The sequence below is a fragment of the Allochromatium humboldtianum genome (assembly GCF_013385175.1).
Taxonomy (GTDB): domain Bacteria; phylum Pseudomonadota; class Gammaproteobacteria; order Chromatiales; family Chromatiaceae; genus Thermochromatium; species Thermochromatium humboldtianum.
On the sequence record NZ_JABZEO010000007.1, the window covers coordinates 172,310 to 227,509 of the forward strand.

The window sequence follows — 55,200 nt, forward strand, 5'->3', positions numbered from 1 at the left end:
CGCCGTGGCATGGAGCTGCTTCAGCGTCCACTTGCTCGTGTTGTAGAAGACGTAACCCGATGCCGCCGTCAGGGGAGCCTCATCGAGTTCCGTCGCCTGCATCTCCTCGCGCTGGAAACGAACCTCATCCAGAACCGCCGCCTTGGTCGGCTCCAGCAGCGTGTCGAGACGACGCAGAACCACCATCGGCAGGATGACATCACGATACTTGCCGCGCACATAGACATCGCGCAGACAGTCGTCGGCAATGGACCAAATGAAAGAGATCAGTTTGTTATGGGCGGCTTGGTTCACGATCGGTTGCTCGTTTCCTTGATGTGGCTTCCAAAATGGCGGCGCTATTCTGAGTAACGACAAGCGTCGCGGAGCCGGAGTCGGCTGGAGCGACTGGTTGGGCAACGTCTTACAGTCGATGAACGGCTCAAGAGTAGCTATCGCGTCCCCGCGCCGTCAATCAATTGACGCCCCTGCATCCTCCCGCCGCCTGACGCCCGGCACGCCCCCTCGCCAACAGCGCGCCACACCTGAATCGCCCCCCCCCCACCTGCTTGGCCCGACTCCTGCTTAAGCGATCTCAAGGACGCCCCGGCCAATCACCGGCGCGCAACCACCGCTCAAGCGAGGTCCATCATGTTCGAGTCGATTTCTCAGGTCGTGGTCATGGCATTGGAGAGCCTGGATTCGAATCAGGTCACGGGTCTGTTCGTGCTGCTCATGATCGTGCTCTTCGCACTGGCCCTGACCGCCACCCTGACCCGGCGCGCGGCGGCCTTCCAGCAAAGCACGCCGACCTTGCTCACGACCCTCGGCATCCTGGGCACCTTTCTCGGCATCGCCATCGGGCTGCTCGACTTCGACTCCAGCCGGATCGAATACAGCATCCCGCTGCTGCTCGAAGGGCTGAAACTCGCCTTCATCACCAGTATCGTCGGCATCCTGCTAGCGACCGCCCTGCGCCTGACGCAGGTGCTCAAGCGCGACGGTCCGCAGAGCGCTAAGGCACGCGCGAATGCCACGGCGACGCTCGACACCAGCGACCCGGCCGCCCTGTTCAAGCTCCAGATCCAGCTCGCCGACGCCCAGCTCACCGCCACCCGCCAGCTTGGCGAACAGCTCGTGCGGATGGACGCGCGTCTGATCCAGACCCTGGAGCAGCAGCACGACGCACAACTGGCCGCCTTCCGGGACTTCGCCGGCCAACTGAGCGAACTGGGTTCGCGCCAGCTCATGGCCGCGCTCGAATCCGTCATCCGCGACTTCAACGACAAGCTCGGCACCCAGTTCGGCGAGAACTTCCGCCATCTCGACGCCTCGATCGGCAAGCTGCTGGACTGGCAGGTGCAGTATCGCGAGCACATGGACGCTCTGGGGGCGCAGCTCGAACTGGCCGTCGCCGGGGTCGAACGCTCGCAGACCAGCCTCCAGACGCTCACCCAGCAGGCCAGCCAGATCACGACCCAGGTCGAGGATCAGCAATCGACCATGCAGGCGCTCAAGCGCGAGACGCTGGAGCTGGAGTCTGTGCTCGGCGGCGTGGCCGAGCTGCGCGAACGGGCCAAGGACGCCTTCCCGGCCATCGATCAGCGGCTGCGGACCATGCTGGAGACCATCGAGGGCGCGGTGCTCTCGGGCCTGGAAGCCCAGCAGCGCATCGGCCGGCTCGGGGCCGCCGCCTCACCGCCGTCCGCCGCGCGCTTCGGCGCTAACGGCAACCATCTGGATCTGGCGAGGGCCTCGGCATGAAGACCATCCCCTACCCCTGGTCGAACGCGTCGGGCGCCGATATTCCGGCGGAGGACGAGAGCCACTGGCTGACGGTCTCCGACCTCATGGCCACCCTGATGATGATCTTTCTGTTCCTGGCCGTGCTGCACATGGTCCAGGTCGAGCGGCTGCATCAGGTCGAGACCGAGGTGCGCGTCACCGCCGCCGAGTCGCGTCAGGCCATCTATACGGCACTGGAACGCGAGTTTCGTGACGATCTGCCGCGCTGGAACGCCGAACTGGTCGAGCGCACCCTGACCCTGCGTTTTCGCGAGCCGGACATCCTGTTCGATCGCAATTCGGCGCGCATCAAGCCCGAGTTCGAGGCGATCCTCAATGACTTCCTGCCGCGCTATGTCGCCCGGCTCGAACCCTTCCGCGACGTCATCCGCGAGATCCGGATCGAGGGCCATACGTCGAGCGAATGGAATACCGGCACCGCGCCGCTGGATGCCTATTTTCTCAACATGGAACTGAGCCAGCAGCGCACCCAGGCCGTGCTGCGATTCGCCTATGGACTCGACCAACTCAAGGGCGAGGACTGGTTCAGGGGGCGGGTCGCGGCGGTGGGACTCTCGTCCTCGCGGCCGGTGCGGGACGACCAGGGGCGCGAAGATCCCGCCGCCTCGCGCCGGGTCGAGTTCAGCGTCCTGACCGACTTCGAGTCGCGGTTGCTGGAACCGATCCGGCTGGAGACCGACGACAGCCGCAGCCGATAGAGACTCGCGAAACGATCAAAGACGATCTACCTCGCCATGCCGTTCGAGCCGCTCCTCGCGCATCCGCTCGACCGTCCCCTTGATCCGGCTGGCGCGAAAGAGCGCGGCATAGGCGCGATGCAGGAGTTCGGTGGAGCGCGGATCGAGCTCCAAGTCATGCTCGACGCGCGCGTTGGCCCAGCGGTCGAGTCCGCGCGCGCTTGCGAGCAGACGTTCGTAATGGGGCGCAATGCGCGCCCATTCCGACTCGACCCCATCGACCTGGGTCCAGGCGCGCACCAGCTTGTGCGGATGGCGCTGATGGAAGACCCAGTTCGAGCGCCCCTGCAGGACACAGCGGCGCGCGAAGTCATCGACGCTCAGAGTGCGGATCATGGTGCTGATCGCCTGGGCGTCGTAGCGCACGCGCAGACCGGCTTCACGCAGCCGAAAGGCCAGCTCGATGTCCTCGGCGCCGAAGCGGAACACCGGATCGAACAACCCATGTTCGAGCAGCAGGGCGCGCTTGCAGGACGAGCGCCCGCCCCAGAAGAAGGAGAAATCCAGCTCCTGACCGTCCTTGAGCGAGGGATAGTAGAAGAGCTGGCAACCCACGCCCGTGACATAGCGCATCAGCGGCGAGCGCGCCTGTTCGTATCCCAGACCGGTATAGCCGAGCACGGCGGTCTCGACCCGAGGATCCTGCCGATGGCTCAGCCAGTGCCGCTCCAGGGCGCGGCTGTCGAGCACGTCGTCGTCGTCGAGAAAGACCACGATCGGCGCACGCGCCAGACAGACGCCATGATTCTTCGCTGCCGCCAGACCCGAGTTGGGCTGGCGGACATAACGCAGATCGAGCAGCGGCGCGAAGGTCGCGGCGACCTGGGCGGTGTCGTCGTTCGATCCGTCGTCGACGAGCACGACCTCGAACTGTTCCGGGCCGAGCGCCTGGGCGCAGAGCGCACCGAGCGCCCGCGCCAGCAGGGGGGCGCGATCATAGGTGCAGAGGATGGCGCTGATCAGGGGTGTCCGGTTCATGGAGCGATCGCGGTCGGGCCGGTCAATGGATAGGTCGGGTCGGCGATGCAGGCCTCCGACAGGGTCAGATGCGGACGGCGGGCCAGGAACGCCTGCATGGCGGTCTGCGTCTCTGTGTAGTCGTAGGTGCTGACCGGCTTGCGCAGGGCATGTCGGACCGGCACGGCATCGACGATGCCCAGCCGCCGGCCCTGGGACTCCAGGACGACGGGCCAGACGAAATCCAGCCCCCAGCCCATGGGCGCCTCCTCGTCGAACGGCAGGAGCGACGCGAATCCGTCGCGGCGCAGCGAGAACAGCGGTCCGATCTCGACGAAGCGCGTGCGGCGCGACTCGACGCCCAGGAGTTGATTGACGAACTGATGGTCGGTGTAGCCGTCATGGGTACGCGCCGGCTGGGCCAGCGTGAAGTCGCGCGCCTCCTGGATGGCGAGAAAGCGGTCGACGAAGCCCGGCGACAGCTCGATGTCGTCGTCGACCACCAGCAGATAGCGATAGCGCTCGATCTCGGCCTCGGCGAGCAGCCGGTTGAGCAGCACGAACTTGGGCACGCGCTCCGGGCTGTGCAGTCGCGTCAGGGCCTTGAGTTCCGGATCGGCCGGCGCCTCGGACGAGTCGGTGCCGACCGACGCCCAGCGCAGATCGACCTCCCAGTCGCGCGACCCGAGCAATTCGCGCGAAATCGTCGCGGCATGATTGGCGATTCCCGGCAGATAGATGCCCAGGATCAGGACTCGTCGGTCGGTCTCACGCGGCGGCAGGCTCGCCGTGCGCGCCCCGTCCTCGCCGCTCCGGAGTTCGACGGACTCCGGCCGACCGCCGGTTCCGGCAGCGGGCGAGGAACCGGCGACCGGCTCGGCCGGCGGCTCCGTCAACAGGGCACGCAACTGTTCAGCCACTACGGGCGCCGAATAGCGCGCCCGCATCAGCGCCAGCCCCGCCTCGGAGAGACGCGACCACAGCACCTCGTCGCGATAGAGGCGCACGACCGCCGCCGCGAACGTCGCCGGATCATCGGCGATCAGGGCGTCCTGCTCGTGCGTCAGCCCCATGCCTTCGGCGCCGATCCTGGTCATGACCACCGGCAATCCCTGACTCAGACTCTGGCCGATCTTGCCCTTCATCCCGGCGCCGTGGCGCAAGGGCGCGACGAAGATCCGCGCTCGGGCGAAACAGGGTTCGACTTCGGCCACATAGCCGACCGCCTCGATGGCCGGCGAATCCAGTTCGCGGACCGAGTCGGGCATGTGACTGCCGACGATGCGCAGACGCACCTCGGGCAGCTCGGCGCGCACCAGCGGCAGGATCTCGGCGGCGAAATACTGCATGGCGTCGACATTGGGTTCGTGCTGGAAGCCGCCGATGAAGAACAGATCACGCCGTTCGCTCAGGGGCGCGGCCCGGTCGACGACCGGATGGACGTTCGGCAGCACACGCACGTCGAGCCTCGGGTCTTCCTGGAGCAGACGCGCGCGTTCGTCCTCGGTGATGGCGATGACGCGATCGGCGGTACGCGCATTGGCCAGTTCGAGCCGGCGATACCGATGCGCGCGTTCCAGCAGCTCGGTCGGATCGGCGGCGAAGGCCGCGCCGCGCTCGAACCGCACCCAGTGCAGATCGACCGTGTCGTAGATGACCGTCGCCTGGGGCGCATGCGCCCGCACAGGCGCCAGATAGACCTCGGCGACCTCGGGACGCGAGATCCAGACCTGCCGGTACCTATGCCCCTGGGCGATCAGGTGTTCGAGCGCCGCCGACGGACCGACGAACGTCCTGATCCCGCGCGCGCACAGTGCCTCGGCATAGTCCGGGCTCTCGGCCTCGCGATCGCCGATGAAGTCGACCGCCAAGCCCGACTCCAGCAGCAGATCCAGGATCAGGCGCAGACGAAAGGAGCCGGAGTCGAGATCCGGCGTCGGCGGCTTCCAGTCGATGACGAGCAGCCGATCGGCCGGCTCATCGAGCGGCGGCAGCAGGACGCGCCAGTCGCTGTCCCAGGCCGGCACGTCGAGCACGGCCATACGGCGCGACCCGCGACCCGCGAGCGGTCCTTGCAGCAGCCAGTGCTTGATCCGCTGGCGCCAGTGGATGTCGATGGGCAGGGCGCGCCAGAGCGGGCGCAGCAGATCGATCGGACTCATGTCGGGTCGGGTGATCGTACAGGTTCGAAAGACATGGCTGACACTCGGAATAATCCTCTGATCGTCGAAACTGGCTTGCCGGCGGCCGCGTGAAGTCTGCCCAGAATCACGAAAAAACGCCAGTGATACGCCATCGGATGCCTCGATCCCCGATCCTCCGGTCGGCCGGCGCCACAAAGGGGCTAACCCTCGCTTGCGCGATGACGTACACTGCCGCTTTCTCCGGCAGAGAGGTTCCCTATGTGCAATACCTGCGGCTGCAACATCACCTCCGGTAACGAACATCTGATCCAGGGCGACGGGCGTCATGCCCAAACCGCCGACGGCAAGGCCGCCGTCGCGGTGCTCCAGGGCCTGCTGTCGGAGAACGATCATCAGGCCGCGCACAATCGCGAGCATCTGGATCATCACGGCGTTCTGGCGCTGAACCTCATGTCCTCGCCCGGCGCCGGCAAGACCAGTCTGCTGGAGGCGACCATCGAGGCGCTCGGCCAGGAGCTGCGCATCGCGGTCATCGAGGGCGATCTCGAGACCGAGAACGACGCCGAGCGCATCCGCGCCAAGGGCGTCCCGGCGATTCAGATCGCCACCGGCAGCGCCTGCCATCTCGACGCCCATCTGATCCACGAGGCGCTCCACCGGCTGGATCTCGACGGCATCGACCTGCTCTTCATCGAGAACGTCGGCAATCTGGTCTGTCCCGCCAGTTTCGATCTGGGCCAGCACCGCAACGTCATCCTGATCTCGGTCCCCGAGGGCGACGACAAGCCGGCGAAGTATCCGGTCATGTTCCGCTCGGCCGATCTGGTGCTCTGCTCCAAGTCCGATCTGCGCCCCCTGATGCCCGAGTTCGATCCCGAACGCGCCGAGCGTCATCTGCGTGCGCTCGCCAGCACGGCGCCGTTCGAGAGCGTCTCGGCGCGCTCGCACGCGGATCTGGAGCCCTGGCTACACTGGCTGCGCGATGAGTTGCAGGCCCAGCGCACACGGCTGGAACTCGGGCGCACGATCCGCCCGAGCCACCGGCACGACGGCGAACACAGCTCCGGCCTGACGGGCACGGCCGCGCCCGGACACCACCACCATCATCATCACCATGAGCCGTCGCCCACGCACGGCTGATCGGCCAACGAATCATGGATGTCAGCCGACCGGCGCCCGCTGCCGGAGATCGAGATCAGGATGAGTAAAAAACCATAAAACCCGATCTGGAGGATTCATGTCAGTGCCTGTACAACGCAAACACGCGCTCCCTGTGCTGGCCTTGAGCGCCGCAGCGGCCATCCTGGCCTATGCACCCGTGGGCCAGGCCTTCAATTTCGGCAATATGATGAATCCGAACCGCTGGTTCGGCGGCGACCGCGACCGTTACGACGATCGCTATGACGATGCCTACTGGGGCGGCGGACCCTATGGCCCAACCCCTTATGGCGGCTATGGTTATCCCGGCGTCTATGGCGCCCCCTACGGGATGCCCTATGGCGTTCCAGGGGTCGGCGCGCCGCCTGCCGGCTATGGGGCCGCTCCGGCTCCCGCCCCCACGCCGGCGCCGGCGCAATCGACTCAGACTCAGCCCAGTGTCGATCCGGGCGAGGTCGAGGCGCTCAAGCGCCGGATCGAGGAGTTGGAGTCGCGCCAACCGCCGGGTCAGCCCCAGCCGCGGAATCCCGAATGGCCGGCGGCCCCGGCCTACCGGCCCATGAATCAATACTGAGCCGCGTTCGAACCGCGTCCGGGACACCGAGCCATCTTCGCAGGTCCGTATCCAATCATGAGGACAGGCACGGCGCTCCGGATGACGCGGTTCGAATCGCCCCGTGACTTCGCATGCTTCAGTACGACACACCGGGTTCAACCGGCGCCTTGGACGGCTCGCCCTGAATGACCATCGCGCGCGCCCAATACACGAGTCTCGTCGAGATCGCCGTGCGCTATCTGCCGCGGATGCTGCATGTGCTGCGCACCGAGGGGGCCGGAGTCCTGCTGCGCAAGCTGCGCCGGCGGCTGCATATCCGCCCGCTCGCGCCCAAGGGACCGCCGACCCTGCTCACACTCGACGAACCCTTCGATCCCATCGCCTTTCCGCACCATGCCGCGCCGCGCGTCTCGGTCGTCATCGCGATCCAGCGGCCGCTGCGGGCCATCCATCACTGTCTCGCCGCGCTCGCCGGCGCCGAGACCCGGACCACGTTCGAGGTCGTCCTGGTCGCCGGGACGATCGATGATCGGACGCGCCGACTCGCCCGCTATCCGGGCACACGACTGATCCAGTCACCGAGCGCCTCCGGACCGGCCGCTGTACTCGATCAGGGCGCGCGCGCGGCTCGGGGCGACTTCATCGTCTTTCTGAGCGACGACACCCAGGTCCAGCCCGGCTGGCTGGACGTGCTGGTGCAGAGCTTCGAGGAGACGCCCGACGCCGGCATCCTCGGCAGCCGTCTGCTCTACCCCGACGGACGCCAGCGCGAGGCCGGACGCCGGATCGCCCCCGATGGTTCGATGCATCGACTGGGCCGGCTGGACGACCCGGATCAGCCCGCCCACGGCTATCGGCGCGTGGTCGACGCCTGCTCGCCGGCCGCGCTCGCGATCCGCGCCGAGCTGTTCCGACGCCTGGACGGTTTCGATCCGACCCTGGTCGACGCCGATGAACTGGCCGTCGATCTGGCCCGCCGGGTGCGCGCCGACGGTCGGCGGGTCTACTGTCAGCCGCTCTCGCGCGTGGTCCGGTTCGGGTCCGTCGACCCGTGCCGGGTCGAGCCGAAACCCGGCGATCACTCTGCCGCGCTCGTCCAGGCCGCCGACGAGACGCGAAGGCGCGTGCTGGTGGTCGACAGCTACATGGTCACGCCCGACCGCGAGTCCGGCTCACTGCGTATGCTCAACCTCTTTCGCATCCTGCAGGGACTCGGTTATCAGGTGACGTTCGCCGCCGCCAATCTGGAGGCCCCTCAGCCCTATGTCGCCGACTTGCAGCGCCAGGGGTTCGAGGTGCTCTATCGGCCCCATGTGCGCTCGATCGCCTGTCATCTGGCCGACGAGGGCGCGCGCTATGATCTGGTGATCCTGAGCCGGGCCGACGCCGCCGCGCAGGTCATGAACGCAGCGCGGCGCCACTGTACGCAGGCGCGGATCGTCTTCGACACGGTCGACCTGCACTTCCTGCGCGAGCAGCGGCTCGCCGAGCTGCTCGGCGATCGCGGCACGCGCCTGCTGGCCGAGTCGCGCAAGCGTCAGGAGCTGGAGCTGATGCGTCGGGCCGACCTGACACTGGTGGTGAGCGAGGCCGAGCGCGACCTGCTGGCCATGGAGGCGCCGGACGTCGCCGTGCGCGTGGTCTCCAACATCCACCAAATCTTCGGCTCAGCCAATCCGCCCGAGGCGCGGCGTGATCTGCTCTTCATCGGCGCCTTCTCGCATCCGCCCAACCGCGATGCCGTGCTCTTCTTCTGCGACGAGGTCATGCCGCGACTGCGCGCCCGTCTGCCCGATCTCAGGCTCAAGGTCATCGGTTCCGACCCGCCGGCCGAGGTGCTGGCGCGCGCCGGGGACGCGGCCGGTGTCGACGTGCTGGGCTATGTGCCGGACGTCGCCCCCTTCTTCGCCGGCTGCAAGCTCTCGGTGGCGCCGCTGCGCTATGGCGCCGGGGTCAAGGGCAAGATCAATCAGAGTCTCGCCCACGGGCTGCCGGTGGTCGCCACCGGGACGGCGATCGAGGGGATGCATCTGGTCGATGGCGAATCCGTCCTGGTCGCCGACACGGCCGAGGCCATGGCCGGGGCGGTGATCCGTCTGCATCAGGATCCCGAGCTATGGCGACGGCTGTCGGCGGGCGGACTGGCGGTGATGGAAGCGCATTTCAGTTTCGCGGCGGCCGAGCGGGCCGTGCGCGCGGCACTCGTTCCGGAGTCCAGCTCGTGACCGATCTCGATCCCCCATCCATCCCGGCCGTCAGTCTCATCCTGGTCAACTACAACGCCGGTCCGCTGCTCACCGAGGCGGTGGGCGCGGCGCTCGCCTCCAGCGTTCCGGTCGAGGTCATCGTCAGCGACAACGGGTCGCGCGACGACAGTCTGGAGCGGCTGAGACAGGTCCATGGCGGAGACGCGCGTCTGCGGATCCTGGAGAACGGCGCCAATCTCGGTTTCGCCGCCGCCAACAACCGGGCGCTGCCCCTGGCACGCGCCGAGCGGCTGTTGTTCCTCAATCCCGATTGCCTGGTCGCGCCCGACACGCTCGAACGTCTGATCGCCATCCTCGACACCCGTCCCGAAGTCGGGATGATCGGCTGTCTGGTGTGCGATCCGGACGGCGCCGAGCAGGTCGCCTGTCGGCGTGCCATCCCGGATCCCTGGATCGCGCTCCGGCGTCTCCTGCATCTGGATCGCTTGAACCCCGCCGGCGAAGGGAGGCGTCTGGATCAGCGCCATCAGCCGCTGCCGACCGTCCCGGTCGAGGTCGAGGCCATCTCGGGTTCGTTCATGCTGACGACGCGCCGCGCGCTGGAGCGGGTCGGTCCGCTCGACGAGGGCTATTTCCTGCATTGCGAGGATCTCGACTGGTTCGTGCGTTTCCATGAGGCCGGGTTGAAGATCCTGTTCGTGCCGGACGTCCGTGTGATCCATCACAAGGGGGCCTGCAGCACTGGCGATCCGCTGGCCGTCGAGCGTCACAAGCATCGCGGCATGGTGCGCTTCTTCCGCAAGCATCAGGTCCGGCGCCATTCGCGCGCCTTCGGCTGGCTGGTGGTGGTCGGCATCTGGATGCATTTCGGACTCAAGGCGCTGTCGATTCGGCTCGGACCCAGGGGGCGTCGATGACGGGCGCGACACACGAGAGCCATTTCGGCTCGGTCCTGGTGACTGGAGCGACCGGCCAGGTCGGGCGTCGGCTCGTCTCGGCTCTGCTCGAAACCGGGCATCCGGTGACCGTCCTGACCCGCTCGCCCGAGTCGGCACGACGGCTGTGGCCGAACGACCGGGTCGCGGTGCATGTGGGAGACCTGACCGAGGCCGCGACGCTCGCCGGACTCGGCGAAGGTCTGAAGACTGTCCTTCATCTGGCCAGCTATGCCCCGCGCCCCGACGAACCGGATCTCTACAACGCCCCAGATCACTGGCGCGTGACCGCCGAAGGCACGGCCAATCTGGTCGCGGCACTCGCCGGGTCAACGATCGAACGGCTGGTCTATGTCAGCACCGTCAAGGCGATGGGCGATCGTGCGGGCGCGCTCGGTCGGCCGGCTGGCACCGACACGCCGCCCGAGCCTGACTGTCTCTATGGCCGCGCCAAGCTCGCCGCCGAGCACAGGGTGCTCGAATTCGGCCGCGCGCGTGGGATCGAGGCCAGCGTGATGCGTCTGCCGATGGTCTATGGACTCGACGGCGCCGGCAACATCACGCGAATGGTCGCCGCCGTGGCCGCCGAACGCTTCCCGCCCTGGCCGCGCCTCGACAATCGGCGTTCGGCGATCCATGTCGATGACGCCATCGCCGCCGCGCTCCTGATCGCGCGTCACCCGGAAAGCGGCGACCGGACCTATATCGCTACCGATGGCCGGCCCTATTCGACGCGCTGGATCTATGAGCAGATCCTGTCGGCGCTTGGGCGTCCCATCCCTCGCTGGACGGCGCCGCTGTGGATGCTGCAAGGCGCCGCACTCGGCGGCACGCTCGCCGAGCGGTGGATGGGGCGACGGATGCCGTTGACGCGCGATGCGCTCGTGAAGCTGACGGGCGATGCCTGGTACGACTCCAGTGCGCTCACGGCCCTGGGATTCGTGCCCCGGCACGGGCTGGCGGACGAGATCCAACGTCTCGCACGACCCTGGCAGGCCGCCCCCTAATGTTCTCGGGATATGGCCATGCCCGGAGCTGCGCCTATTCCACCGTCACGGATTTGGCCAGATTGCGCGGCTGATCGACATCCGTGCCCTTGAGCACGGCGACGTGATAGGCCAGCAGTTGCAGCGGGATGGTGAAGATCAGCGGGTCGATCAGATCGTCGGTCTCGGGCAGACGCACGACCGTCACGCCCTCCCCCTCCTCCAGCGGCACCTGGAAATCGGCGAAGACGATGAGCTGACCGCCACGGGCGCGGACCTCTTCCAGGTTGGACTTGAGCTTTTCGAGCAGTGCATTGTTGGGCGCCACGGCCACCACCGGCATCTGCTCGTCGATCAGGGCCAGTGGACCATGCTTGAGCTCACCGGCCGCATAGGCCTCGGCATGGATGTAGGAGATCTCCTTGAGCTTGAGCGCGCCCTCCATAGCGATGGGGTATTGCTCGCCGCGCCCGAGAAAGAGCGCGTGCTGCTTGTCGATGAAGCGCTCGGCGAGCGCCGCGACGGTCTCGTCGAGTCGCAGCACCTCCTCGATCTTGCCCGGCAGGGTGCGCAGCAGCGCCACGAGTTCGGCTTCGGCCGCCGCATCGAGCCGATGGAAGCGCCCGAGCGCGATGGTCAGCAGCAGCAGCGCCGCCAGTTGGGTGGTGAAGGCCTTGGTCGAGGCCACGCCGATCTCGGGGCCGGCCTGGGTGAGGAAGACCAGATCCGACTCGCGCACCAGCGAGCTCTCGGGCACGTTGCAGATGGCGAGCGTCGCCGCATAGCCGGAGGCCCTGGCCTGACGCAGGGCCGCCAGGGTGTCGGCGGTCTCGCCCGACTGTGAGATGGTCACGAACAGCGCCTGCTCCGGGACGACATGGCGCCGATAGCGATACTCGCTCGCCACCTCGACCTGACAGGGCAGGCCGGCGACGGCCTCCATCCAGTAGCGCGCCACCAGCGCGGCATGGAAGCTGGTGCCGCAGGCGACGATGGTCACGGCCCGAATCTCGGCAAAGAGGGCGGCGGCCTGATTGCCGAAGGTCTCCGGCAGGACGCGGTCACTCGTCAAGCGTCCTTGCAGGGTGTCGGCGATGGCGCGCGGCTGCTCGAAGATCTCCTTCTGCATGTAGTGCCGATAGGGGCCGCGCTCGGTGGCCTCGGCCGAGACCGTCGAGGTCTTGACCGGACGCTCGACGACCCGGCCGTCACGATCCCAGATGCGCACCCGATCGCGCGTCAGCTCGGCCAGATCGCCTTCCTCCAGGAAGATGAAGCGATTCGTGACCGGCAGGAGCGCGAAGACGTCCGAGGCGATGAAGTGCTCGCCGAAACCGACCCCGATCACCAGCGGACTGCCCTGGCGCGCCGCGACCAGATGTTCGGGGTCGGCGGCGTCGATCACGCCCAGCGCATAGGCCCCGCGCAGGCGCCCGGTGGCTGCGCGCACCGCCTCGACCAACGACAGTCCGTGCGCCAACTCGGCGTGGACGGCATGGACCGCGACCTCGGTGTCCGTCTCCGAGGTGAAGACGTAGCCGGCGGCGAGCTGTTCGCGCCGCAATTCCTCGTGGTTCTCGATGATGCCGTTGTGCACCAGCATACAGCGGTCGTGACTGAGGTGCGGATGGGCGTTGTGGGTCGCCGGCTCGCCGTGGGTCGCCCAGCGCGTGTGGGCGATGCCGAGCGTGCCCGGCAACGGATCGGCCGCGACCGCTTCGGCCAGACGCGCGACCTTGCCGAGCTCGCGCCGCCGCTCGAGCCGGCCCGAATCGTCGAGCACGGCGAGGCCCGCCGAGTCGTATCCGCGATATTCGAGCCGGCGCAGACCTTCCAACAGGATGGCCGCGACCGGGCGTTGAGCGATGGCACCGACGATTCCGCACATGATGACGAGAGACTCCTGATCCGGACAGGGTTCGAAGCCTAGTCACTCGGCGGCGTGCTGTAAATCGGTTTGGAGCGCTGACGATCTCAAACGGCCGGCCAGGATACAGCGTCCCGTGTCGTCGCTTTTCAGACAAACTTGAAGAGGCACGGAGCTGGTGCTCCAGGCTCGTGGGCAGCAACGGCGGATCACACAGCGCGCGGGCCTCGGCTCGAACGCCGGATGGTTAGCGACCGACGCCAGTTTGTCGGCGTAGCGGCGGCCACGCGGGCTGCCGGCGCCGATCTGTTGCAGTTCCTTGTCGAGAAATTCAGGCGCCGCTCCCGATAGCTCGGGGCGGGCTGGAATGACGGGTGGACGCCCCGGTCTTTCAGCGCATGGGCTTGGCGGGAGCGGCATCCGCTGGGGTGGCTCGAAAATTCGAACCTGACCCCTTCCCTCCTTCAGTGCTGATCCGAAGCCAAGCGTTCGACGGCAAGCCGATAAGCCACGCTATCTTCGCGCTTGGCCACCGCCATCACCATGACGATCAGTACATCGTCCTTCACGCGATAGACGAGACGCCAGCCGAGTTTTCGCAGCTTGATTTTGTAGCAGCCCTGCAAGCTGCCATGCAACTCCGAACCGGGTACGTGGGGTTGCTCCAGACGTTTCTTGAGTGCTTTGCGAAGCGGTTCCTTGATGCTGCCATCAAGCGCCTCCCATTCGGCCAGTGCCGGCGGCACAAACTTGAGCCGGTACCGGGTAGAGGCTTCCAGATCGATGTCAGATTTTGTCAATGTCGACCTCGATGGCCTCGTCTTCGTAAGCCAGACGGTTACGTACCAACTCTACCAGATCGTGGTCGACCAGATCTTCGACCATCGCCGCGAAAAGCTTTGGCGTGATCATGTAAAAGGCCGGGCGGTTGTGATTCAGCACCGCCACGGGCTTCTCACCGGCGGTACGCAGAACCTGTGCCGGGTTGCGTTTGAATTCGGACATGCTGATGGAGTAATCGGCGTAGATCGTGTCCATAGTCGGCTCCTAGATAATATCAGCTACAAATATAGCGCCAAATCGGGTGCTTTTTCAATCAAGGTCGTCTGTGATGGGAGTTCTGGCGTTACGCGAAGAGGGTATCGGCGGTCATGCGGCCAGTAGCCGATTGGCGGGTGTGGCTGGGAGTCGGTGAGCCGCGAGCCATGCGAACCGGCGCACGGACAGTCGACCCGAGCGCGAAAAACCCCGCTCCCGATGGCTCGGGGCGGGGCTGGAATGACGGGTGGACGCTCCGGCTTTACAGCGCGGAGGCTTGGCGGGAGCGGCGTCCGCTGGGGCAGGCTCGAAAATCAATTCGAACCTGTCGTTTCGTCAATTCATGGCCCGCCAGATCGGTCATCCCGGTCTCGCTCACCTGCTGATCGCGTTGATCAAGAAAAGCTGGGGGAACGGCCAGCATGACCGAACCGCCGACCTTGCGAAAATTTTTTGTGTTCATCATTCGCCTCCAGCGGATCATTTGGACTTTGGTTTTGGGACCGCAGCCGATGTGGAGAAAGGTTCGGGTCACGGACGGTGGCTCCAGAAACTGATCGCGCTCACCGCCGCCGAGCCTGCACGCCAGGCGACTTGGATCTGACGTCGCGCATTCGATCCGAGCGCCGGGTCATCGCGATCCATCCAAAGCAGGGTGTGGGTATCGAGAATCACCTCCACATCAATCACATCGGCCAGACGCCGTAGCTGGTCTTTGGTCAGGTCTGCCACGACATTTTTGGCGTAGGCGTAGACCAAGTAGCACTGGTCATCTCGGCAAGAGAAAACGTGGTCCGTCCGTTTTCTCGCTCAGTGAAAAATGGTCTCAGGCGTGTCGGCGGTGAGGATACGATCCAGCCAAGTGTCCAGTTGCTCCAGTTCCGCCCGTTCAATGCGTTCGCGGTGTCTTTGCGCCGCTTCGGGTCCGAATTTCCGCGTGAGTTGGCGCAGCAGCGTTTTGGCTTCGCCTTGCTGCACACCCTTCTCGATCCCCGCTTGTTCAACAGTCGTGACATACGGCATACGCAGTTGCTCCTCGTAGGCATAGAGTGTTTGGCGGAAGTCGGCCTCCAGCGCCTGGGGCAGGCGGATCATCCAGTCGATGAGGCGGAAGACTTGCAGGATCAGCGTCTCGCTGTAGCCGCGCTCGTACATCCGGCGGATGAGACGGAATTTCCAGCCTTTGAGCGTCTCGGCCTCGTCGGTGACCTTGGCGCGGATCTGGGCCATGACCACCAGGGCGAAGAGGTTGTCGCTCGCTTCCAGTTCGGCCCAGCGGTTGGGGTCGACGTAGTCGAGCAGTTTGACCATCGGGAAGCGGAAGGCGATCCCGCAGCCCCAGAGGCGATGACGGAACTGGCTGGGGCGGAAGCTCGCCGTGGTGTCGGTGAGCACCGCGAGGCTGACGACCTCCAGGCCATAGCGGTCGCGCAGTCGAGTTTGGTAGACGAACATGCGCTCGCCGAAGTCGCTTTCGGGATCGCCCTGGACCTCGACATGGATGAGCACGGCGATCCGGCGACCGTCGCGGGCGCGCACCCGCACCAGTTTGTCGGCGTAGCGCCGACCGCGCGGGCTACCGGCGCCGATCTGTTGCAGTTCCTTGTCGAGAAATTCCGGCGGCACGCGCCAGTCGATCCGGGCGTGAATAGCCGGGAACAGCAGCGCGAGAAACTCGGGAAAGAAGCGTTCCAGGGCTTCTTTCCAGGGGCTGTCGTAGTCGCTTTTGGGGGCTTCGGCTGAGTTGGCGGTATCGGCTGTCATGGGGCGAGTTTAGCCGATTCGCCGGCGGGGGTGGGAGCCATTCCAAGCGCGAGCCTACGGCTATTGCATATACTGTCCCTTTTCACTCCCCTTTTCACTGTGGTCGAGGCGGCGGGGTTGACGGTCGAGACGCGGCCATAAGAGGACCGGTTGACGTGTTCCGTGGGGGCGGCCTAATGCGGGCCGTCCGGTCGGGACATTTTTTCTTGGCGTGTGGTGAGTGGTCGGGGAGAGGCGGCGGGCACTGAAGGCGGATCAGGATTGGCCTCAGGTTGCTCAATAGACGCGCGAGACGGGTCGCTGGAGCCGTGACCCTGGGATGAGTGAGGCTGGACGAATAACCGGCCGGATTGAACGCCTCAGCAAGTGTCGTGGTTGAGAGGCCGCCGCGGTGATGCTGGCTTGTCACAGTCCCATTACGGGACTACACTTTAACTATGAGAATCATCGCCATCAGCCACCTGAAAGCCTTCTGGGAGCAGTACCCAGATGCCGAGCAACCGCTCCTGGCCTGGATCGACGAGGTCAAGAAAGCCGCCTGGCTCTCGCCGAGCGACATCAAGGAACACTATCGCAGCGCGAGTATTCTCAAGAACCGCCGTGTCGTCTTCAACATCAAGGGTAACGACTACCGGCTCGTCGTAGCCATAGCCTATCGCTACGGCGCCATCTATGTGAAATTCATCGGCACGCACCGTCAATACGACGCGATCGACGCCGAAACCGTTGAAATGGGGTAAGCGCCATGAATATCCGTCCGATTCGCAACGATCAGGACTACCGTGCAGCACTCAAGGCGCTCTCGCCGCTGTTCGACCATGAGCCGGAGCCGGGCACTCCGGAAGGCGACTACTTCGACGTCATGCTGACCCTAGTGGAAGCCTACGAGACTAAACACTTCCCGGTCGATCTGCCGAACCCTGTCGATGCCATCAAGTTCCGCATGGAGCAATCAGGGCTGACTGCGAGCGACCTGGCTCCGGCGATTGGTCGCACCAATCGCGTCTACGAGGTGCTGAACGGCAGGCGCTCGCTGACACTTCCGATGATCTGGAAGTTGCACAGCCAGTTCGGCATTCCGGCCGAAAGCCTCATCAAGCCCATGCAGCGCGCGGGCACCTAAGAATTCACCACCGCCGACTCGGCGATGGTCGTTCTGACCAGCGAAAACGCCGCTTGCACATCCCCGGACTTTGCCACTCGATAGTCGGGATGCCGCTTGACCGTGATTTCAGGGCTGTGAATCACCACTGGCGGAAAATCGCGCCACAGGGTTCAGGCCGGCTTAAGCGTCATTGTCGAACAGATCCCGCGTTTCAGTATCTCGTTGGCATGGCTTTGGTCCCGGCTTTTGTCGCTTGAGCGCACGACCGAGGCGCTGCTCCAAGGCTTCGACAAAGTCTTCACCGCCGAGCGGGCGCCCGGTGCGGGCATGGGCGTGCAGGGCTTCGACGGTGTCCTTGTCCTCCGGCTCACCAAGGAAACGGCGCCAGTCTGAAATCAGATTCAACAGCGGCCCGACTTGGACAAACGCATCATCCGCTCCCGCCAAATGCGCGCGCGCACTCGACCACGCCCAATCCTCCGGCCGTTGGCACAGACGAGCGCGCACGGGATTCAGCTCCACATACCGAGCGGCGGCGATCAAATGCCGCTCATCCATGACAAACGAGTGAAACCGCTCCTGCCAAAGATGCCCGCGCCAGCCTTGGCGAAAATTGATCATCCGGGTATAGCGCCGATGGGCTTCACCCAACGCATCACGCAAACCAAATTCCGTCGCGGGCACCAGAATCAGATGCACATGATTGGGCATGAGGCAGTAGGCTAAGACCCGCGTTTCGCAGGCACGACAGGAGCGCGATAGCAAACGCCGATATTCAGCGTAATCATCATCGCCAAAGAAGGTTTGTTGGCGCCTGTTGCCGCGCTGCGTCACATGATGCGGCAACCCCGGAACCACCACGCGCGGAAGTCTTGCCATTGTTCCGTCAACGTCTCACCCGTCACAAACGCCTTGGCAAGATTTTAACCCCATTTTGCGTTCTTCGTCTAGGAATTAAGTATACTGTCCCCGGAATTCGAATTCCTGTCCCCGGAATTCGGGGAATTCGGAATTCGGCAAGCGCCGCAGCGGTCTTCTGCAGAAGATCGCGGCTCCCGCCCCGAGCACGTCGGAAAGTTGATTAACCCGGGGGCAATTCCAGATGTCGTCAGGGGGGCAAATCTTCGTGTCGCTTGACACGTTACAAAGGCCCTTATGGAAAAACCCTGCCCCTCGTGAGAAGGACAGGGTTCGAAGGCTTTCACCTCAAGCACCCACCCGAGGGCGGGGCAATGAGGTTTGGGCGCAGGTGTTGGGTTGCGCGTGCGCAACCCAACCTACGCTGCTGTCCCCGGAATTCGCTGGAAGTGTGGAACCGGGTTAGGCGGGATCAGTCAGGGGAATTAAGTATACTGTCCCCAGAATCCCTGTACAGAGATAATAGTCATCATCGTTATGATGTCGAATCCATCAAGATTTCGTGACATTCAATATACCATTTCCGCACGGCAACAACACAGTACGGTTTGCGTCGCCCCGTAGGATGGGTAGAGCGAAGCGAAACCCATCGAACCCCGCGACACGGCATCAGAACCGCGCACACAAAAAAACGCCCCCGGTTTCCCGAGGGCGTTCAAGTCTGTCTTCAAGGTCGGCGGCTCGATGGGTTTCGTGACCGAGGGCGTCCGTGCCCAATCTTCAATGTTGTTCCACGGTCACTCTACCCATCCTACCTTGCTACCCGGCTGTCATGGGGTGAGTTTAGCCGATTCGGTGGCGGGGTGGGAGCGTTGGGCGCAGCCAGAAAGGAATTAAGTATACTGTCCCCGGAATTCCCCAGGTCAGTGGCTCGATGGGTTTCGTGACCAATCGGCGTCCGTGCCAAAAGTCAGCGTCATACCGTGGCCACTCTACCCATCCTACCTTGCTTGCCCTTCAGGTCAGGGGGCCAAGCGGGAATTAAGTAAACTGTCCCCGCCCCCCACCGGAACCACCACTCGCGGAAGTCTTGCCATTGTTCCGTCAACGTCTCCCCCGTCACAAACGCTTTGCCAAGACTTTAAGCCCATTGGGCGTCTTTCGTCTAGGAATTAAGTATACTGTCCCCGGAATTCCCGTTTGGTCAGGAGGAAGCCCCCGATGTCCCTAGGGCGTTCAAAGCCGCGCCATGTCATCAGGATGGCACCATAAAAAACGCCCCCGGTTTCCCGAGGGCGTTCAAGTCATACCGTCAAGCGTTGGAGCAGTGAACGATGGGTTTCACGGCCATTCGGCGTCCGTGCCAATCATCAAGCGGCGTGCCGTGGCCGTTCTACCCATCCTACCTTGCTACCTTGCTTAGGAGAAGTTAGCAATGTTGAAGGTTGCCGCATTGGTCACGTCTGTAAGGACGCCAACAATGGCCACGTCGCCAACTTCAACCGTTAAGTCGGGGCTGTTGTCAATAGCCTCATTTACATAGATGATTTGAGTCTGGTCCGTCCCTTGGATCACCAGAACGCTCACAGCATTGTCAGCGATCGTCGTGCTGAATACTTTGCCAGCCCCAAACAGGTCACCAAAATCGCCACCCGCAAAGTCCTTACCGGCAATCGCTGCATTGAAGTTAACGATGTTGATCGAATCGTTAGCGATCGTCGCGGCGGACGTCAGATTACCAATGGTCGTAAGCGTACCAGGGACAGTACCGATGAAGGCGTCGACATCCAGAACGTCGGCACCGGCGGCTGTCCCGGTGTTAAATCCGGTAATGGTATCCTTGCCATTGCCCGCGCCCGTACTAGCAAAGATAGCGGTATTCGCGCCGCCCCCAGTTAGATCAATCGTATCGTTGCCGCCGGAGCCCGTCACGGAATCGTTTCCAGCACCAACGTGGATCGTATCCCCTTGGCTGGTCCCAACGATCACATCGTTGTGCCCGGTACCCGTAATGGTTGTACCGTTGACTGCTGTCGCAGAGCCAGTGTAGGTGAGAATGCCGTTGGTCAGACCAGAAGCATCAACGGTACTGACGACTGTATTGCCCGAAGTATTCGAGTTGATGGTAAAGTTGGCGTCCTTCGCGGTGAGGTTGATTTCCTTGAGCTGAGGGTCAGTAACCACCAGCGTCGCGGTGCTGGTGCCAGCAACGGTGTCAGGCGCCGAAACATTCAGTGTCTCGACATTATTTGCCGTGAACGTGTATGTCGTGTCTGTATTCTTGTTGGTACCGACATTCAATACATCCGTCTGGGAGGAATCTGCACCTGTCAAGCTCAGCACGACAGCGCTCGGAGTATCCGCAAAAGTGACGTTCGAACCCGAAGCCAGGCCAGTGATGGTGGCCGCGCCAACAGTGCTGGCAAACGAGATGCTGTCGGCGCCAAACCGGGAGATATTGAGGTTGGTCGTACCAGCAGCATCCGCAACCTCAACGGTCTTGATACTGCTGATATTGGCTGCGGTTGTTGTGAAGGCCGCGAGTTGAGTGATATTGGCGGACAGGGTGTCGTCACCATCACCACCGTTGACCACATCATTCGTATTCAGAGTAGCTGCAAACAAGAATTTGTCGTTACCGTGGCCGCCCGTCACCTTCATGTCACCGCCTAGGGCCACGTCAAGCGTGAGGTTACCAGTGGCGTCGGTCGCATTCACAGTGCGCAGCAAGGTTGACCCAGTATGGGTATCCGTGATAACTACATCGCCATCACCCTTGAGATTCAAGGTTGCCAACTTGTCGGCGGCCAGGGCAGCAATGGTATTACCGGTGTCGGTGGCCGTCTTCTTGCCCGTTGAGTCAATGGTCAGGGTCTCAACACCAGCAATCGTGACGTTGTTTGCCTTGCCCAAGTTCATCTTCAGGGTTGATGCATCGGCTGAGCCAGTGACATCGTTGTAGCTCACCGTCAAACTGGCGTAGGTGTTAGCCGTCGTATTCCCGATCAAGCCACCCTGGATGCCTGCGACAACAGCCTTACCAACATTGTTCACGATCAGGGTACTGTTATGACCTGCAGTGGCACTGGTTGACCCCACCGAGTTCAGCGACCAGACCTGCTCGATACCGGTACTATTAACACCAGAGAAGGTCGCATCAGTTCCATTCCCGGCCCCTGTCATCGTGGCCTTCACGAACTCCACTGAAGTCAACGAGGGAGCGCGTACAATCGTTCCAGTCGTGTTTGCAGTAACGCCGAATTGCAGCGTGTCGGTTCCGCCACCGCCGTTGATGATGTCACTGGTTGACAGAGTGCCGTCAGAAAGACCACGGAACAAATCATCGCCATCACCGGGCTTATAGGTCAGGACGATTTGGCCGTCGTTCATGATCGCCGCACTCGGCGTAACGGAATCCGCACCTGCAGTGAGCGTAATAGCGCGCCACTCACCAATCCCTTTACAAGTCAAAGACTTACGCGCGTTTTGAAGCCCTCGAAGCGCCCACTTCCGACCACTTTCCTACCGCAAAAGGCAGATTTTCAGTCTGATAGGATATTTTCTTTGTCTTTTCAAAGACTTAGCCGCGTCACCTATCTATATAGACGCAATTTGCAGCCAATCCGACGTACCAACTACCTACCAACCGAAGCCATCTAGTGCAAAGGCCACCCAATGTGTCTCATCAGGTGGCCTTTGTGCCTTTTTGGTGGCTCGGGATGCTGTGCTCATTGTGGCGCATCAGGCGGATTTTGTGCCTTGAGGATCACGCCTATCGCCCCGTCATCGCGGGTGACGAATTCGATGCCGGCCAGGGTCAGGGCCTTGGCCACCTTGTTGATCGTGGAGCCACGGCTGTCGGCCAGTGCCCCTTCCATGCGCAGCAGCGCTGACATCGAGATGCCCGAGGCCTTGAGCAGGTCGTCCCGGCTCCAGCCCAGCATCGCGCGTGCGGCGCGGATCTGTCTTCCGTCGATCATGGTCGACTCCTTTTTGGGTAGGTAAATATTCTGGTCTATTAGACGCTTTTTATGTCCTTTCAGGCGCATTGTATCGTAGTATGACCCTCAATAGATAGAGGAGCACGACGATGCCTGCACAAGCGTTGACGACCGAATTCCTGGCCACCCTGCCAGGTCGCGAGCCTGCCTCCGGGGCAGTGAGTTACTTCGATACGGAGATCAAGGGCTTCCTGCTGGAGCACCGGGCCAGCGGCGGGGCCACCTTCTACTTCCGCTACCGCGATGCGGCCGGCAAGGTGCGGCTGAACCGGATTGGCCGCTCTGACGAGATTTCGGTGTCGGACGCCCGGGCCAAGGCGCACAAGATGAAGCAGATGGTGACCGAGGGCGGCGACCCGAAGGTGGAGAGTCATCGCTTCAAGGATGTGCCGACCTTCGGGGATTTCGTGGCCGAACGCTACCTCCCCTACGCCAAGACACGCAAGCGCAGCTGGGAGACGGACGAGACGATGCTGCGCAACCACCTGCTGCCGGTGTTTGCCGAGTTCCGGATGAACCGCATCACCCGCTCCGATGTGGTGGCCTTCCACCACGCGGTGTTCGAGAAGGGCTACGCGGCCGGGACCTGCAACCGAATGATCGTGCTGATGAAGTTCATCTACAACTGCGCGATCCGCTGGGACATCCTTCCGCCCAAGAGCAATCCCTGCGATGGTGTCGAGCCCTTCGAGGACCACGGCGCCCGGGAGCGTTACCTGACCACCGACGAGGTGCAGCGGCTGTTTGATGAGTTGGACACCAACCGGAATGTGCAGGTGGGCCAGGTGATCCGGCTGCTGCTCTACACCGGGGCGCGTAAGCGCGAGATCCTGGATGCGCGTTGGGACGAGATTGATTTCAACCGGCGGATGCTGACGGTGCCGGCGGCGCGCTCAAAGTCGAAGAAGCCGCGTCACATTCCGCTGTCGGATGCGGCCATTGAGCTGCTGCAGGCGCTGCCACGGCAGGAGGACATCCCCTGGGTATTCTTCAACCCCAAGACCAAGAAGCCGCCGGTGTCGATCTTCTACGCCTGGGATTCGATCCGTAAAAAGGTCGGGCTGGAGGAAGTGCGGCTGCACGACCTGCGCCACAGCTACGCCAGTTTCCTGGTCAATGCCGGGCGGTCGCTGTACGAGGTGCAGAAGCTCCTCGGCCACCACGACCCGAAGGTGACGATGCGCTACGCGCACCTGTCGCCGCAGGCGATGCTGGAGGCGGTCAATGTGGTGGGGAATGTGGTGGGGCGGCGGCCGGTGGTGAATCAAGCAACGGCGGCCACTGCGTGAGGTTTCACGCAGTGGGCTGCCAGGCCTCACGATTCCAGGCCCCACTGAAGCCTTGCCCATTGGCCAGGGCGCTGAGCGGTGGCATCAGAAAGTCACGCAGATCGGCGACGACCTGCTCCAACGTCAGCGCATCGAGCCGATTCTTTTTCAGGAAACCTTGCCACTGCATCTGCTTTTGCGCATCGGAGGCAAAGGCCTCGGTCAGGCCGAACGGTACATCCGTCGGGATGTCGGTGCCTCGGCGTGACAGCGTCGCGCCGATGGCCTCGCGCAGCACTTCCCCTCCGAAATCGCTGTGCCTGGCCAGCACCCACAGATCGAAGTAATCCTTCATCCGGCTGTTGGCCACGCCGAGAGAGATCAAGGCTTCGAGCTTTTCCGCAACGACGGTGTAGCGGGGATAGACCCGGAGTTTGGGTGCCGGAAATTCCTCAAGCATCACCGGATACTCCACGGCCTCAGGTCCGGGTGTGACCGCATCGCCGTAGCCCACGTCGACCTGGACCGGGCAGCGCGCACCATCGACCCAACCCAGCAAAGTCACGCGGATACCAGCGTAGTTGGCCTCCTTGCGGATTTCTTCAGCCCGGATGCTCTGGGTATCGAAACGGATGCCGTCATCGACATCCAGCGCGCACAACTCTGCGAAGGCCTCGATCAGGTAGGGCTCTTCCGCGAGGCCAAAGCCGAGCAGGTCCATGTCGCGTGTCGGCCGCAAGGGCACATCGAACCAGAGGTCGAACAGCAGTGCGCCCTTGAGCAGGAAATGGTCTGCGTGCGTCGAGATGCTCAAACGGTACAGCAGTCGCTCCAGCGCATAGCGGGTGAGCACCAGCGTGAAGTCCCGCTTTTCGGCACGGGCCTTGTTGAGCAGTTTGGCGCGCACCGAAGCAGCAACGTTGCGTCCGCTCACATCAGCGCCTCCAGATACGGGCGCATCACATTGGCCACCCGACAGACTTGGGCGCAGTGCCACAGGTCATCCATCTTCACGCGCCTGGCATTCCAGGCCTCGCGCAGCGCTTCGAGCGCGACGTCCAGTCCGATCTTGTTGCGGTACTTGAAGCAGTCGGCCACCGTCTTGGCCACGCTCGTCACCTGCACCGCGACGCCATCGACCCGGTGCTCCTCCACCCCTTCGGTCAGCGCATCACCACTGAAACGCACGATGCGCAGCGGCGGGTAGTCCATCTTGGGAGCGCGGGCCTTGTTGGCAATCGCCACCCACACCTCGAACGGCGACTGGGTGGTCAACCCGTGAAACTGCAGTGCCGACAGCAGGCACACCACGACATTCGGGTGCTTGCTGGCCACCTCGGCCAGGGTGGCGTGCTCGGACACCGGTCGATCCGGCAGCGCGTAGAGGCCACGGCACAGCCGGGTCAGCTTGCCCTGGCGGGCCAGCGTGCTGAGTGCCATCCGAGAAAAGCCGCACGCCTCTACGTCGCACGGGCGAAGCAGCCCTTGCCGGCGAGCCATGTCGAGGATGGGGGTTTGAGCGTTATCCATGGAAGCATTATTTCATATCGTCGGTACTTGTCAATTTCTACCGACACTTTGAAATAATCAGGCTCGCTACGCCACCCAGCCCTCAAACGGAAAAATTCCCCGACCCCACCACCCGTGAAGGCAGTGAGATCGGGGGATCGTCGTGTCTATTTGTCGTGCGCGGCAGCACCGGTCAGCGAACCGGCTCACGCCACTTGTCGAAGCTGCGCGCCCCGGTGTAGCCCAGATACCCGGCACCGAACAGCCACCACAGACTCTCGGGCACTGCGCCCAGTAGCTTGTTCAAGTTCTCCGCTGCCTGGAAGACGTGGGTCGGCCACCAGATGCCGATGATGGCGCCCATCACGCACAGCAAGATCACGCCGTAGATCACGTACAGGAAGGTCGGCCGTGCCCGGCTGGTCCAAGGGTCCGGCGAGTTGGCCTCGGCCAGGATCGCCGAGAGACTCGTCTGCATCTCCTGCAGTGCCAACTGTCCCTCGGCCTGCAGCAAGGCGAGCTTGGCTTTCTCCCGCTCGGCCGGGTCCGGCACCAGGCGGTCGATCAGGCGGCTACCGGCTTCCAGCAGGCCCGGTGCCAAGGTGGTCAGCAATGGCGTCATACCGTGCCCTCCACGAATTCGGCCATCCGGTTCATCCAACCGGCAGCGAACGCCGACTGCTTGGGATCGTTGGTGATCAACCGTCCGAGGTGACGCAGGCGCTGTCCCAGCACCTTGCCGTAGAGCACACCTTGATCGGCAGCAGCGAGTGCTGCGCGGGTCTTGGGGCCAATGACGCCATCGGCGGTGACACCGAGCGCTGTCTGCAGCCACTGCACCGCCCGCTTCGGCCCGGAATGCACCCCGGCGTCCACCAGCAGATGCAGCAGCGCCGGATGGGTAATGGCCTCGAAGCCGGGACCGGTGATGTACTGCTGACGGTAGATGGCACGGGCTTCGGATTCCGTCAGTGCTTGCACCTCAGCGACCGTGGCCGGGTGACCCAGCTTGCGCCAGGCTCCCAGCGTCTGTGCGGTGATGCCGAAGTTCGTCGGCCCGCCCCGGTCAGCAGGGTGATGCACGTAGCCGCCTTCCCGGCGCAGGATGTCGTCGAGGATGGTGTCGATGGCGTTCATGACCGCTCCTTGCCAAGACGCGTCTGCGCCCAGCGCTCCAGTTGGTAGATGGCCTGGCTGCCCATGTGGCCGGAAATGCCGACCAGGGCTGCGGTGACCAGGGGGTTGAACTGCGCGGCCTCGCACAGCCAGAAAGTGATGAGACCGGCGAAAGCCGAGGTGGCGATCTCGCCAATCAGTTCCACCACGTTGAAGGCCCGGGTCTCGCCGGACTTCACCTTGCGATAGAAATTGACCAAGCCACCCCAGGCGGCCAGCCCCGTCACCCAGAGGTAAGTGATCAGGCCGTAGGTCGAAGGATCTTTTTCGGGCACGGGGGTCTCCTTATGTGTCGGGTTCGGTGGAAGTGCCAGTCACCGGCACGGGGGATGCGGTGAAGCGCTCGCACTCCACCTGCGTGGTGTAGCCCTGGGTGCCAAGCCGGTGCTCGACGCGTTTGATGCGCCAGTCGGTGGGGATGCCCGGGCGCAGCGAAATCGACAGCCGGCCCTCGGCGGCGAGCCTTGGATCTCCGGGCAGGCTGAAACTGAGTTCCCCTTGCCCGCGTTCGCCGGTGTTCTTGCGCGTAGCCGCTGCCGCTTTGGCCTCGGCTTCGGTGGCATGGACGTAGCGGATCTCCTCGAACGGCGGCTGGCCGGTGGTCACTTCCCGGCGCTCGCCCTTCTCAAAGTCCCACCAGTACGCCTTGGTGCCGCCGGTGCTCACTTGCGGGGGCGACTGGCCGTTTTCGCCTTGTGCGCTGCCCGTGCCGGCGGGTTTGCGCGCGCTGTGCTGGTAGCGCCACTGGGCGAGTTGCTCGGGCGCCAGCTGTAGTGTCGGCAGCACCTGACCGGTGATGGTCTTGGCCGCGCCCTGGCGCGCGAGCACCAAAAATCCCGCTACGGGTTTGGCTACGGCATCGTGTTTGGCGGCCAAGCGGGTGAGCAGCGCCATGTCCGACTCCGCCGTCTGATCCAGATGCGGGATGGCAATGGCGCCGAGCTCGGGGTCAATCTTGGCCTCGTACCGATGCTCGCCCGCAATGGCCGTCACCAGCGCACCCAGTGTGGTCGCCTCCCAGGAACGCGTCTTGGGACTGCGAAACGGCCCGACCATATCGGCCGCCTTGGCCGAGACGGCGAGCGTGGCCGGCGGCGAGCGGATCTCGATCTCGTCGACGATGAACTTCCCCATCGCCACCCAAGAACGGCCGGCGTAGGACAGCGACACTTCCAGCACGGTACCGATCTTGGGCAGCTTGGCGATGGCGCCATCGGCGCGGCGCCGGTCATCCAAGGTCAGGCGCAAGGTGTCGGAGGACAGGCCCGCTTCGTCGGTGACCACCAGTTCGAGCAGCCGGTCGGCCACGGCGCGGGTGATGTCGGTGCGGTCGGCCAGGATCAGGAAGGTGGGTTGCATCGTTTTCCTCCGCTACGACCAGATCCGCACCAGCGGCAGCACGGGCTGATCGTTGAGTGCGGGCATTAGCACAGGTGTGCCGGCTGGCAGACGCAGCATCTGCGCGACTGGCAGCCGGGCCAGTTGCCGGTTGGCTTCCAGCACCAGCGGCAGGACATCGACGCGCCCGTAATGCCGCCAGACCAGCGCGTCGAGCATTTCGCCCTCGCGGGCGGTCAGCCGCTGACCTTGAACCTTCAGAGGTGTGTTCATGGCAATTTCTCCTGCAGCGCCTGCGCGGCTTCCTGGGCCGCATCAAGCGCGGGCAGCGTGCGTTGGGCCAGGTCATAGATGGCTGCCGAGGTCGCCACGCTGCCGTTGGCCAGCGGCTGCAGCACGGATCGCAAGGTCTCCAGGGCGGTGAGGGCCCTCGCGACCTGGGTGTCCAACCCGGCACTGCCGGTCAAGGCTGTCTGCGAGACAGTGATCGAGGCCAACCAGGCTTCCAGGGCTTGGCGCACCGGGTGATTGGCGTCGGGCACGACCTGCAGCCATTCGCTGTGCAAACCCCGCACGGTGGCGCCCACCGCCTCGATGAGCTCACCCAGCGCGTTCTGGATGGCGACCAGGGCGGCCAGGTCCGTGAAGCCGCCGGTGCCCGTGAAGGGATCGAGGCGGGTGATGTCATCCAGCAGTTGGGTGATCGCACCGACGGGGTCATTCACCAGGTCATCGATCAGGGGCATCAACATCGCAAAGGGACTCCAGCCGCCCGAGTAGTCGGTGACGGTCTCGTCCTCGCCGTAGGCCTGCAGCTTCATCTCGAAGCCGACCCGGCGCGGCTGACCGTTATCCATCAGTACGCTGCGGGTGTCGCCGACTTCGACGATCACCCACGCGCCCCACACCCGACCCAAACCATCGACCAGCTGCAGGGGCTTGCCCAGATCGGCCAGCGCACGCATCTCCTCGACTTGCGCCAGCCCGGCATCGAAGCCGGGAAACAGCACGCCCTGCAGCCGGATCTCCGCTGGCTCGCGGCCGGTGAACTGCAGCGCCGGTTCGCGCCCGATGCGCGCCTGCTCGGGCCAGCGCCAGGACTGGCTCATGGCCAGGCTCTGGTAGGTCGCTTGCCCCATCTCGAAACGAAATGGCCCGAGGGCCAACATCACACGTTCGGCCATGGCCAACCTCCCAAACAAGAAACGATCAGTCGTGCAGTGCGGCAGTGGAGCCGCGCAAGGCCTCCCGGATCAGGCTGCGCAGCCGGCCTTCGAGCAGATCGCCCAGGGCCTGCGGGTCGCTTCCCGGGGCCGCATGGATAGTGATCTGCGGGGCGAAGTGGATCGAGGGAGCCCCTGGGGCCAGAGGCACCGCTGACGGTGGTACGCCCGGTGTAGGCGGCAGCGTAGGTACCGGGACCGACTGGGCACGCTCGGGTACCCCGACATCACCGCGCACACCTTTGGCCGGCTGAGCTTCCGGAGGTAGCGTGCCCTCCCACACCGGCCGCAGCGTCGGTACAGGTACGTCGACCTGATGCGCTGGCAGCGCCAACCCCAGTGACGGCTGATCCGGTGAGGGCAGTCGCAGCCCAGGTTGGGTCACCTCGGGCGTGGCCAGCGACAACGGCACCGCCTGCAGAGATTGCGCCAGTTGTCCGACTTCATTCACGACCACCGGGCCGGCTGCCGCCACACCCTGGGCCAACCCGAGGGACAGCGCACTGCCCAGCGTGGCAAACACCCGCGAGGGACTGTTAATGCCCAACATTGCCTTGAAGCGGTCACGCACCCCGGCCGCGACGTCCCCAACCGCTGCGACCGCTTGCTGCGCGGCATTGCGCACGCCCTGCGCCAGACCTTGCAGCATCGCGCTGCCCAGGCTCATGAACTCACCGGGCAGATCACGTAACGCTGTCAGCATCGAACCGATCACCGACTGCAGTGCCTGCAAGGGCGCGAAAGATCCCAAGGCCGCCGTCAGTTGCTGCCAGGCCGACTGCGCGCCACTGACCACGCCGGCCCACAAGCTACCGAAGAAGCCCGAGATCGGTTGCCAGGCGGCTTGCAGTGCGGCCAAGGGCGAGAACGACACGAGCGCCCGAAAACCCTCCGTCACCCAGCCCACCAGCGTGCCGACGGTCCGAATCGGCAACGTCAGCACCGCAAAAGCTGTGCTCAACACGCCACCGATCACCGCGCCGAGGGACTGGCCGGAGGCGGATAGGCTGTTGAACTCGTCCGTGGTCAGGGTGACTGGAGATAGCAGATCACCCACCCAGCCAACCATGCCGCTGATCGCATCTCCCATGAAGCCAAACACCGACGCCACTGCCTGACCGATGGAAGCCAGAGGATCCAAAGCGGTCAAGAGACTCGTGATCGCTGGCTGCACGGCCGAGCGTATGCCCTGAAACACGCCGCCGACGTAGGCAGCGATGGGGTCCCAGTATTTGCGGATCACGAGGGCCAGACCCGCGACGGCTGCACCGATCCCGACCACGATCCAGGTGATCGGGTTGGCCAAGAGCGCTGCCGTGGTGGCACCAATGGCCGGCAGCATCGACCAGAAGGCCAGTGCCGCCGACTTGATCGGGGCGATCAGACCGAGCGCACCGGTCTGAATACGAGTCCAGGCCAGTGACAGAAGGCCTGCACTGCTCCCGGTCGCTGCGGCCTGCACTTGCAATAGCGCCAAGCCAGCCCGCGCCGACTGAAACGCCACCTGGGCACCGAGGATCGGCCCCTTCACAAAGGTCCAGGCGTAGCCCAAGGCAATGGTCGCCACCTTCAGGCCCAGCACCGCACCGACGGTACCCACCACGACTTGCGTGACCACAGGAAAGCGTTCGGCCAGATTGGCCAGACTATCGATGGGGCCCATCAGCGCACCGACCAGACTGTTCAAGGCCGGCAGCAGCGCATTGCCGACCGTGATGCCGAGCCGGCTCATCTGGTTCTTCAACAGCTGCAGGTTGTTCGCGGTCGTCGCAGAACGGGCCTCGTACTCCTTCTGCATCGAGCCTGCGTAGGCGGTTTGATCGGCCACCAAGCCTACCGCCTTCTCGTAGGTCTCCATCGAGCCCACCAGCTTGGCGATGTCATCGGCGTACTCCATGCCGAAGAGGTCCGACAGCGTGCCCATCAGATCTGGGGCTTTCTTCACCTGCTGCAGGAAGGTCGTGAGCGCCCCTTGGGCATCGCGGGCGATCATCTTCTTCATGACCTCGGCCGATAGCCCGATGTCCTGCAGGCCTTGCTGAAACTTCTCGTTCTGCTTGTCGGCGGTCGCGAGCTTCATCAGCAGCGCATTGATGCCCGTCGCAGCGACCTCGGGTGGGGTCTTGAGTGCGAGGAAGGTCGCGCCCAGGGCATTCAACTGCGCGCCAGAGAGGCCAAAGAGCTTCGCCGTTGAGCCGGCGCGATTGGCGATGTTCAACAAGTCGGATGCCTTGGCATCCATGTTGTTGGACAGGTGGTTGATGGCGTCGCCGAGTTTCACCACCTCGTCCTGGGTCAATCCGAAGATCGAGCGCAGACCCGTCATCGCGGCACCCGCCTGCTGACCCGACAAATCGAAGGCCACGCCCATCTTGGCGGCATCTTCGGCAAAGCGTAGGAGTTCTTCCCGGGCGATACCGGCTTGACCTGCAGCCGCGACGATGGCCCCAATGCCGTCAGCCGCCATCGGAATACGGGTCGACATCAAGAGCACATCTTTGGACATCTGCCCGAACTGCTCGGGCGTGTCGAAGTTCACCACTTTCTTGACGTCGGCCATCACCGACTCGAACTGGACCGCCGGCTGCACCAGGCCATAGAGCGCGCCGCCCAAGGCCACCGCATCCATCATCTGGGCACGGTAGGCGCTGCGGCTTTCGAGATTACGAGCCTGGGCCTGCTGGGCACGGGTCAGGGCTTCGGTTCGAGACCGCAGTGTCTCCAACTGGCTGCCCAAGCGTGCCGACTCGGTGCCCATCGCACGAGTGTTCACGCCCGCGCGCTGCAGCGATCCGGAGAGTTCATCGACGGCTGCCCGCTGGCGACGGTAAGCCTCTTCAGCCCGAGCGGCAGCCGCACGGGCACGCTCCAGTTCTTTGGCCTGCTTGGCGGTAGCCCCGCCATCCTGCCCGGCGATGTTGGCTTCCAGCCCGGAGACCTTCTGCTGCGCCGCGCGCATCGCCAGCGCGGCATCCTTGGCCTGCGCCCGCAAGGTTTCCAGTTGCTTGATGCCGGACTGCTTGTTGCCGAGCTCCGCCATGGTCGAACCCAGCTGGTTCAGTTGCGCCTGGGCGCCGCGCACTGCCGACCCCAAGGAGGCCGCCAGCGTGGCACCGATGCTGATCTGGACGGGATGGGCCATGGGGGATACCTCAGGAAGACGGCACGGCCGACAACCGCCGCGCCAAGGACAAGGCCTCGACCAACTCGCTCACCTCCAGGGCGAGCAACTCGGATCGAGGCCAGTGGGTGTAGAGGGCGAGCTCAACAACCAGCGCGTTGAGCTCACCCGGATTCACTGCAAAAAACCGCCCAGCACCTTCTGCAGTTGGGCGTAGTCCTTCATGTCGAGCAGGTGGATCGCGGCGGGCGGTAGTTCAGCCAGATTGGCAATCAGCCGAATCTCGCGCTCGGCATCCGTCCCGGCCGACTTCTGCGCGGCCAAGTGGTCACCCACCGTGGGTCGGCGCAGCGCGATCTCCTTGATCGGCAAACCGTCGTGGTCGATGGGGAAGTTCAGGGTGATGCGTTCAGGGTTGTTCATGGTTCCTTGTCCTCACAGTCTGGTCACAGACCAATCGCCGTGCGAATCGCTTCCATCTGATCGACGCCGCCGACCTTCCTGACGAGGTTCACGGCATCGATCTCGATCAGCTCTTCTTCGTTGATGGCGAGCTTGTAGTAGCGCGCCGCGACCATCACCGTCAGCGTGCTCTTGTCACCCGGCTTCCAGGTGCCGGGGTCCAGCTCCTTCCAGCCGCCGCGCAGATTCACCACCACCGGCTGTGCGGTCTGGCCCTGCGCCTGGATGGCGCCGCGCAAGGTGAGCTGGGCTTCGGAGACATCCAGCAGCCCGAAGAGCTTGAAGAGTTCCGGATCAAAGTCGGAGATCGTGAGCTGGGCTTCGAGCTTCTCCATCCCCAGATCGAGCTCAACGGGCAGGTCCATGCCACCGGCGCGATGCTCCTCGGTCTTGAGCGTGAGCTTCGGCAATTGGATCTCGTCGACCCGACCGGCGTAGCCGCGCCCATCGACAAAGAGGTTCATGTTCTTCAGAACGCGAGGCAGTTCGATGGCCATTACAGGATCTCCTCCAGATAGTCGCCGACCAGGTGCGAGCGGAACACGATGTGCTCGGCCGGGTAGGGCGCCGTGAAATCAAAGTCGAAATACACCCGCCCATCGGCAATCGACTCCGGGGTGTTGAGTTCGGGGTCGGCCCAGCAGCGACCCCCGAGGATGGCGGAGCGGGCCTTCAGCTGGCGCAGGTAGGCATTGGTCATCTCCACCACCTCGTCGATGTAGGTGCGGGTGATGTTGCGATCCACCGCCCACAGGTGCGCGCGCACCAGGGACTCGTTGATCATGTCGGCCGTGCGCCGCACGCTGAGAAAGGCCCAGCGACTGTCGGTCGCGCAGCTGCGGTTGCCCCACAGGCGAATACCGTCCTGGGCGATGAAGGTGGTGACCGAGAACTCGTTCAAGTAGTTGGCCTGGGTGTCCGGGTCGTTGATCACCCAGGAGATGGGCCGCGCGGTGCGTAACACCCCAAGGACCACCTGATTCGACGGACTGAACCAGAAACCCCGGTTCTCGTCGGACTGGGCGATCAGGCCAGCGACGCGCGCCGAGGGCGGCTCGGCCACTTCCGAGCCATCTTTCTTACGCACCACCAGCCAGGGATCGACGAGGTACGCCCGGTCCGAGCCGAACTGGCTGCGGTAGTCGATGGCCGCTTCGTCGTTGGTATTGGGGCCATCGAGCACTGCCACCGCGCGGGTCTTGTGGGCCACCGACAGCAGTGCATCGGCCACCGGCTTGAACTGCGAGAAGCCGGGCGCGATCAGGATGCGCGACTTCATCTCGGCGCGGGTCTGCATCAGCGCAGCAATGCCCGAGAGCTGCCCGGTCTCGGCATCCTGGCCACCGATGACATGGCTGATCGTGGCTTCCAGCGTGTCGCCCTCGGGCACCCGCACCACGTAGATGAAGGGGCTGGCCTGGTCGTAGATACCGGTGATCGCCCAGGGGAGCGTCCCGGATGCCCCCAGGTGCGCGGTCAGGCGCCGGTTGGTCACCAGCACCGGGACGTTGAGCGGGAACGGCTCGTCCATGCCGCCGACCAGCGGCTTGGAGCCCAGGGTCGAGGCCAGAATGCCGGACCCGGTGCCCTCCACCACTTCGGCGGTGATCAGGTCTGAGGCCGCCTCGTGCGCGTTGAGCGCCGCGACTACCTCGGCAGCGGTGCTGGCACGCTGGCCGGTTTCGTCGCTTGCGAGCGTCACCAGGATCAGCGTCATCCCGGGTGTGCGGGTGTCGAGCGTGATCGCCAGCGGCTGGTTCGGGGTGGTCGCTGGGCGTAGCTCCAGGCGCAGGCTGTTGCCCACGATCCCTGCCTGTTTTGCGCGCACCCGGAAACTGGCGTCGCCCGTGCCGACGGTGAGCGCGGCAAAGCGAGCAGGGGCCGCATCGGGCGCCGTGCCCACCAGGCCAATGACCGAGGACTTGACGGTGCGCACCGTGCGCCCGCCATCCTCGATCTCGATGAGTTCAATACCGTGCAGGAATCGGTCTGCCATAACGGTTCTCCAGAAAACAAGGCTCGCTGCGGCGAGCCGCAGTTTCACCCTCGGTAAACAAAAAATCCGCCAATTGGCGGAATAAACGGCGGGGTGCGAGTGCAGCGTCGAGGTTCAGGCCATCGGCTTACCCTCGTCAGGCTCGATGGACTTCTCGCAGTGGTTCGGATCGAGTCGGTCCAGCAGCCGACAGAAAATGCAGGCCCAGCGCTTGCCCTCACGGGCGGCTTTGCCTGCGCGGCTCGAGAGCGTCTCGTCCTCGTGTCCGCCGAAGGCGGCATTGGCCAGTTGGTCGTGGGCGACGGCCAGGGTCCAGGCCCGTCGGCTTCCGGCCAGTGCGGCGATGAGCATCCAAACGGAAGCGACCACTGCTGCGATCTGGCACAGTCCCCACAATCCGAGCAGTTGCAGTCTGCGCATCATGAGCTGGCCTCCTCGACCTCTTGTTCAGGCCAGCCTGTCTGGATGTCGTAGTCCGCCAGTGCCTGCACATCGCCACGGTCGGCCAACGCCCGGATCGCATCCTTGTGCGCCCAGGCCGCTGCGTAATGCGCCGACACCCACTGCATCACCGCCAGGCCAAACTGCACCGCTTCGGCACCGGTCAGTGTATGGGTCACATCCTCGGCGTCGCGGAACGACACGGTGTCGCTACTCCCAGCCGCCATCAGCGCGGTGCCGGCCGTGGCCACCGCATTGACATTGACCGTGTCGCGCTCATGGCGCAGTTGCACGGTGCCGGTCGTGCCATCCGGGAAGGGATGCGGCTTGCCGCGCGCGATACGGGCATCGCGCTCCGCATCGACGGCAGCGAGCCGCTCGCGCAGCTGCTGCGCCTGCTGCATGACTTCTTGGGCAACCTGCGCAGCTTTCTCCTCGGCTGTCGGCACCAGCGTCCAGCCGTTGCCGTTCTCCCCGTCCCACTTTGCGGCTTTGCCCCGTGGGATCTTGGGCGGCGCGGTAAAGGTCCAGCCCGCTGGGGCCGGCTGACCCGGTTCAATCTCGGCGGTCTCGCCCAGGAAACCGTGGTCGATCTGATAAATCGTTCGCATCGTGGATCTCCTTACTGGGCGCGGACGTAGTAGCGGTAGCCACCTCGGCTGCTGCTGTCGGTGCTGTAGAGCCAGCCGGTCTGGTTGCCATAGGCGCCCACCGCCCCGAATTCGCCGGTACTGGTCGGTAGCCGAAACTCGGTGGTCAGGTTGTAGCTGTACAGATCAGCGGCACTGGCCACGCGCACGTAATAGCTGCTCGACTGCTGGGTAAAGTGCAACCAGCGCCCTCCCGAGAGCGGCAACAGCCAGTAGCCGTTGACCGAAGCGCCGTAGTTCTGGAAATAGTTGTTGGCGTAGAAACGCCCACTGACCAGGTCGAACAGCGCGAAATCGAAGTAGTAGCTGTTGTTGCTCGACTCGGCGATGAACCAGATGAACCGATCCCCGGTGAAGTGGCTGCGCCTCAAGACGATGTTCGTGCCCCACTTCGATGGCCGACCGTTGCGCTTGAAGCGAACGAAATCCTGGGTCTGCACCAGCGTGAACGTGCTCAGGTTCGAGTAAAAACCAAAGCTGCCACTGCCCGGATGCACCCACATGCGCGCCAGCGTCCCGGTGGCCCCGAGGATCTGGCTGGCGGTAGCCACTTCTTCCCAGGCGCTGAAGTCCATCGTGCGGAACACGGCATTGGCACTGGCGGCATAGTAGAAGCCATTCACGAAATGGACGCTGCCAGCAATCAGGGTGTGACCGCTGGGCGGGTCGACCCAGCTCAGGCTGCCATCGGCCGCGATCAGCAATAGCTGACTACCGGAATGGATGATGCCCAGTCCGTTCTCAACATAGGAGGGCTGGCCCGCATCCTGACGGGTGTTGTAGGCGCCGTTGAGGGTATTGTGATGGCCCCAGGTGCCGCTGCCTTCCCAGGTGAGCGCCCAGGTATCGCCGGCGTCATCGGTGCGCAGCAAAGCGCGCCAGCTCGAGTTGTTGTCCACCAGCAGGTAGAGCGATGCACCGACACGCAAGGCACCGCGCGCCTTGGTGATGCGCGTATCGAGCGTGACCGAGAGGTTGATTTCCCGGGTGACGGCGCTGGCCCCGTCCTGCACATACTGGTAGAGGACCTGATTGGCATCGGCCTGGCGGTTGTCGATGGCGGCCACCCCCTGAGGCAGACCCACCACGATACTGTTCCAGGTGTTGCTGAACTGCTCTGCGCCGACCGAATTGAGGTGCGTTGTCCAGGCGCCAAAGGTGGCAGCCGTGCAGACCTGGAAGCGCACCCGCGCCGGACTCGCACCGGAATCGTAGTTCACCCAGCCGACCGTGCGTCCGGAGTCCGAGATCGCTGGATAGAACGGCCCGCTGAAACCGAGCGCACCCACCGTGGCGTTGGCCCAGTTCTGGCCGCCGTTGTTGGAATAGGAAATCCCGTTAGACCCGGAGCGCACGATCACCACCCGCTCGCCATTGACGGCAGCGGCACGGTAAGAGGTGCTGTAGCCGGGCGATTCGCTCAACACAGCGGTGTTGCCAATCGACGGGTAAGGCAGACTGGTCGGTGACTGCCCCAGCACCTCGAAGAGTTCCGGGTAGTCCGCGATCAGGACGGTGCCGCCCTCGGCCGGCAGGTAGCGGCTGGTGTCCATGTTGGGATGGAGCAGCGCGATGGCACCAATCGGGATCTCGCCCGGGAAGCGCCAGGCGCCATCGCCGCGCAGGAAACGCCGGTCTTCGCCGGCCAGTGGCGCCGGGACCATCCCGAGCGAACCCATCGCTGACGGGGTTGCGCCCCCGAAGGCCGCGTAGCGCTGCACTTCCTGGCTGAGTTCATTGAACTTCAGGTCACCTTGCTGAGCGACCCGATCCACCTGGGCGTCCCCGGTGGCGACGACTTCGGCGGATTTCAGATCGGCCGTGGCGATCAGTTCGGCCTTTTGCTGCTGGCCGGTGTCGATCACATCGAACACCGTGGCCTGGCCGCCGACCGCCTCGACGGCCTTGGCCAGCATCACGATGTCCTCGGGCGTGGCACTGGGCGCCAGGGTGTCGATGCGGGTCTGGATCGCATCGATCTGGGCCTGGAGTTGGGTTGAAATGGGCATAGGGCGTCCTATCAAAGATCGAGATTGAGGAGTTGGTTCAACTGCAGGCGGCGGATGCGGCGAAGCACCTCGGTGCTGACTTCATCGAGCGCATCGGCGACCGCCGTGGTCGTGGCTGTCAGCGCCGTCTCCACCTCACTGCGCGTTTGCGCCATGGCAGCCTGCAGCTCGGTGCGCTGCGCACCGAACCCGGCATCCAGCGTGGTCAAGGCCTCGCGCAGACGTAGCACATCCTCCGAGAGCAGGTGGTCGGGGTGCGGCAGCGGCAGATTCAGCACCGGGGTGCGCTCAAGATCCATCGCTTACCTCCCTCAGGTCACGATCACGCGCAAGTTCCGCACGAAGGGCCGGTGCGCAGGCGTCCCCGACAAGGCGAGCTTCACGCGCGTGGTGCGGTCGGCCCCGACACCGACGAGGCTGGTGGCCTTGTAGGTGCGCTCCACCCAGCCGCTGCCGACCTCCACGCCCTTGTCGAGCGCCAGGTCCGTAAAACTGCCGGGTGTGCCGGACTCGGCCTGGACCGCCACACTGGACGTGCCGGGTGTCAGCGCATCGAAGGTCACCGACACATTGAAGGTGGCCGCAGCCGGAATCGCCCGCGAGAGGTAGTCCCCGGTCGCTTCCAGCGTGCCGAACACCAGTTGCGTGCCGGGGTACAGCAGCGGACTGGCGACTTCGGTGCCCGTGAGCTTGGCCGACACCACCAGATTGCCTGAAAGCTTCTCCGACAGCGCCAGCCCCTGGTCTTCCGACAGGGTGTAGATTCGCCCTTGGGCATCGGTTGCCAGGAACTGCACATCGGTGCCGGCGGCCGGACGCTCAACGCCCGCGAGTGCCATCACATCGGACAGATTGGTTACCGTGTACTGGCCCAGAGGCACCGTCTTGGACTGCTGCGTGAAGCGACAGCCCAAGAGCCGAAACGTCAGGTCCTGGGTCTGGTGCGGTGTCCAGGTTATGCCGTTGGAGGACGAGAGCAGCACCCCGATCTGGTAAGGCTGTGCCGTCACCCAGCCGGTGCGTGGATCAAACTTGCCGAGTTCGGCCACCGACACGGCGTGGTTCGCGTCGTCCGTGAGCACCACCAGGGCGTACTCGCGATTCGCTTCCAGCGCCACCGGATCGAGGGTGATGCGGGTCGGGTTGCCATCGGTCTTGATGTTCGAGGCGGCCAACAGTCCCTGGGTCAACACGGTGGTCGTCGGCATCCCCACTTGCGTTTCGCGGATCTGGACGATGACGGGTGCCGATCCTCCCTGTGTAGTGAACCAAAGCTCCAGTCCTCCGATGACGCGCCGCTCGGGTAACGTGAAGGTTTGCGCCAGCGGGTCGACGTTGAACGACCCCCAGCGGTTGGAGACTGTGGTCAGGATGCGACGGCGGGTCTCGGTGACGATCTGACCGCGTCCGACATAGGTGGTCGAGCCATAGCTGCCCCCAGCCCCGAGGAACTCCACGCGCTTGGCCCCGGCCGGAATGGCCGACGGAATCTGGAAACTGCCGGTGAGGCGCCCCGCAGCATTCGCTGCCGTGCCGGCGGGCTGCGCAATCCCGATGCCATCGAAGCGCAAGGCGGCCAGTGCCTCGTTCGGCCCAAACCCCTCGACCTGGTAGGCCACCTGCAGTGCGCGCAGGAATTGCGCTTCCTCACTGCGGGACGCCAGGACCTGTTCCGAGCGACGGGTCTCGACCACTTGCTCGAACACGCCGCTGCCGATGACCAGACGCTCCGTCACGTCCGAGGCCCAGGTGGTGTTCGTGATCGTGAACTGGTCCACCGCCGGATTGAGCGTTACCCGGGCTGGTACCGGCTCGAAGGCCTGGTAGGGGTTGATCTTCATCGAACCTGTGCGGGCCAGCTGCTCGATCACCGGCGTCAGGGTGTAGTCCAGGGTCAGCAGTGCATTACCGTTCTCCTTGGCGTGCTGAGCCGAAGCAGAAATGGGCAGTGTCAGCACCCCGGCCACAATCGCGCCTGTCTGGGCCACACCCTGGTCACGCAAATCGTCGTCGAGGAAGTTGTCGACGAAGAGGCCCTTCTTGGCAGCGGGCTCGCGGATGTTGGCGTCCACGCGCAGGCGCTCCAAGGCCATCAGATCGTAGAGGTCCGCGATCTGGCGCTGCATCGCGGTGAGCTCCGAGACCTTGATGGTGCGAATCGCCACGTTGCGCACAGCAGGTTCCGAGCCACTGCGCCAGTCGTAGGCGATCTCGGCCAATGCCAGACGCGAGGCCGGTACCGTGGGGGCGACGGGATTACGTACCTGGCTGATGCCCTTGATGCGCTCGACCTGACCGTCGGCGGTGAGCGCCAGCACATCGACGCGCGGCAGCTTCCATTGGTAGTCGATGTACATCGTGGAACCCTGCACCACACCCGTGACCTTGAAACCGGTATCGGTCAAATCGGTTGGCGTGATGCTGGCGATGTACTGGTAGGTGACCTGGTAGCTCGATCCCGGTGCGGGTTCGGCGCCACCGGGTGACCAGTCGATCTCATCGCCGACGACCTTGTAGTCGGTGCCCTGGGTGTAGGTGGTCGCACCTTGCTGGATGGTGAGCACTGCCACCACCGTCGGCTCGGTCAGCACATCGCGGCTGCCGGTGAAGGCGCCATGGACCACCGTCTCGGTCTTCTGTTGGGTGACCTTGATGTCGAGCACCTGGGCTAGTGGCGGGCGGTTGATCGTCACCACCATGGAACCATCGCCACTGTCGTTGAACACCTGCGGCTCCGAGGACACCCGCTGCAGATCGGGATCGATGGGCAGACGCAGGCGCTGCGATTGGCTGCGTTCGACCTTGAAGCCGTCGATGTTGGCGCGCCCCTCCGCCACCGAAAAAATGTGCTCTTGGGCGTCGGCATCGATGCTGAGGAATCGGATACCCAGCCCGTCAACGACGTAGTGGCCGTTGGCGTCATAGTCGTAGCGCGCCAGGCCCGCGATCACGCCATCCAGAACCGGAGGCTGACGGCGGTTCTCCAGCAGGCCATTGTCCAGGGCGTAGACCGCGTGGAAGTCACCCGGCTGACCGTCTGAGGTGCCCGCCCCCTCCCAGCCCCAGGCGAGCGTTTCCTGCAGACGCCCGGCACCCGGCTCCTGGTAGTTGCGCACGCCCACCGCCGGTTCGCGCAAGGTGGGATCTTCCAGTTCGGTGACCGTGCGGGTGGAGAACCGCACGCCGACCGCGACACGTCCCTCCGTGGGGACAGTGAAGGTCGCTGCCGGCACTTCGCGCACGGCCCCGCGCAGATAGACGCGGCCCGCCTCCAGCGTGACCAGACCGGTATCCGCATCGATCTGCAGGTTGGCGCCGCTGACGATGTCGCCATCCTTCAACAGCGCATCGGCCACGCCCTGCAGACGGTGGAGCAGGGTGGTTTGGATCTCGTTGAGCTCTCGGGACTGCAGGCCATCGCCGGCACGGAACAGCAACTGGGTGTAGTGCTTGGCCGGGTCAAACAGGTTGTAGTAACGCTCGATCATGGATGGCCTCGCGGATCAGAAAGTGACGACGAATTCGAAGGTCTCGCGCGTCGAGGGCTGGCGCACGATGGGCACCGAGTTCTGCAGCACGAGCAAGATGCCCGGATCGGTGATCTGGGCCGGGATAAAGAACTTCTGTCCAAGTGGCAAAGCGGGGTCGGTCTGGGTGCTGACAAAGAGGCCTTGCTCGCGCACCACGCTGGTGGCGGCATCCTCGAAGTCAAAACGCACGCGGATAAAGAGGTGGTTGGTCGGTTCGGTACTCAGCCGGTAGCGCCCGGTCGGCACCACGATCTCGCCCTCGGGGTCGGCGGCGACGAAATGCACTTCGTCGACCACCCGGCGCCCGACTTCGCGCAGGAGCGCCGTCTGGCCAATCGGCTCGGGCGGATGCGAGACCTTGAAGTGGACGGTGACATCTCCGCCCTCGGGGATGGTGCTGGCCGGCAGACGCCGGATCACGCCCTCACGGGCATTGGCGCTGTAGTCGACATCGAGCAGGTACTCGGTCGCCTCATCGAGCGAGGTGACACGGATATCGGCCAGATGCATAAAACCCAGTTCGATCACCCCGGCCTCGTCAAACGGGGTGCTGATCGCCTTGGTGGTGTCCCACAAGGGGTCGCCTTCGCCCAGGGCGAGGTGCAGGGTTTGTTGTTTGATCGCGGCGGCAAGGGCTGCGCGACCGCTGGCAGTCAGAATCGCCATCGGGTGCTCCAGAAAATGAATGGGGTCAAAAAATCAGGACTGCGTGCCGTGGGCGCTGCCAATCAGCTCGCGGGTGTCGGTCCAGCTCGAAGTCGGCCAGCGCACGCCAGTCCAGGTCTGGCCGCTCCAGACGGCGCGGGTGCTGAGAACCGGCACACGTGCGGGAAAAACCTGTGAAGCGGCGCCGGCTTCAGCGCTACGTGTCAGCAGGCGCAGCAGGCTCGGGCGGGCGTCTTCGAAGACATAGGGAGTGAATTCAGTGAAGCCAGAGATGCAAATTTGCATCTCTGTGAGCGCGCGCCACTCGATCTCGGCCTGGTCACCCAGGGTGAGATCGCCCAGCCGGGGCAGGGGGCGGGTGCGGTACAAGGCGCGACGTGGGGTCCGGCTGTTCACATCGCCCAGCGCCACTTCGGAGAGCACCACCTGTGCCCGCTGGTACAGACGCGGGCGCAAACTCGCTGGGTCAGGCAGCGGGTCCTGAATCAGGCCGTAGGTGCGCGTGAGGGCCAGCACATCCCAGGCGCCGCGCGGATCGCCCAGACGCAGCACGCCCAGCAGGGCATCGGCACGGGCACTGACCCGTGTGCCGGTGGTCGGGATATGCCCTGATGTGATGGCAGCGGCAGGAACGATCAGGTCAGCCGGATACTGAGCATCGAAGCGTTCCAGCACTTCCACGCGGACCAGCCGATGCGGTGTCGCCGACAAACGGTCACCACTGCCGAGCGTGATCGGTGCCCCCGCCTCCTGCCACACAAACCTTGGCAGGTTGGCGTTGGTGTCGCCCAACGGTGTGCTGTCGGACAGCACCACCATCGCTTTGCAGAACTTGCGCTCGGGCCGCAGCCCCAGCGGATCGGCCAGGCCCAGGGCATTGGCCAGCGCGAACAAGTGCGCGTGCAGGATCTCCTCGTTCGGCGTATGGCCCGGGTCGCCCAGGGCTGAGAAGTCGAGCAGATACCGGTCGATCAACCTCGCCACGGCAAAGCGCACCGCTTCGCGGGCCGGGATCAAGGCGATGTCCTGCGCGGGCTGCGCAAATTTGCGCACCCGGCCAAACGACAACTTGGTCTGCCCATCCCGCCAGAACACCCCACTGTGGTCCGACAGCAGCGCCTCGCCCAGCCGGCTCTCGTCCAGCACCAGCCGGCGCAGATCCCAGCCGTGGTAGATGCGTGACAGGCGGGAGCGAGCGGGGGCTGACAACCTGGCAATGGCGATCAGGTTGGCGATTGCCGCATCGTCATCCAACACCTGGCCCGGATCGAACTGAAATTCGGCAAAGTGAATGCCGGGGGTTTCCTGCTCGACCGTGGCGGTCGCACCGATCCACGACAGCGCTGTGGTCAACGCCGCCGGGGTGCCACGCAGGCGTTGCCACCGGATACCTTCCGCGATGGCCCTGCGGGGTTCGGGCAGGTAAGGCAGCAACTCCCCGAGCCCGTACTCCCAGATCAGCCAAGGCAAGAGGCTGTCAGCGGGATCGGTCTTGAAACCGGCCAGCGCCTCGGTGTCACCGGCCAGGCGCGTGAGCAGGTCGGTCGAGACGGAGAGCGCACGCTCCAACACCGTGGCGTTGGGCGGCAGCAGATCGTCGGTTGTCATGCGCCCTCCTGGGGAGAAATACCCCAGGGCGGCGCTTACCGGTCTCTGCCCGCGAAGGTCAGCTGGACGTCGGTCAGGCGCACCGCCTGGGTGCTGTGGATGCGGAGATCGGTGGCCGGTTCGGTGAGCTCGACCTTGTGGACACCGGGCTGCTGCAGTTGCCCGATCAGCCAGGAGCGGGTCAGGTCCCAGCCGAGCACGGCGGCCTGGGCGAGCTCACGGGTGAGACGCGGTACCAGGCTGTCAAACACCGCCATGGGTGTATCGGGGTAGAGCCAGATCTGGGCGGAGACTGTCACCGGTACCAGACTGACCGGGACCACCTCCACGGTGTCGGTCAGCACCCGCACATCGTCACGCAGCACCGTGGCGCGCACGGTTTCCAGCAGCGATTCAGGGACGGTGTCGCTGTGCCCGGTGGGCAGCACGCTGATGCGCACCCGACCAGGGCCGGGGCTGTCGACCGCCACATCAGCCACCTCGGGGGAAGCCGACAAGGCCCAGTAGCGGTAATGCGCCGCGCCTCCTGCGTTGGCAAAGCCCATGATCCGGGCACGGATGCGTCGGCGCAGGGGCTCGTCCTGTTCTTGGGGCAGGCGCGTCACGCCATAGAAGGCACCGAGGTGCTCCAGATCGTTGCCGACCGCAAAGGCCAGCAAGTTGGCCCGCGCCGCTTCGTTGATCCGGGATCGCAAGAGCAACTCCCGGTAAGCCGCCACCTCGATCAGCTTGATCGCCGGGTCGGACGCGAGCAGCGCGCTGTACTGTGGGTAGCGCAGCCGAAACTCGCGCAGCAGCGCGTCGAAGATGTGCTCAAAGCGCAGCGTCTCCAGCACCTGTGGGCTGGGCAGGCCTGCGAGTTCGGGGGCCAAGGTGGTCTGAATCATGGGCGTCCTCCACTGCCGATACTCAGTCCCGACAAGGTGACGGTCTGGCCCTCGAACCCCTGCAGCCGCACTTCGCCTTCCAGGGTCAACTCCACCCAGCCGGCCCGTGCATCGCTCAGACGCACGCGGGTGAGCTTGAAGCGCGGCTCCCAGCGGCGCAGCGCCTCGGCGGTGGCGGCGTAGAGTTCCATGGCCAGGCGCGGGGTGATGGGCTGGTCGATGAGTTCGGGAATGCGCGAGCCGTAGTCGCGGCGCATCACCCGGGTGTTCAAGGGCGTGGAGAGGATGTCCGCGATGCTCTGACGCAGGTGGTCGAGGCCAGCGAGGGGCTGGCCGGTGTGGGTGTTGATTCCGAGCATGTTTCGTTATCCGGCAAAGACATTCGGCGAACCCTGCGCCACCCGTGATCCACAGGCGACCGGATCGCTGATGCGCCCCAGCGCCCGGCCATTGACGAATACTGAAGCACTACCCTGCGCAAGGGCGCTGGCATGGCAGGCTGGCCCACAGCAGTGCGTGGCCCAGCCATCCCCTTGGCGGTGGGCACCGATGCCGTTGATGAAGACCGTGGAACTGGCTCCGGTGGAGGGGCGCGGTGGCCAGCAACCGTGACCGGTGCAGCGATCTCCCAGGCGTGTGGCAGCAGGCATCGCTTTCTCCTTGGTCGCCAACCTTGGCGCAAATGTGCGGAAGGTTCAGTTCAGATCAATCCGGGGTGCGGTCAGGCGAATGCCGGTGTCCGTCATCTCGATCTTGCTGGGTCCGATCTCCAGGACGATCTTGCCGCCGCCGGGCACCGACAGACGCCAGTGGTGCTGTGCTCGGTCGTACTCCATGACCGCACCGTCTTTCCAGAGCGTGCGGGTGATGTCGGCACTGTCGGCCGGCGGCGGATAGGCGTCGCGATAGAGCGAACCCACGACCACTGCCTGATTGAGATCCCCGCCTGGGGCGACCAGCACCACCTGTTCTCCGGGCTCCGGCGCATGCCAGGTCCGGTCAGGTCCCGACCGCACGGTGGCAAATGGCAGCCACGCAGTCAGGATAGGACCGGCCTGCACCCGCACCCGGGCACGTTTGGCGTCCAGTTCGGCCACTTGCCCCAGCATCACCAGGTTGCTCAGTCGCCGCTCGGCCTCGGTCATGTCCTGGTGCAGGTGGCGCTCACTCATGGTGTGACTCCGGTCGGGTCGAGCAGGGGCTGGTAGTCGGGTTCGTGAGGGATGCCAATGCGCGGCACCCAGCTGACGAGCACTTGCAGCGGCAGCTTTCCATCAGGCGTTTCCAAAGGCCGGGTCCAGTAGCTGACATCGAACGACAGGCGCGCAGCCAGCACCGGTGTGTCGCCCTCTCCACCCTGATCGATCTCGGTGCGGGTCAGGCGGGTGCCTTCGACCAGCAAACCAAGCGTCTCATCGAGATCGAGGATGGCTTCGACCGCTTGCGCCAGCCCATCGGCCTCCTCGGCGGCGGTTTCGCCACTGGCGATGATCTCGACCGACAGTTCGAGTTTGCGATAGCGCAGCCCCGGATCGGCGTTGGGCTGATCCTCGATGCGCTCATCGCGGGTGTAGATCACGATCGCGGGCAGCTTGGCAGCAAACAGCGGTGTGCTGCGGTGGATGCTGATCCGGTTGGCGCTGATGCGCGGATCAACCGCCGGCAACTGCGCCACCAGTCGCTCCTTGACCGCCTCACGGATCAGGGTGCGTGGGTGTTTCATGGCCACCGCTCCCCTTGTGCAGCATCAGTTTCAGAAAACCATGTCCATCGGGGCGCACCTCGACGATCAGGTAGAGCACACCTTGCACTGTCACCGCATCACCTTCGGTAGGTGTGGCGGGCAAATCGCTCTGTCGCACCTCCAGCATCGGCTGGACCATGGACACCGGCACACCTGTGCTGGCATCCACCTCCTGGTGGGCGGCGGTGAAGACGCCCAGCCCCGGCAGTGCCTCGGCTTGCCCTTCAAGGTGAAACACCACCGGCTCACCGAAGGTGGTGAGCACGATGGATGACATGGCCCGGGTCAGGTCACCAAAGACGGTCATGCTTTGTCTCCCGCTTACCAGCCATTGCTCGAATGCAGACGAACGGTGAGCGCCGGGCGCTTCACAATCGGCAGCGGGTTGGACTGGGTGTAGATATCCACGCCGGTGCCGTTCGGACGCGCCAACTGGTGGGCGTAGAGCTCCTGGCCATAGGTGCCGACCGCTTCCATCAGGTTCGCCGGGGCGAAGTAAGTGCGGAAGGTGTCGAGCGTACCCAGCGGGAAGGCCACCCCTTCGCGCGGCGGGATCAGGCGTGCCGTGCTGCCATTGGCCAGCGTCACCGTGCCGAAATACTCCTCGAACAGGATGGAGCCGAAACGGAAACCCCGGCGCACATCGTCGCGCAGCGGGTTGGTGCCAGCGGTGCCCTGGTAGAAGGTGTAGGCCTCCTTGACGGTCTTGTGCGCCACCAGCTTGTCGAAGAACTCGGGGCTGACCAAGGCGTGGATGGTGGTCATCATCTCGCCCTTGAGGTTCGCTTCAATCTGGCGGGCCACCTCGGTGCAATGGATGACCATGTCCTCGGTGCCACCAAACACGAAATCCACCTCGGGCTTCTGGATGTCGAACTCGTCATGCCAGTCGTACAGCGTGTTTCCAGCACCATCCTTGGTAATCCCCAGCAAGGCGTTCACACGCATGTACTCCAGCGTCTGCGCGTGCTTGGCGCGCATCCGGGCGAGTTTGCGGGTCATCACGGTGACCAGCGGATCTTCACCAGCGGCCAGACCCAGACCCCGGATACCCTGGATCTCCTCGGGCAGCACCACATCGTTGTGCGGGATGTGGGGTACGGCAAACGAACGCACCGAACGCTTGTCGGTGGTGCCGACGGTTGCGGGTGCACCGGGTGCCACGGCCGGCAGCAGCCGCAGTTCGCCTTCGATGGACTCGATGGTGACGTTGCGCTGCGAAATCGGCTCAGGGGCGAACAGTCCCAGCTGGCCGACGCGGCCATAGGGATTGGGCAGCATCTGAATGGCGGCCGACATCTCGGCCAGCGTGAAGCCGCCGGCGTCGAACGGATTGACGATCACGGTCATATCGAAACTCCTGGGAAATGAGATCAGGCGACCGGACGAACCACGATGCCGTGGGCGGCCAGTTGCTGGTGTTTGAGGGCTTGAGCAGCGGCGTCTGTGACCGAGGCATCGAAGGCCAAGGCGCGGTCGGCGACGATGACCTGGCCACGTGCGAGCACCACCGCCTGGGTGTCGGTGTCACTGGCGGCGACCTGGTGCAGCAGCACGGCACAAGCGATCTCTGCACCTTCCAGGCCTGTCGTCGAAGCGGCTGGCGACAGGGCGTAAATGTCGGTCGCGGTGATGCGGCCCAGCACGGCCCCCAGCGGGTAAGCCGTGCCAGCTTTCAGGGTCACGGTCTCGCGGGTGTAGTCCGGGTCGGACTCGCGTTTGATCAGGTCACCGAGGGTGGTGGGAGAAATCAGGGGTGCAGTCATTTACGACCTCCATAGGCTTGGGCCGCTTTGACCAGTGGGCTGTCAGCGACGGATTGAGGTTTGGTGGGCGCAGGTGCCGGGGCTTGGGCCACGATGTCTTGCGCCACATCGCGTTCGGCCGCCTGCTGCAGCACCGATTGGCGCAGCGCATCGGGGGTGACGCCACGCGCCAGGGCCTGCGCGGGATCGACCGTGACCCCGAGGCGTTTGGCCTGGGCGGCGATCTCGGTCAATTCAGCCAACTGGCGTCGCAGTCGCTGCTCAACCTGGGCCGTGATAGCCGCTTCGTCGAGCGGCGGCGGGGTTTGCGGTGACTGCACCGGGGTCGGGCTTGAGTTCGGGGCGCTGTTCTCTTGGGTGTCGTCCACCGGCGTGACGGGGTTGTGATCATTCATGGAGATCTCCTTCGGGAAGGGTTGGGATCGGGAGGTGGTGCGGGTGGCCGACAGCGCAGCGGCCTTGTTGCGCAGGCTGCGTCCGGCACTCATGGCGAGTTGCCGTTGCAGAGCGGCCAGTGCCTCGGAACGGGTGCCGATCTGATCGGCCAGCCCTGCCTGCAGCGCCGCCTCGCCGCGATAGACGCGGGCCTCGGTGTCGCGGATGGTCTCCACCGTCAGGCGACGGAACCCTGCGACCAGGCTGATGAACTGGTCGTGTAGCTGCTCGATGTCCGCCTGGATGTCGGCAGCGACCGGCGCCGGAAGTGGTGCGTGCGGATGGCCATCGACCTTGTGGGCGCCGGCGTGCAGGAAGGTGTAATTCAGGCCCGCCTTGGCATCGGCGACCGACTCATCGACGTGCACCGCGACCACACCGATGGAGCCCACCTCGGCGGTGCGGGTGAGCCACAGGCGGTCAGCAGCACAGGCAATCGCGTAGGCGGCAGAGAGTGCAGCCTCATCGGCAATCGCCCACAGCGGTTTGCCCGAGGACTGCGCCAACTGCCGTAGGCGCCGGGCCAGGTCGAACACCCCGCCCGCCTCGCCTCCACTGGAATCGATCTCCAGCAACACTGCGCGCACTTGTCCGTCGGCAAAGGCCTGTTCGGCCATGGCCTCGATGTCGTGGTAGCTGGTGAGGCCACTGGCCGCGCCGATATAAGAAGAGCGACGCACCAGCGTGCCGAGGACGGGAAGGATGGCGATGCCCTCCAAGTTCTGGAGGTCACCGGTCATACCGGCATCGACATTAGCCGGCGGTGGCGTGGCGAGCGTGTCGCCCGCCATCTTTCTGGCCACCACCCCAAGGATCACTTCGAGTTTCGGGCGCGCAATCAGGAGCGGCGTCCCGTATAGGCGGGACGCCAGGTAGGGCAAATCAGTCATCGGGATTCCTCAGTTCGAGGGGGCTGGCGGTGGTGCCTGCGCAGGAGCCTGCGGAGGCTCACGCCCAAAGCGCAGCCCCAGACCGTCCTCGCGCCGGTGGTCACCGGCGATCTCGGCATCGACCATCGCAGCATCAAAGCCGCGTTCGGCAATTGCCTGGGTGCGCGACTTGAGCCCCGCCTCGATGGCGTTGATCTCCGCGCGGATGTCTTTGAGGGGATCAACCCAGTCCCAGCGTGGCGGCAGCCAGCTGCAGTCCAGGTAGTCGGCACGCTTGCGCTCGTAATCCGGTAATTCCAGCGCGCCCGAGAGCACCGCCGTATCCATCCAGCGTGACCACACGGCCCGGCACAGCTGAAACACCAGCACCGAATGCTGGAAGGCTTCGATGCGACGGCGAAACTCCAGCAGTGCTGCCCGGGTGTTCGAATAGTTGGCCTTCAACATATCGGCCGAGAGATTCGCGTAGGGCAGGCCCAAGGCGGCAGCCACCTGCAAGAGCGTCCGGTACTGGAAGGACTCGTAGTTGCCGCCGACATCGGCCGGCGTCGAGAAGGTGATGTCCTCGCCGTCGTCCAGGATCTGCAACTGGCCGGGTTCGAGCGGCAGCAGCGGCTCGCCCCGGTCATCAGTTTCGCCACCGTTGTCGAAGTCGCGCTCGGGCCGGCGCACGAAGCCGACGAACATCGCCGCGACCTTCTTGCGGTCCAGTTCGGCATCGTCGTACTGGTCGAGCAGGAACAGCTTCACCAGCGCCGGCGAGAAGCGCGACACGCCGCGCAACTGCCCGGCATCCACCGGATCGACGATGTGCAGCACGGACTCGGCCGGCACCCGCACCGTTTCGCCGGCCAATCCCGGATCGGTGATATCGCCTGGGTGGCGGCGCAGGAAGTGGTAGGCGACGCGCCGACCGATGCGGTCGAACTCGATGCCCTGACGGATGCGGTGCCCGTTCTCCAGCTGCTGGTTGTGATGCAAGGGCAGCATCTCTGCGGGGAGCATCTGCAACTGCAGCGGGACCGACAGGCCATCCTCTGGCCGGCGCGGCCGAATACGGAAGAACACCTCGCCAGCGATGAAGAGTTCACGCGCTGCCCGGCGTTGCTGTCCATAGAAGTCGGTCAGCCCTTCGGCATCGGACTCATCGGTCCAGCGCAGCCACAGGCGTTGCACCCGGTCCTTGAGCACCGCATCACCGATGCCCGACGAGGGCTTGATGCCGGTGCCCACCGCATTGCCCGCCCAGGACTCGACCGCGTTGGCGGCGTAGCCGTTGTTGCGGATGAGATAGCGTGCACGGGCAGTCATGTCGGCCCCGGCCGCCTGGATCAGCGTGTTGACGTGGGCGCGGCTGGCCGCGAAGGTCTTGAGGCGCCGGGCGGATAGGCCACCTTCGAAGCCCCCCACCATGGCGCCCACCTTGCGCCGCAGATTCTTGAGCATCCCCATCACAAGCCCTTCACGGCATAGGTGCGGATGCGTCGGGCACGCGGGCGACCTTCGGCTTGGGCGATCTCGCGGTCAAGGTCATGGAGGGCCGACTGCAGCTCGGCGTCCGACTTGTAGGTCACCCACTTGTCGCCGGCCTTCACGGTGAGCACGCCATTGAAGCGCGCGGCCTGCAGGGCTTCCCGCTGGGCCTTGAGTTGTTCGAGGGTCATGGACAGCACTCCCGGCCAGCGGGAGGCTGGCGGTATCAGAGGTAGTTGGAGGAAATGGCCATGCGCCGACGGCGCGGGCTGGCGGTCATCGGTGTCGTCACGGGCGTGGCATTGCTGGCTGGTTTGCGATTGGTCGGCATCGGCGGCAAGGCGTCTGCCCGCTTGTTCAGGTTCAGGCCCATCGACAACAGGCCATGCAGCGCGGCGTAGGCATACACCCGGCAGTCCAGTGCTTCGTTCCTGCGTCCGTCGGGCTTCCACCAGAAACGTTGTGGGAACCCTTTCACGTAGCGGGTGCGGATGCGCTCGGCGGTGAGCTGCTCGAAATACTGGGCATCGCGGTCCAGCGGGAAATGCATCGCGCCAGCGCCGGCCTCCTTCTTCAGCCGGGCGTAGATCGCTTCCTTGGCCGCATCCACCCCGACGGTGAAGAGATTGACCTTGCCCTTGTTCGCCTTACTCGGGCGCTTGGGCCAGATCGGGCGTTTGCCCGAGCCACCCTTGATCGCCCAGATGCGTTTGCGCTCCCGGCCCTTGCAGAAGGCGTAGGCCGCCAGGGTGTGGTGGCCACCGGTGTCCAGACACGCGGCTTCAATCGTCAGGCCATTGGCCAGCGTCTCGTGCTCGAAGCGGTTGGAGAGAAACACATCGAGCTGCGACCAGGTGTCCGGCGCGGAGGGATCGCCCCACAGCACCTTGTAGTCCACTGACCAGGACTCCTCGTCCCGGCCCCAGCCGACCACTTCGAGCTCCAGCCGATCATCCTGGACGTCGATGCCGCAGGTGAGCAGCGCCACCTCGGCCGGGATCGCAGGCCCGTAGGTTTCGCGGCGCTCCATCAGACCTTCAGCATCCAAGGTCTCCCCCTCCCGGTCTTCCCAGGTTTCTGCCAGCTTGGTGTTGACCCAGACCTTGAGGCGCACCGGGTCGTCCTTGGCAGCGTGATGCTCCTGGGCGATCTCGCCCCAGGTGAGCCACGGTGAATACAGGCTCGACAGATGGAAGCCCACCGTCTTGCCGTCACCCTCGGCCTTGGCGGTCCAGCGGCCATTGGCGAGCAGCGCCGGTTTGCGGTACTCGGGGTGGATGCCGTCGCACGCTGGGCAGTGCCAGGCAGCATCCGCCATCTTGTCCTTGGGCCAGCGGATGTCGCGCCAGAGGATCTGGCTGTGCGTCCCGCAGTGATCGCAGGGCACTTCGAACACGCGCTGGTCCGACTCCAGGTAGGCCGCCTCGATGCGCGAAAAACCCTTCAGGGTCGGCGTTGAGCACAGATAGACCTTGCGATTGACGAAGGTGGCCGCACGCTGCACCGCCAGAGCCACTGGATCGCCTTCACCATCGGCGTCGCCCGGGTAGCCATCGACCTCATCGAGAAACAGGTAACGCACCGGCATCGAGCGCAGGCCCACCGCCGAGTTGGCACCGGTCATGATCAGGACGCCGCCGGGAAACTCCTTCATCAGCTGGGTGTTGCCGGAATCCCGGCTTCTCGGGTCCTTCACCCGGCTGGCCAATTCCGGGCTTGCTTCGATCAGCGCATCCACCCGCTGCTTGGAGACGCGCTTGGCGCCTTCCACCGTGGGCTGCACCAGCAGCATCGGGCCGGGGGCGTGGTGGATGACGTAGCCCAGCCAGTTCAACCCCGCTTCGGTCTTGCCGATTTGAGCCCCGGCCATCAGCACCACGCGTTCCACGCGCGAGGTGGCCGACAGCGTTTCCATCACCGCCTTCAAGTACGGCGTGCGGCTGGTCGACCAGCGTCCGGGCTCGGCGGAGGCCACCGACGAGAGCATCCGGTGGCGGTTAGCCCAGTCATCGACGGTGAGGATGGGGTCGGGTGCGAGGCCGCGTTTCCAGGCTGACTCCACGCTCAGTGCAGCGGCCGATTCAGCAGTGTCGAACATGGGCTACTCCGATGCGAAATAGGTGGAACCGGCGCTTGGCTTCACGCGCGCTCAGCGCGTTCATACGGATGTCATCAACGCCCACGGAGCGCGCCATGAACCCCACCGACCTCACCCTGAACTGGATCGAGCGACTGCCCGAAGTGGGCAGTCCCATCCTGCGCCAGCGCGACGACCTGCTGGCCTTGCTCGCGCAGATCGCGTCCTTGCAGGAGATTGCCGAACGCCGGCGCCAAGCCCTGGAAGAAGAGATCGCCACGCTGTGGCTACCGGCCGAGATCGAGCAGGCCCAGCGCCACATCGCCGCCTGACCGTCCGAGGAGACCATCGTGATTGCTGACACCCCTCACCGCACCGACTCCCTCGACACCCTCGGCCACAAGCTCGGTGAAGCCGCCTTGACCTTGCTGGTACGCCTCTACCCGCAGGTGCGCCAGGCCAGCAACGCGCAACTGGACGCGGCCTGCGCCGCGATGCGCGCCCAGGTTGGGCCAGTGCTCGACGAACTGCTCACCGAGGCGCGTGAGGCGCCGACGGTGGCCCACGTGGCCTTCCAGAGCGCGGCGTTGAGCCTCGCGCAGGCCGGCATCCAGGCGCTCAAGGACAGCCGGAAATGATTCGCAGAAAGATCAAACCGGCGCTTGGCTTCACTCCCGAACAGCGCGTTCATGTCATCACCAAAACCCAAGTTGAGGAGCACGAAATGACCCCGACCCGCACCCGCAAAGCATCGGCCAGCAAGGCTGCCCAGCAACTCGACCAGCTGCTCGCCCAGATCGCCCAGGAGCATCTCTTCATCGAGACCCTGGAGACCCGTAACCACGACCGCCTGGACTTCCACGACGTTGGCGTCTGGTGCGTCAAGAGCGCCCTGATGGCTGCCTACCAGGCTGGCCTGGCCGCAGGACAGAACGCCGCCGCCAACCAAACTGCTTAACCACCCTCATCACAAGGAGCATCACCATGTCTGCACAAACCACCCCCATCACCGAACGCCAACTCGACCTCATCACCCGCGCCCACTGCGATGCCGGCGGCCTGATCGAACCGCTGCTCGATCTCAAGGGCGGCGCCAAACTGAAGATGATCGCCAGCCTCGCGCAGCGGGGGTTGATCGAGCAGATGGATGGCCAGTGGCGCATCACGCGCGCCGCCATCGCCATCATCAAGGGCGAAGCTCAACCGGAGGATGTGCTGCCGCCCATGCGCACAACGGCTGTCACTGCACCACCCCTGGCCGACGACCCGGAACTGGAAGCGGCGGTCACCGCTGCCGAGGCCAGCTGGCAGCAGGAGCAGCCCGATACCACCCCGAAGCGGGGTCGCGAGCACAGCAAGCAGGCCCTGGTGATCGAGATGCTCAAACGCCCCGAGGGCGCCACCATCGCGCAGATCAGTGAGGCGACGGGCTGGCAACACCACACGATCAGAGGGACCTTTGCCGGGGCGCTCAAGAAGAAGCTGGGCCTGACCATCGTCTCCGAGAAGATCGAAGGCCCGGCCGGTACCCCGGGTGCAGGACAGCGTCTCTACCGCATCGCCGAGGATGCCACTGAAGAGGCCACGGCGTGAGCATGCCGCCTGACGTCCCGATCCCGGCAGAGCACTTGCAGGCCTTGCTGGCGGCCTGCCGGGAGATCGCCCGGATGAAGCATCCGAGCATCGAGCACCTGCTGCGCCACCGGGGCTTTGGCTTTGAGGCCGACCGCATCGCCGATGTGGTGCTGGCCATCGAGGCCATCGATACCGACCAGGATGCAGATTGAGCTTGGCTTTGGTGGCGACCAGCGCGTTCATGGGGACGTCCAGCCCACAACGAACAACGGAGCACGCCATGCCCACCGTCACCTTGAAGCGCCAATCCACCGATGAGGCCAACGTCTCACTGCGCGACGTCTGGTACGACATCTACGTCGATGGCGAATACGTCACCAGCCGCAACGACATCTGCGACGCGCTCGACCTCAAGGCCGAGCTTGAACAGTCGGGCACGACCGAGCCAGAAAGCGAGTAAGCCATGAAACCCACTCGCGCCCTCCTTGCCCGTCCCAACTTCGATACCGACGACTACGCCTACCTGGCCGCCAAGGGCTGGCGCAACACCGAGATCCTCGCGCGCTGGACCGAGGAAGCCGCACGCGGCAACGGTCCCTGCCGATGGGAGGGTGATGCCGCCCGCGCCAAGCTCGCCGCCGTCGTCAGCCGCCAACAGCCGATGCAGAAAGATTGAGATGACGCTTGGCTTCAGTGGCGAGCAGCGCGTTCATACAGGTGTCGCAACGATCAACTGAGAAGGAGAGCACACCATGAACACCCCACGCGAATTTCAAGCCCAGCACGCCGAACACCGCGCCCGCGAGGCCCTGGCCCAAGCCCGATCCACCCTGGAGCGCGCACTGCGCGAACTGGATCGCTACACCAACCGGTTCGAGGACGCCGAGTCGCTGCGCGACAAGGCCGATGTGATGAACTGGACCCTGAACGAGCTCGCTTGCAACATCACGCCAAACCTGCGGCTGGATCTGATCGCCAGCGCCCAGGCCGAACTGGTGCGGGCCGACACGATGGAGTAAGCGCGGCCAGAGCCAAGCGCAGAAAGATCGACGATGCGCTTGGCTTGTCTGGTGAATAGCGCGTTACTACAGGTGTCGCAACGATCAACCGCCCGGAGCCCAAGATGAACACCACCAACCAGATCCCCGCCCCGACCGTCACTGATTGGGGGTTTTTCGGAACCATGAACGAGCACGCCGAAGCCGCCTGGTCCCTGGCCATGACCGCGATTTCGGAGGCCACCTGCCAGCCGCTCGAA

Annotated in this window: 62 protein-coding genes (2 of these 62 only partly in view); 19 read left to right on the forward strand and 43 right to left on the reverse strand. The window is 64.6% G+C overall.

What is annotated here, in order from left to right:
- On the reverse strand, positions 1–294 hold the beginning of the coding sequence (locus HW932_RS12225; protein WP_176976765.1) for an N-6 DNA methylase. 2,097 nt of this gene lie to the left of the window's left edge; only the first 294 of its 2,391 coding nucleotides appear in the window; the start codon lies at positions 292–294; its stop codon lies beyond the left edge, outside the window.
- A 336-nt stretch (positions 295–630) separates the two neighbouring features.
- Between HW932_RS12225 and HW932_RS12230 the strand changes: the two genes are divergently transcribed.
- Positions 631–1,743 (forward strand): hypothetical protein, encoded by a 1,113-nt coding sequence (locus HW932_RS12230; RefSeq protein ID WP_176976766.1) that lies wholly within the window; start codon positions 631–633, stop codon positions 1,741–1,743.
- A complete protein-coding gene (locus tag HW932_RS12235; protein ID WP_176976767.1) occupies positions 1,740–2,483 on the forward strand; it encodes an OmpA/MotB family protein in 744 nt (247 codons plus the stop codon). Before HW932_RS12230 ends, HW932_RS12235 begins: the two co-directional genes overlap by 4 nt.
- A gap of 15 nt (positions 2,484–2,498) precedes the next feature.
- Here HW932_RS12235 and HW932_RS12240 read toward each other — a convergent pair whose 3' ends face one another.
- Positions 2,499–3,500, reverse strand: a complete 1,002-nt coding sequence (locus tag HW932_RS12240) for a glycosyltransferase family 2 protein (protein ID WP_176976768.1) — start codon at positions 3,498–3,500, stop codon at positions 2,499–2,501.
- Positions 3,497–5,641: a glycosyltransferase gene (locus tag HW932_RS12245; RefSeq protein WP_176976769.1), complete on the reverse strand. Its 2,145-nt coding sequence runs from the start codon at positions 5,639–5,641 to the stop codon at positions 3,497–3,499. The genes HW932_RS12240 and HW932_RS12245 overlap by 4 nt, the downstream gene beginning before the upstream one ends.
- A 240-nt stretch (positions 5,642–5,881) precedes the next feature.
- Between HW932_RS12245 and hypB the strand changes: the two genes are divergently transcribed.
- The 5 genes from hypB to HW932_RS12270 all read left to right on the forward strand — a co-directional run bounded on the left by hypB (position 5,882) and on the right by HW932_RS12270 (position 11,486).
- On the forward strand, positions 5,882–6,763 hold the full coding sequence (hypB, locus tag HW932_RS12250) for a hydrogenase nickel incorporation protein HypB (protein WP_176976770.1): 882 nt from the start codon (positions 5,882–5,884) through the stop codon (positions 6,761–6,763).
- 97 nt (positions 6,764–6,860) lie between these two features.
- A complete protein-coding gene (locus tag HW932_RS12255; protein ID WP_176976771.1) occupies positions 6,861–7,355 on the forward strand; it encodes a hypothetical protein in 495 nt (164 codons plus the stop codon).
- Between the two features lie 167 nt (positions 7,356–7,522).
- Positions 7,523–9,562, forward strand: a complete 2,040-nt coding sequence (locus tag HW932_RS12260; protein WP_246296795.1) for a glycosyltransferase — start codon at positions 7,523–7,525, stop codon at positions 9,560–9,562.
- Positions 9,559–10,461 (forward strand): glycosyltransferase family 2 protein, encoded by a 903-nt coding sequence (locus HW932_RS12265; protein ID WP_343047353.1) that lies wholly within the window; start codon positions 9,559–9,561, stop codon positions 10,459–10,461. The genes HW932_RS12260 and HW932_RS12265 overlap by 4 nt, the downstream gene beginning before the upstream one ends.
- On the forward strand, positions 10,458–11,486 hold the full coding sequence (locus tag HW932_RS12270) for an NAD-dependent epimerase/dehydratase family protein (RefSeq protein ID WP_176976773.1): 1,029 nt from the start codon (positions 10,458–10,460) through the stop codon (positions 11,484–11,486). Before HW932_RS12265 ends, HW932_RS12270 begins: the two co-directional genes overlap by 4 nt.
- A 34-nt stretch (positions 11,487–11,520) precedes the next feature.
- On the opposite strand, the gene glmS is transcribed toward HW932_RS12270, so the two are convergent.
- The 6 genes from glmS to HW932_RS12300 all read right to left on the reverse strand — a co-directional run bounded on the left by glmS (position 11,521) and on the right by HW932_RS12300 (position 16,134).
- Entirely contained in the window at positions 11,521–13,353 is a 1,833-nt protein-coding gene (gene glmS, locus HW932_RS12275; protein WP_176976774.1) for a glutamine--fructose-6-phosphate transaminase (isomerizing), read from the reverse strand.
- A 443-nt stretch (positions 13,354–13,796) separates the two neighbouring features.
- Positions 13,797–14,132: a type II toxin-antitoxin system RelE family toxin gene (locus tag HW932_RS12280; RefSeq protein ID WP_176976775.1), complete on the reverse strand. Its 336-nt coding sequence runs from the start codon at positions 14,130–14,132 to the stop codon at positions 13,797–13,799.
- Positions 14,119–14,370: a type II toxin-antitoxin system prevent-host-death family antitoxin gene (locus HW932_RS12285; RefSeq protein ID WP_176976776.1), complete on the reverse strand. Its 252-nt coding sequence runs from the start codon at positions 14,368–14,370 to the stop codon at positions 14,119–14,121. The genes HW932_RS12280 and HW932_RS12285 overlap by 14 nt, the downstream gene beginning before the upstream one ends.
- A 262-nt stretch (positions 14,371–14,632) precedes the next feature.
- Entirely contained in the window at positions 14,633–14,833 is a 201-nt protein-coding gene (locus HW932_RS21645) for a hypothetical protein (RefSeq protein WP_222932341.1), read from the reverse strand.
- Positions 14,834–14,901: 68 nt separating this feature from the next.
- On the reverse strand, positions 14,902–15,102 hold the full coding sequence (locus HW932_RS21650; RefSeq protein ID WP_222932342.1) for a PIN domain-containing protein: 201 nt from the start codon (positions 15,100–15,102) through the stop codon (positions 14,902–14,904).
- A 78-nt stretch (positions 15,103–15,180) separates the two neighbouring features.
- Positions 15,181–16,134 carry a DUF4351 domain-containing protein gene (locus HW932_RS12300; protein WP_176976777.1) on the reverse strand — a complete coding sequence of 318 codons (954 nt, stop codon included), beginning with the start codon at positions 16,132–16,134 and terminating at the stop codon, positions 15,181–15,183.
- Between the two features lie 437 nt (positions 16,135–16,571).
- On the opposite strand from HW932_RS12300, the gene HW932_RS12305 reads away from it, so the two are divergent.
- Positions 16,572–16,874, forward strand: a complete 303-nt coding sequence (locus tag HW932_RS12305; protein WP_176976778.1) for a type II toxin-antitoxin system HigB family toxin — start codon at positions 16,572–16,574, stop codon at positions 16,872–16,874.
- 5 nt (positions 16,875–16,879) lie between these two features.
- Entirely contained in the window at positions 16,880–17,257 is a 378-nt protein-coding gene (locus tag HW932_RS12310) for a helix-turn-helix domain-containing protein (protein WP_176976779.1), read from the forward strand.
- 162 nt (positions 17,258–17,419) lie between these two features.
- Here HW932_RS12310 and HW932_RS12315 read toward each other — a convergent pair whose 3' ends face one another.
- From HW932_RS12315 to HW932_RS12325, 3 genes are all read right to left on the reverse strand, one after another.
- Positions 17,420–18,118, reverse strand: a complete 699-nt coding sequence (locus HW932_RS12315) for a transposase (protein ID WP_176976780.1) — start codon at positions 18,116–18,118, stop codon at positions 17,420–17,422.
- Between the two features lie 1,398 nt (positions 18,119–19,516).
- The gene (locus HW932_RS12320; RefSeq protein ID WP_176976781.1) at positions 19,517–21,487 is read right to left on the reverse strand and encodes a beta strand repeat-containing protein; all 1,971 of its coding nucleotides are present in this window, start codon (positions 21,485–21,487) and stop codon (positions 19,517–19,519) included.
- Positions 21,488–21,825: 338 nt separating this feature from the next.
- On the reverse strand, positions 21,826–22,077 hold the full coding sequence (locus HW932_RS12325) for a helix-turn-helix domain-containing protein (RefSeq protein WP_176976782.1): 252 nt from the start codon (positions 22,075–22,077) through the stop codon (positions 21,826–21,828).
- Positions 22,078–22,187: 110 nt separating this feature from the next.
- Here HW932_RS12325 and HW932_RS12330 point away from each other — a divergent pair, with 110 nt between their 5' ends.
- A complete protein-coding gene (locus HW932_RS12330) occupies positions 22,188–23,387 on the forward strand; it encodes a site-specific integrase (protein ID WP_176976783.1) in 1,200 nt (399 codons plus the stop codon).
- Positions 23,388–23,391: 4 nt separating this feature from the next.
- On the opposite strand, the gene HW932_RS12335 is transcribed toward HW932_RS12330, so the two are convergent.
- From HW932_RS12335 to HW932_RS12485, 31 genes are all read right to left on the reverse strand, one after another.
- A complete protein-coding gene (locus HW932_RS12335) occupies positions 23,392–24,300 on the reverse strand; it encodes a nucleotidyl transferase AbiEii/AbiGii toxin family protein (RefSeq protein WP_176976784.1) in 909 nt (302 codons plus the stop codon).
- A complete protein-coding gene (locus HW932_RS12340) occupies positions 24,297–24,896 on the reverse strand; it encodes a type IV toxin-antitoxin system AbiEi family antitoxin domain-containing protein (protein WP_176976785.1) in 600 nt (199 codons plus the stop codon). Before HW932_RS12340 ends, HW932_RS12335 begins: the two co-directional genes overlap by 4 nt.
- A gap of 172 nt (positions 24,897–25,068) precedes the next feature.
- The gene (locus HW932_RS12345) at positions 25,069–25,497 is read right to left on the reverse strand and encodes a holin family protein (protein WP_176976786.1); all 429 of its coding nucleotides are present in this window, start codon (positions 25,495–25,497) and stop codon (positions 25,069–25,071) included.
- The gene (locus HW932_RS12350; protein WP_176976787.1) at positions 25,494–26,012 is read right to left on the reverse strand and encodes a glycoside hydrolase family 108 protein; all 519 of its coding nucleotides are present in this window, start codon (positions 26,010–26,012) and stop codon (positions 25,494–25,496) included. The genes HW932_RS12345 and HW932_RS12350 overlap by 4 nt, the downstream gene beginning before the upstream one ends.
- Entirely contained in the window at positions 26,009–26,326 is a 318-nt protein-coding gene (locus HW932_RS12355) for a phage holin family protein (protein ID WP_172205915.1), read from the reverse strand. Before HW932_RS12355 ends, HW932_RS12350 begins: the two co-directional genes overlap by 4 nt.
- 10 nt (positions 26,327–26,336) lie before the next feature.
- Positions 26,337–27,410, reverse strand: a complete 1,074-nt coding sequence (locus tag HW932_RS12360; RefSeq protein WP_176976788.1) for a phage late control D family protein — start codon at positions 27,408–27,410, stop codon at positions 26,337–26,339.
- A 12-nt stretch (positions 27,411–27,422) separates the two neighbouring features.
- Positions 27,423–27,662 (reverse strand): tail protein X, encoded by a 240-nt coding sequence (locus HW932_RS12365; protein ID WP_222932343.1) that lies wholly within the window; start codon positions 27,660–27,662, stop codon positions 27,423–27,425.
- A complete protein-coding gene (locus tag HW932_RS12370) occupies positions 27,659–28,573 on the reverse strand; it encodes a phage tail protein (protein ID WP_176976789.1) in 915 nt (304 codons plus the stop codon). Before HW932_RS12370 ends, HW932_RS12365 begins: the two co-directional genes overlap by 4 nt.
- Positions 28,574–28,598: 25 nt before the next feature.
- Positions 28,599–31,754: a phage tail tape measure protein gene (locus HW932_RS12375; RefSeq protein WP_176976790.1), complete on the reverse strand. Its 3,156-nt coding sequence runs from the start codon at positions 31,752–31,754 to the stop codon at positions 28,599–28,601.
- Positions 31,755–31,907: 153 nt separating this feature from the next.
- Positions 31,908–32,156: a phage tail assembly protein gene (locus HW932_RS12380; RefSeq protein WP_176976791.1), complete on the reverse strand. Its 249-nt coding sequence runs from the start codon at positions 32,154–32,156 to the stop codon at positions 31,908–31,910.
- A gap of 23 nt (positions 32,157–32,179) precedes the next feature.
- On the reverse strand, positions 32,180–32,692 hold the full coding sequence (locus tag HW932_RS12385) for a phage major tail tube protein (protein WP_176976792.1): 513 nt from the start codon (positions 32,690–32,692) through the stop codon (positions 32,180–32,182).
- Positions 32,692–34,191 (reverse strand): phage tail sheath subtilisin-like domain-containing protein, encoded by a 1,500-nt coding sequence (locus HW932_RS12390; protein WP_176976793.1) that lies wholly within the window; start codon positions 34,189–34,191, stop codon positions 32,692–32,694. Before HW932_RS12390 ends, HW932_RS12385 begins: the two co-directional genes overlap by 1 nt.
- A gap of 114 nt (positions 34,192–34,305) precedes the next feature.
- The gene (locus tag HW932_RS12395; RefSeq protein WP_222932344.1) at positions 34,306–34,611 is read right to left on the reverse strand and encodes a hypothetical protein; all 306 of its coding nucleotides are present in this window, start codon (positions 34,609–34,611) and stop codon (positions 34,306–34,308) included.
- Positions 34,611–35,243 carry a DUF4376 domain-containing protein gene (locus HW932_RS12400; protein WP_176976795.1) on the reverse strand — a complete coding sequence of 211 codons (633 nt, stop codon included), beginning with the start codon at positions 35,241–35,243 and terminating at the stop codon, positions 34,611–34,613. The genes HW932_RS12395 and HW932_RS12400 overlap by 1 nt, the downstream gene beginning before the upstream one ends.
- 11 nt (positions 35,244–35,254) lie before the next feature.
- Entirely contained in the window at positions 35,255–37,291 is a 2,037-nt protein-coding gene (locus HW932_RS12405; protein WP_176976796.1) for a hypothetical protein, read from the reverse strand.
- A gap of 11 nt (positions 37,292–37,302) precedes the next feature.
- Positions 37,303–37,590, reverse strand: coding sequence for a hypothetical protein (locus HW932_RS12410; RefSeq protein WP_176976797.1), 288 nt, complete (start codon positions 37,588–37,590; stop codon positions 37,303–37,305).
- A gap of 12 nt (positions 37,591–37,602) precedes the next feature.
- Positions 37,603–40,779 carry a DUF4815 domain-containing protein gene (locus tag HW932_RS12415; RefSeq protein WP_176976798.1) on the reverse strand — a complete coding sequence of 1,059 codons (3,177 nt, stop codon included), beginning with the start codon at positions 40,777–40,779 and terminating at the stop codon, positions 37,603–37,605.
- Positions 40,780–40,794: 15 nt separating this feature from the next.
- Positions 40,795–41,487 (reverse strand): hypothetical protein, encoded by a 693-nt coding sequence (locus HW932_RS12420; protein ID WP_176976799.1) that lies wholly within the window; start codon positions 41,485–41,487, stop codon positions 40,795–40,797.
- Between the two features lie 33 nt (positions 41,488–41,520).
- Positions 41,521–43,095: a phage tail protein gene (locus HW932_RS12425; protein ID WP_176976800.1), complete on the reverse strand. Its 1,575-nt coding sequence runs from the start codon at positions 43,093–43,095 to the stop codon at positions 41,521–41,523.
- Positions 43,096–43,130: 35 nt separating this feature from the next.
- Entirely contained in the window at positions 43,131–43,982 is an 852-nt protein-coding gene (locus HW932_RS12430; RefSeq protein WP_176976801.1) for a baseplate assembly protein, read from the reverse strand.
- Positions 43,979–44,341: a GPW/gp25 family protein gene (locus HW932_RS12435; RefSeq protein WP_176976802.1), complete on the reverse strand. Its 363-nt coding sequence runs from the start codon at positions 44,339–44,341 to the stop codon at positions 43,979–43,981. The genes HW932_RS12430 and HW932_RS12435 overlap by 4 nt, the downstream gene beginning before the upstream one ends.
- Before the next feature lie 6 nt (positions 44,342–44,347).
- The gene (locus tag HW932_RS22200) at positions 44,348–44,632 is read right to left on the reverse strand and encodes a PAAR domain-containing protein (protein ID WP_176976803.1); all 285 of its coding nucleotides are present in this window, start codon (positions 44,630–44,632) and stop codon (positions 44,348–44,350) included.
- A 45-nt stretch (positions 44,633–44,677) separates the two neighbouring features.
- A complete protein-coding gene (locus HW932_RS12445; protein WP_176976804.1) occupies positions 44,678–45,154 on the reverse strand; it encodes a phage baseplate assembly protein V in 477 nt (158 codons plus the stop codon).
- Entirely contained in the window at positions 45,151–45,705 is a 555-nt protein-coding gene (locus tag HW932_RS12450) for a hypothetical protein (RefSeq protein ID WP_176976805.1), read from the reverse strand. Before HW932_RS12450 ends, HW932_RS12445 begins: the two co-directional genes overlap by 4 nt.
- On the reverse strand, positions 45,677–46,033 hold the full coding sequence (locus tag HW932_RS12455) for a head-tail joining protein (protein WP_176976806.1): 357 nt from the start codon (positions 46,031–46,033) through the stop codon (positions 45,677–45,679). Before HW932_RS12455 ends, HW932_RS12450 begins: the two co-directional genes overlap by 29 nt.
- Positions 46,034–46,047: 14 nt before the next feature.
- The gene (locus tag HW932_RS12460; protein ID WP_176976807.1) at positions 46,048–47,076 is read right to left on the reverse strand and encodes a major capsid protein; all 1,029 of its coding nucleotides are present in this window, start codon (positions 47,074–47,076) and stop codon (positions 46,048–46,050) included.
- A 23-nt stretch (positions 47,077–47,099) separates the two neighbouring features.
- On the reverse strand, positions 47,100–47,492 hold the full coding sequence (locus HW932_RS12465) for a head decoration protein (RefSeq protein WP_176976808.1): 393 nt from the start codon (positions 47,490–47,492) through the stop codon (positions 47,100–47,102).
- Entirely contained in the window at positions 47,489–48,817 is a 1,329-nt protein-coding gene (locus HW932_RS12470; protein WP_176976809.1) for a S49 family peptidase, read from the reverse strand. The genes HW932_RS12465 and HW932_RS12470 overlap by 4 nt, the downstream gene beginning before the upstream one ends.
- A gap of 9 nt (positions 48,818–48,826) precedes the next feature.
- The gene (locus tag HW932_RS12475) at positions 48,827–50,263 is read right to left on the reverse strand and encodes a phage portal protein (RefSeq protein ID WP_222932345.1); all 1,437 of its coding nucleotides are present in this window, start codon (positions 50,261–50,263) and stop codon (positions 48,827–48,829) included.
- A 5-nt stretch (positions 50,264–50,268) separates the two neighbouring features.
- Positions 50,269–50,481, reverse strand: a complete 213-nt coding sequence (locus HW932_RS12480; RefSeq protein WP_176976811.1) for a phage head-tail joining protein — start codon at positions 50,479–50,481, stop codon at positions 50,269–50,271.
- Positions 50,482–50,516: 35 nt separating this feature from the next.
- Positions 50,517–52,388, reverse strand: a complete 1,872-nt coding sequence (locus HW932_RS12485) for a phage terminase large subunit family protein (protein ID WP_222932346.1) — start codon at positions 52,386–52,388, stop codon at positions 50,517–50,519.
- Positions 52,389–52,483: 95 nt separating this feature from the next.
- On the opposite strand from HW932_RS12485, the gene kleA reads away from it, so the two are divergent.
- The 9 genes from kleA to HW932_RS12530 all read left to right on the forward strand — a co-directional run.
- Positions 52,484–52,699, forward strand: a complete 216-nt coding sequence (gene kleA / locus HW932_RS12490; protein ID WP_176976812.1) for a stable inheritance protein KleA — start codon at positions 52,484–52,486, stop codon at positions 52,697–52,699.
- Between the two features lie 18 nt (positions 52,700–52,717).
- Positions 52,718–53,005 (forward strand): hypothetical protein, encoded by a 288-nt coding sequence (locus tag HW932_RS12495; protein WP_343047354.1) that lies wholly within the window; start codon positions 52,718–52,720, stop codon positions 53,003–53,005.
- Positions 53,002–53,325, forward strand: a complete 324-nt coding sequence (locus HW932_RS12500; protein WP_246296796.1) for a DUF6900 domain-containing protein — start codon at positions 53,002–53,004, stop codon at positions 53,323–53,325. The genes HW932_RS12495 and HW932_RS12500 overlap by 4 nt, the downstream gene beginning before the upstream one ends.
- A 26-nt stretch (positions 53,326–53,351) precedes the next feature.
- Entirely contained in the window at positions 53,352–53,960 is a 609-nt protein-coding gene (locus HW932_RS12505; RefSeq protein WP_176976813.1) for a DUF3489 domain-containing protein, read from the forward strand.
- Positions 53,961–53,962: 2 nt separating this feature from the next.
- Positions 53,963–54,154 carry a hypothetical protein gene (locus HW932_RS12510; protein WP_176976814.1) on the forward strand — a complete coding sequence of 64 codons (192 nt, stop codon included), beginning with the start codon at positions 53,963–53,965 and terminating at the stop codon, positions 54,152–54,154.
- Positions 54,155–54,222: 68 nt separating this feature from the next.
- Positions 54,223–54,402 carry a hypothetical protein gene (locus HW932_RS12515; RefSeq protein ID WP_176976815.1) on the forward strand — a complete coding sequence of 60 codons (180 nt, stop codon included), beginning with the start codon at positions 54,223–54,225 and terminating at the stop codon, positions 54,400–54,402.
- Positions 54,403–54,405: 3 nt separating this feature from the next.
- Entirely contained in the window at positions 54,406–54,618 is a 213-nt protein-coding gene (locus HW932_RS12520) for a hypothetical protein (RefSeq protein WP_176976816.1), read from the forward strand.
- 76 nt (positions 54,619–54,694) lie between these two features.
- A complete protein-coding gene (locus HW932_RS12525; protein ID WP_176976817.1) occupies positions 54,695–54,961 on the forward strand; it encodes a hypothetical protein in 267 nt (88 codons plus the stop codon).
- A 104-nt stretch (positions 54,962–55,065) separates the two neighbouring features.
- A protein-coding gene (locus HW932_RS12530; RefSeq protein ID WP_176976818.1) for a hypothetical protein crosses the window boundary here: on the forward strand, positions 55,066–55,200 show its 5' end (the start). Its footprint extends 234 nt past the window's final position; the window shows 135 of its 369 coding nt (coding positions 1–135); the start codon lies at positions 55,066–55,068; its stop codon lies beyond the right edge, outside the window.

Bases quoted from the DNA above. Each gene is read 5' to 3' on its own strand.
- HW932_RS12230 (WP_176976766.1), top strand. From the start codon at position 631: ATGTTCGAGTCGATTTCTCAGGTCGTGGTCATGGCATTGGAGAGCCTG.
- HW932_RS12235 (WP_176976767.1), top strand. From the start codon at position 1,740: ATGAAGACCATCCCCTACCCCTGGTCGAACGCGTCGGGCGCCGATATT.
- HW932_RS12240 (WP_176976768.1), bottom strand. From the start codon at position 3,500: ATGAACCGGACACCCCTGATCAGCGCCATCCTCTGCACCTATGATCGC.
- HW932_RS12245 (WP_176976769.1), bottom strand. From the start codon at position 5,641: ATGAGTCCGATCGATCTGCTGCGCCCGCTCTGGCGCGCCCTGCCCATC.
- hypB (WP_176976770.1), top strand. From the start codon at position 5,882: ATGTGCAATACCTGCGGCTGCAACATCACCTCCGGTAACGAACATCTG.
- HW932_RS12255 (WP_176976771.1), top strand. From the start codon at position 6,861: ATGTCAGTGCCTGTACAACGCAAACACGCGCTCCCTGTGCTGGCCTTG.
- HW932_RS12260 (WP_246296795.1), top strand. From the start codon at position 7,523: ATGACCATCGCGCGCGCCCAATACACGAGTCTCGTCGAGATCGCCGTG.
- HW932_RS12270 (WP_176976773.1), top strand. From the start codon at position 10,458: ATGACGGGCGCGACACACGAGAGCCATTTCGGCTCGGTCCTGGTGACT.
- glmS (WP_176976774.1), bottom strand. From the start codon at position 13,353: ATGTGCGGAATCGTCGGTGCCATCGCTCAACGCCCGGTCGCGGCCATC.
- HW932_RS12285 (WP_176976776.1), bottom strand. From the start codon at position 14,370: ATGGACACGATCTACGCCGATTACTCCATCAGCATGTCCGAATTCAAA.
- HW932_RS21645 (WP_222932341.1), bottom strand. From the start codon at position 14,833: ATGAACACAAAAAATTTTCGCAAGGTCGGCGGTTCGGTCATGCTGGCC.
- HW932_RS12300 (WP_176976777.1), bottom strand. From the start codon at position 16,134: ATGACAGCCGATACCGCCAACTCAGCCGAAGCCCCCAAAAGCGACTAC.
- HW932_RS12305 (WP_176976778.1), top strand. From the start codon at position 16,572: ATGAGAATCATCGCCATCAGCCACCTGAAAGCCTTCTGGGAGCAGTAC.
- HW932_RS12310 (WP_176976779.1), top strand. From the start codon at position 16,880: ATGAATATCCGTCCGATTCGCAACGATCAGGACTACCGTGCAGCACTC.
- HW932_RS12315 (WP_176976780.1), bottom strand. From the start codon at position 18,118: ATGGCAAGACTTCCGCGCGTGGTGGTTCCGGGGTTGCCGCATCATGTG.
- HW932_RS12320 (WP_176976781.1), bottom strand. From the start codon at position 21,487: ATGAACGACGGCCAAATCGTCCTGACCTATAAGCCCGGTGATGGCGAT.
- HW932_RS12325 (WP_176976782.1), bottom strand. From the start codon at position 22,077: ATGATCGACGGAAGACAGATCCGCGCCGCACGCGCGATGCTGGGCTGG.
- HW932_RS12330 (WP_176976783.1), top strand. From the start codon at position 22,188: ATGCCTGCACAAGCGTTGACGACCGAATTCCTGGCCACCCTGCCAGGT.
- HW932_RS12340 (WP_176976785.1), bottom strand. From the start codon at position 24,896: ATGGATAACGCTCAAACCCCCATCCTCGACATGGCTCGCCGGCAAGGG.
- HW932_RS12345 (WP_176976786.1), bottom strand. From the start codon at position 25,497: ATGACGCCATTGCTGACCACCTTGGCACCGGGCCTGCTGGAAGCCGGT.
- HW932_RS12350 (WP_176976787.1), bottom strand. From the start codon at position 26,012: ATGAACGCCATCGACACCATCCTCGACGACATCCTGCGCCGGGAAGGC.
- HW932_RS12360 (WP_176976788.1), bottom strand. From the start codon at position 27,410: ATGCAACCCACCTTCCTGATCCTGGCCGACCGCACCGACATCACCCGC.
- HW932_RS12365 (WP_222932343.1), bottom strand. From the start codon at position 27,662: ATGAACACACCTCTGAAGGTTCAAGGTCAGCGGCTGACCGCCCGCGAG.
- HW932_RS12370 (WP_176976789.1), bottom strand. From the start codon at position 28,573: ATGGCCGAACGTGTGATGTTGGCCCTCGGGCCATTTCGTTTCGAGATG.
- HW932_RS12375 (WP_176976790.1), bottom strand. From the start codon at position 31,754: ATGGCCCATCCCGTCCAGATCAGCATCGGTGCCACGCTGGCGGCCTCC.
- HW932_RS12380 (WP_176976791.1), bottom strand. From the start codon at position 32,156: ATGAACAACCCTGAACGCATCACCCTGAACTTCCCCATCGACCACGAC.
- HW932_RS12385 (WP_176976792.1), bottom strand. From the start codon at position 32,692: ATGGCCATCGAACTGCCTCGCGTTCTGAAGAACATGAACCTCTTTGTC.
- HW932_RS12390 (WP_176976793.1), bottom strand. From the start codon at position 34,191: ATGGCAGACCGATTCCTGCACGGTATTGAACTCATCGAGATCGAGGAT.
- HW932_RS12395 (WP_222932344.1), bottom strand. From the start codon at position 34,611: ATGCGCAGACTGCAACTGCTCGGATTGTGGGGACTGTGCCAGATCGCA.
- HW932_RS12400 (WP_176976795.1), bottom strand. From the start codon at position 35,243: ATGCGAACGATTTATCAGATCGACCACGGTTTCCTGGGCGAGACCGCC.
- HW932_RS12405 (WP_176976796.1), bottom strand. From the start codon at position 37,291: ATGCCCATTTCAACCCAACTCCAGGCCCAGATCGATGCGATCCAGACC.
- HW932_RS12410 (WP_176976797.1), bottom strand. From the start codon at position 37,590: ATGGATCTTGAGCGCACCCCGGTGCTGAATCTGCCGCTGCCGCACCCC.
- HW932_RS12415 (WP_176976798.1), bottom strand. From the start codon at position 40,779: ATGATCGAGCGTTACTACAACCTGTTTGACCCGGCCAAGCACTACACC.
- HW932_RS12420 (WP_176976799.1), bottom strand. From the start codon at position 41,487: ATGGCGATTCTGACTGCCAGCGGTCGCGCAGCCCTTGCCGCCGCGATC.
- HW932_RS12425 (WP_176976800.1), bottom strand. From the start codon at position 43,095: ATGACAACCGACGATCTGCTGCCGCCCAACGCCACGGTGTTGGAGCGT.
- HW932_RS12430 (WP_176976801.1), bottom strand. From the start codon at position 43,982: ATGATTCAGACCACCTTGGCCCCCGAACTCGCAGGCCTGCCCAGCCCA.
- HW932_RS12435 (WP_176976802.1), bottom strand. From the start codon at position 44,341: ATGCTCGGAATCAACACCCACACCGGCCAGCCCCTCGCTGGCCTCGAC.
- HW932_RS22200 (WP_176976803.1), bottom strand. From the start codon at position 44,632: ATGCCTGCTGCCACACGCCTGGGAGATCGCTGCACCGGTCACGGTTGC.
- HW932_RS12445 (WP_176976804.1), bottom strand. From the start codon at position 45,154: ATGAGTGAGCGCCACCTGCACCAGGACATGACCGAGGCCGAGCGGCGA.
- HW932_RS12450 (WP_176976805.1), bottom strand. From the start codon at position 45,705: ATGAAACACCCACGCACCCTGATCCGTGAGGCGGTCAAGGAGCGACTG.
- HW932_RS12455 (WP_176976806.1), bottom strand. From the start codon at position 46,033: ATGACCGTCTTTGGTGACCTGACCCGGGCCATGTCATCCATCGTGCTC.
- HW932_RS12460 (WP_176976807.1), bottom strand. From the start codon at position 47,076: ATGACCGTGATCGTCAATCCGTTCGACGCCGGCGGCTTCACGCTGGCC.
- HW932_RS12465 (WP_176976808.1), bottom strand. From the start codon at position 47,492: ATGACTGCACCCCTGATTTCTCCCACCACCCTCGGTGACCTGATCAAA.
- HW932_RS12470 (WP_176976809.1), bottom strand. From the start codon at position 48,817: ATGACTGATTTGCCCTACCTGGCGTCCCGCCTATACGGGACGCCGCTC.
- HW932_RS12475 (WP_222932345.1), bottom strand. From the start codon at position 50,263: ATGCTCAAGAATCTGCGGCGCAAGGTGGGCGCCATGGTGGGGGGCTTC.
- HW932_RS12480 (WP_176976811.1), bottom strand. From the start codon at position 50,481: ATGACCCTCGAACAACTCAAGGCCCAGCGGGAAGCCCTGCAGGCCGCG.
- HW932_RS12485 (WP_222932346.1), bottom strand. From the start codon at position 52,388: ATGTTCGACACTGCTGAATCGGCCGCTGCACTGAGCGTGGAGTCAGCC.
- kleA (WP_176976812.1), top strand. From the start codon at position 52,484: ATGAACCCCACCGACCTCACCCTGAACTGGATCGAGCGACTGCCCGAA.
- HW932_RS12500 (WP_246296796.1), top strand. From the start codon at position 53,002: ATGATTCGCAGAAAGATCAAACCGGCGCTTGGCTTCACTCCCGAACAG.
- HW932_RS12505 (WP_176976813.1), top strand. From the start codon at position 53,352: ATGTCTGCACAAACCACCCCCATCACCGAACGCCAACTCGACCTCATC.
- HW932_RS12510 (WP_176976814.1), top strand. From the start codon at position 53,963: ATGCCGCCTGACGTCCCGATCCCGGCAGAGCACTTGCAGGCCTTGCTG.
- HW932_RS12515 (WP_176976815.1), top strand. From the start codon at position 54,223: ATGCCCACCGTCACCTTGAAGCGCCAATCCACCGATGAGGCCAACGTC.
- HW932_RS12520 (WP_176976816.1), top strand. From the start codon at position 54,406: ATGAAACCCACTCGCGCCCTCCTTGCCCGTCCCAACTTCGATACCGAC.
- HW932_RS12525 (WP_176976817.1), top strand. From the start codon at position 54,695: ATGAACACCCCACGCGAATTTCAAGCCCAGCACGCCGAACACCGCGCC.